Annotated in this window: 37 protein-coding genes; 15 read left to right on the top strand and 22 right to left on the bottom strand. The window is 38.6% G+C overall.

Going from position 1 to position 41,840, the window contains the following annotated elements:
• From GQR55_RS10460 to GQR55_RS10435, 6 genes are all read right to left on the bottom strand, one after another.
• On the bottom strand, positions 1 to 809 hold an 809-nt coding region (locus GQR55_RS10460; protein ID WP_240916844.1), incomplete at its 3' end, for an isocitrate dehydrogenase.
• 226 nt (positions 810 to 1,035) lie between these two features.
• Positions 1,036 to 2,724 carry a hypothetical protein gene (locus tag GQR55_RS10455; RefSeq protein ID WP_166420537.1) on the bottom strand — a complete coding sequence of 563 codons (1,689 nt, stop codon included), beginning with the start codon at positions 2,722 to 2,724 and terminating at the stop codon, positions 1,036 to 1,038.
• An 11-nt stretch (positions 2,725 to 2,735) separates the two neighbouring features.
• On the bottom strand, positions 2,736 to 3,119 hold the full coding sequence (locus GQR55_RS10450; protein ID WP_166420565.1) for a DUF3192 domain-containing protein: 384 nt from the start codon (positions 3,117 to 3,119) through the stop codon (positions 2,736 to 2,738).
• A gap of 70 nt (positions 3,120 to 3,189) precedes the next feature.
• Positions 3,190 to 3,963 carry a flap endonuclease Xni gene (gene xni / locus GQR55_RS10445; RefSeq protein ID WP_166420536.1) on the bottom strand — a complete coding sequence of 258 codons (774 nt, stop codon included), beginning with the start codon at positions 3,961 to 3,963 and terminating at the stop codon, positions 3,190 to 3,192.
• A 10-nt stretch (positions 3,964 to 3,973) separates the two neighbouring features.
• Entirely contained in the window at positions 3,974 to 5,317 is a 1,344-nt protein-coding gene (gene ppnN, locus GQR55_RS10440; RefSeq protein ID WP_166420535.1) for a nucleotide 5'-monophosphate nucleosidase PpnN, read from the bottom strand.
• A gap of 62 nt (positions 5,318 to 5,379) precedes the next feature.
• A complete protein-coding gene (locus GQR55_RS10435) occupies positions 5,380 to 6,909 on the bottom strand; it encodes a diguanylate cyclase (RefSeq protein ID WP_346774257.1) in 1,530 nt (509 codons plus the stop codon).
• Positions 6,910 to 7,113: 204 nt separating this feature from the next.
• Between GQR55_RS10435 and GQR55_RS10430 the strand changes: the two genes are divergently transcribed.
• The 6 genes from GQR55_RS10430 (at position 7,114) to GQR55_RS10405 (ending at position 16,847) form a co-directional block, all read left to right on the top strand.
• Complete coding sequence (locus GQR55_RS10430; RefSeq protein ID WP_166420534.1) at positions 7,114 to 8,901, top strand: PDZ domain-containing protein; 1,788 nt, start codon at positions 7,114 to 7,116, stop codon at positions 8,899 to 8,901.
• A 157-nt stretch (positions 8,902 to 9,058) separates the two neighbouring features.
• Positions 9,059 to 11,143 carry a bifunctional diguanylate cyclase/phosphodiesterase gene (locus GQR55_RS10425; protein WP_166420533.1) on the top strand — a complete coding sequence of 695 codons (2,085 nt, stop codon included), beginning with the start codon at positions 9,059 to 9,061 and terminating at the stop codon, positions 11,141 to 11,143.
• 105 nt (positions 11,144 to 11,248) lie between these two features.
• Positions 11,249 to 13,420, top strand: a complete 2,172-nt coding sequence (locus tag GQR55_RS10420) for a S46 family peptidase (RefSeq protein ID WP_166420532.1) — start codon at positions 11,249 to 11,251, stop codon at positions 13,418 to 13,420.
• A 243-nt stretch (positions 13,421 to 13,663) separates the two neighbouring features.
• Positions 13,664 to 14,935, top strand: a complete 1,272-nt coding sequence (locus GQR55_RS10415) for an aminotransferase class I/II-fold pyridoxal phosphate-dependent enzyme (protein ID WP_166420531.1) — start codon at positions 13,664 to 13,666, stop codon at positions 14,933 to 14,935.
• A 257-nt stretch (positions 14,936 to 15,192) separates the two neighbouring features.
• The gene (locus tag GQR55_RS10410) at positions 15,193 to 15,573 is read left to right on the top strand and encodes a BlaI/MecI/CopY family transcriptional regulator (RefSeq protein WP_166420530.1); all 381 of its coding nucleotides are present in this window, start codon (positions 15,193 to 15,195) and stop codon (positions 15,571 to 15,573) included.
• Between the two features lie 11 nt (positions 15,574 to 15,584).
• On the top strand, positions 15,585 to 16,847 hold the full coding sequence (locus tag GQR55_RS10405) for a M56 family metallopeptidase (RefSeq protein ID WP_240916843.1): 1,263 nt from the start codon (positions 15,585 to 15,587) through the stop codon (positions 16,845 to 16,847).
• Positions 16,848 to 17,253: 406 nt separating this feature from the next.
• Here GQR55_RS10405 and GQR55_RS10400 read toward each other — a convergent pair whose 3' ends face one another.
• The 10 genes from GQR55_RS10400 to hisG form a co-directional block, all read right to left on the bottom strand.
• On the bottom strand, positions 17,254 to 17,439 hold the full coding sequence (locus tag GQR55_RS10400; RefSeq protein ID WP_149603692.1) for a DUF1289 domain-containing protein: 186 nt from the start codon (positions 17,437 to 17,439) through the stop codon (positions 17,254 to 17,256).
• 2 nt (positions 17,440 to 17,441) lie between these two features.
• Positions 17,442 to 17,996 (bottom strand): hypothetical protein, encoded by a 555-nt coding sequence (locus tag GQR55_RS10395; protein WP_166420529.1) that lies wholly within the window; start codon positions 17,994 to 17,996, stop codon positions 17,442 to 17,444.
• Positions 17,997 to 18,114: 118 nt separating this feature from the next.
• The gene (gene hisIE / locus GQR55_RS10390) at positions 18,115 to 18,729 is read right to left on the bottom strand and encodes a bifunctional phosphoribosyl-AMP cyclohydrolase/phosphoribosyl-ATP diphosphatase HisIE (protein ID WP_165727992.1); all 615 of its coding nucleotides are present in this window, start codon (positions 18,727 to 18,729) and stop codon (positions 18,115 to 18,117) included.
• The gene (gene hisF, locus GQR55_RS10385; RefSeq protein WP_165727991.1) at positions 18,720 to 19,499 is read right to left on the bottom strand and encodes an imidazole glycerol phosphate synthase subunit HisF; all 780 of its coding nucleotides are present in this window, start codon (positions 19,497 to 19,499) and stop codon (positions 18,720 to 18,722) included. Before hisF ends, hisIE begins: the two co-directional genes overlap by 10 nt.
• Positions 19,481 to 20,215, bottom strand: a complete 735-nt coding sequence (locus tag GQR55_RS10380) for a 1-(5-phosphoribosyl)-5-[(5-phosphoribosylamino)methylideneamino] imidazole-4-carboxamide isomerase (protein ID WP_010552951.1) — start codon at positions 20,213 to 20,215, stop codon at positions 19,481 to 19,483. The genes hisF and GQR55_RS10380 overlap by 19 nt, the downstream gene beginning before the upstream one ends.
• A gap of 33 nt (positions 20,216 to 20,248) precedes the next feature.
• Positions 20,249 to 20,839 (bottom strand): imidazole glycerol phosphate synthase subunit HisH, encoded by a 591-nt coding sequence (gene hisH / locus GQR55_RS10375; RefSeq protein ID WP_166420528.1) that lies wholly within the window; start codon positions 20,837 to 20,839, stop codon positions 20,249 to 20,251.
• Positions 20,836 to 21,897, bottom strand: coding sequence for a bifunctional histidinol-phosphatase/imidazoleglycerol-phosphate dehydratase HisB (hisB, locus tag GQR55_RS10370; RefSeq protein WP_007580650.1), 1,062 nt, complete (start codon positions 21,895 to 21,897; stop codon positions 20,836 to 20,838). Before hisB ends, hisH begins: the two co-directional genes overlap by 4 nt.
• A complete protein-coding gene (gene hisC / locus GQR55_RS10365) occupies positions 21,894 to 23,003 on the bottom strand; it encodes a histidinol-phosphate transaminase (RefSeq protein ID WP_166420527.1) in 1,110 nt (369 codons plus the stop codon). Before hisC ends, hisB begins: the two co-directional genes overlap by 4 nt.
• Entirely contained in the window at positions 22,993 to 24,294 is a 1,302-nt protein-coding gene (gene hisD / locus GQR55_RS10360; RefSeq protein WP_007580646.1) for a histidinol dehydrogenase, read from the bottom strand. The genes hisC and hisD overlap by 11 nt, the downstream gene beginning before the upstream one ends.
• A gap of 5 nt (positions 24,295 to 24,299) precedes the next feature.
• Entirely contained in the window at positions 24,300 to 25,199 is a 900-nt protein-coding gene (gene hisG, locus GQR55_RS10355; RefSeq protein WP_007580644.1) for an ATP phosphoribosyltransferase, read from the bottom strand.
• A gap of 420 nt (positions 25,200 to 25,619) precedes the next feature.
• Between hisG and GQR55_RS10350 the strand changes: the two genes are divergently transcribed.
• Positions 25,620 to 25,856, top strand: coding sequence for a hypothetical protein (locus GQR55_RS10350; RefSeq protein ID WP_165727986.1), 237 nt, complete (start codon positions 25,620 to 25,622; stop codon positions 25,854 to 25,856).
• A 90-nt stretch (positions 25,857 to 25,946) separates the two neighbouring features.
• On the opposite strand, the gene GQR55_RS10345 is transcribed toward GQR55_RS10350, so the two are convergent.
• Together GQR55_RS10345 and GQR55_RS10340 are read right to left on the bottom strand one after the other, a co-directional pair.
• Complete coding sequence (locus tag GQR55_RS10345) at positions 25,947 to 27,803, bottom strand: cytochrome c/FTR1 family iron permease (protein ID WP_166420563.1); 1,857 nt, start codon at positions 27,801 to 27,803, stop codon at positions 25,947 to 25,949.
• A 283-nt stretch (positions 27,804 to 28,086) separates the two neighbouring features.
• Entirely contained in the window at positions 28,087 to 29,370 is a 1,284-nt protein-coding gene (locus GQR55_RS10340) for a sodium:proton antiporter (RefSeq protein ID WP_166420526.1), read from the bottom strand.
• A 344-nt stretch (positions 29,371 to 29,714) separates the two neighbouring features.
• Between GQR55_RS10340 and GQR55_RS10335 the strand changes: the two genes are divergently transcribed.
• The 3 genes from GQR55_RS10335 to GQR55_RS10325 all read left to right on the top strand — a co-directional run bounded on the left by GQR55_RS10335 (position 29,715) and on the right by GQR55_RS10325 (position 32,755).
• Positions 29,715 to 31,631 (top strand): ATP-dependent DNA helicase, encoded by a 1,917-nt coding sequence (locus GQR55_RS10335; RefSeq protein WP_166420525.1) that lies wholly within the window; start codon positions 29,715 to 29,717, stop codon positions 31,629 to 31,631.
• 9 nt (positions 31,632 to 31,640) lie between these two features.
• A complete protein-coding gene (gene tsaB / locus GQR55_RS10330; protein WP_166420524.1) occupies positions 31,641 to 32,342 on the top strand; it encodes a tRNA (adenosine(37)-N6)-threonylcarbamoyltransferase complex dimerization subunit type 1 TsaB in 702 nt (233 codons plus the stop codon).
• Positions 32,343 to 32,425: 83 nt separating this feature from the next.
• Positions 32,426 to 32,755 carry a hypothetical protein gene (locus GQR55_RS10325; protein WP_138490076.1) on the top strand — a complete coding sequence of 110 codons (330 nt, stop codon included), beginning with the start codon at positions 32,426 to 32,428 and terminating at the stop codon, positions 32,753 to 32,755.
• Positions 32,756 to 32,850: 95 nt separating this feature from the next.
• Here GQR55_RS10325 and GQR55_RS10320 read toward each other — a convergent pair whose 3' ends face one another.
• Entirely contained in the window at positions 32,851 to 34,140 is a 1,290-nt protein-coding gene (locus GQR55_RS10320; RefSeq protein WP_166420523.1) for an alkaline phosphatase, read from the bottom strand.
• A 415-nt stretch (positions 34,141 to 34,555) separates the two neighbouring features.
• Between GQR55_RS10320 and GQR55_RS10315 the strand changes: the two genes are divergently transcribed.
• The 3 genes from GQR55_RS10315 (at position 34,556) to rnd (ending at position 38,357) form a co-directional block, all read left to right on the top strand.
• A complete protein-coding gene (locus GQR55_RS10315; RefSeq protein WP_166420522.1) occupies positions 34,556 to 35,407 on the top strand; it encodes an alpha/beta hydrolase in 852 nt (283 codons plus the stop codon).
• A 115-nt stretch (positions 35,408 to 35,522) separates the two neighbouring features.
• Positions 35,523 to 37,175, top strand: coding sequence for a long-chain-fatty-acid--CoA ligase FadD (gene fadD / locus GQR55_RS10310; RefSeq protein WP_165727984.1), 1,653 nt, complete (start codon positions 35,523 to 35,525; stop codon positions 37,173 to 37,175).
• A 51-nt stretch (positions 37,176 to 37,226) separates the two neighbouring features.
• Positions 37,227 to 38,357 carry a ribonuclease D gene (rnd, locus tag GQR55_RS10305; RefSeq protein ID WP_166420521.1) on the top strand — a complete coding sequence of 377 codons (1,131 nt, stop codon included), beginning with the start codon at positions 37,227 to 37,229 and terminating at the stop codon, positions 38,355 to 38,357.
• 148 nt (positions 38,358 to 38,505) lie between these two features.
• Here the strand turns inward: rnd and minE are convergent, their stop codons facing one another.
• Genes minE through minC form a run of 3 tightly spaced genes read right to left on the bottom strand, consistent with a single transcriptional unit; the run spans position 38,506 to position 40,290 of the window.
• Complete coding sequence (gene minE, locus GQR55_RS10300) at positions 38,506 to 38,769, bottom strand: cell division topological specificity factor MinE (RefSeq protein ID WP_007377619.1); 264 nt, start codon at positions 38,767 to 38,769, stop codon at positions 38,506 to 38,508.
• A gap of 1 nt (position 38,770) precedes the next feature.
• Positions 38,771 to 39,580 carry a septum site-determining protein MinD gene (gene minD / locus GQR55_RS10295; RefSeq protein WP_165727982.1) on the bottom strand — a complete coding sequence of 270 codons (810 nt, stop codon included), beginning with the start codon at positions 39,578 to 39,580 and terminating at the stop codon, positions 38,771 to 38,773.
• A 5-nt stretch (positions 39,581 to 39,585) separates the two neighbouring features.
• A complete protein-coding gene (gene minC, locus GQR55_RS10290; RefSeq protein WP_165727981.1) occupies positions 39,586 to 40,290 on the bottom strand; it encodes a septum site-determining protein MinC in 705 nt (234 codons plus the stop codon).
• Between the two features lie 155 nt (positions 40,291 to 40,445).
• Between minC and GQR55_RS10285 the strand changes: the two genes are divergently transcribed.
• Both GQR55_RS10285 and GQR55_RS10280 read left to right on the top strand, forming a co-directional pair.
• Complete coding sequence (locus tag GQR55_RS10285; RefSeq protein ID WP_165727980.1) at positions 40,446 to 40,733, top strand: YcgL domain-containing protein; 288 nt, start codon at positions 40,446 to 40,448, stop codon at positions 40,731 to 40,733.
• Positions 40,726 to 41,742, top strand: coding sequence for a lytic murein transglycosylase (locus GQR55_RS10280; protein WP_166420520.1), 1,017 nt, complete (start codon positions 40,726 to 40,728; stop codon positions 41,740 to 41,742). The genes GQR55_RS10285 and GQR55_RS10280 overlap by 8 nt, the downstream gene beginning before the upstream one ends.
• The last annotated feature ends 98 nt before the right edge of the window (positions 41,743 to 41,840 follow it).

The raw sequence follows: 41,840 nt of genomic DNA, 5'->3' as shown, positions 1-41,840 counted from the left end.
GCAATATCTGGAGCACTACCGTGTACCGCTTCAAAAATTGCAGCGTCTTCACCAATGTTAGCACCTGGAGCCATACCTAAACCGCCAACTAAACCAGCACAAAGGTCAGATAAAATATCACCAAATAAGTTAGTCGTTACAATTACGTCAAACTCTTCAGGTGTCATTACCAGCTTCATACACGTTGCATCAACAATCATTTCGTTTGATTCAATTTGTGGGTAACGCTCAGCTACTTCACGTGCAACTTTTAAAAACAAACCAGAAGTTGATTTTAAAATGTTAGCTTTATGAACCGCAGTTACTTTTTTACGACCTTCACGTACCGCTAGCTCGTATGCAAAAGTTACGATTTTTTCTGCGCCTTCACGCGTAATTATCGATTTTGCTTCTGCTTCATTACCGTCTTCACTTACTACTTGGCCTGCACCTGAGTACATACCCTGTGTGTTTTCACGAATAGTAATGATATCGATATCGTCGTAACGTGCTTTAGTACCAACAAATGATTTAACTGGACGTACGTTAGCGTATAAACCAAATTGCTTACGAAGTGTTACGTTAATAGATGTAAAACCTTCACCTACAGGCGTAGTTAATGGGCCTTTAAGAGTGATTTTGTTTTTAGCTATTGTATCAACTGTTTCTTGCGGTAATAACTCACCTGTTTTTTCAAGTGCAGCTAGGCCAGCATCAACAAATTCATAATCAAAGTCGCAACCTGCGGCTTTTAATATTTCAAGTGCTGAGTCGATAATGCTCGGACCGATGCCGTCGCCTTTGATCACTGTGATGGTTTGTTTGGCCATTGACTTTTCCTTTAAAGAGTTTGATTTGCACATAAATTATTACCCTGAGAGAGTAATCGCTTGTTAGATCATTTATGTGAACGTGCTTGAAAATTTAAGGGCGCATTTATACCAATTTATCACCCATTTTGCTAGTTTATACAAAAAATACTGGGTATACATGAAACTTATAATGGGTATAGATATGTTAAATAACCAGAATTTTGCTTAATCAGCTTTGCATAAATTAAATGCTATCAAATAACTCAAGAGATTCTAATTGTAGAAAAAAATCTGTTGGGTTGTGCCAATTGAGTATTTTTAGTTGCTCAAGTAACGTTTGTTGCTGCCACGCAGTGAGCGCAAGTTCTGGTTTAAACACATTTTGAGCAACAATTTTAAGTGTGATCCAGAGTTTATGAGAATCAGTTAAATGTTTTTTAGGTGTTTGCTCTGCTTCTAACAGCGTAGCTGTCCACGGATTGTCACTTAATAAATGAGTAAGCTGTTGTGTTAGTTGCTCACTATTAATTACATTTACCCCAAAAAATGAACAAACCGGCGCACTCAGTTTTTTATTTGGAGTGTCGTCAATGAGTGTTTTACGAGAAAGCTGTGTACTACAGTGTGTTAATAAAAAATGGACGTAAGCGTATAAAGGTAAAGTGATATGCTCAAACTGCTCGTGTTTATTTTTACTTACCAATAAAGCCATTATTTTAACTAAACCATTTAACCGGTTAGTCACGTAAGTCTGTAAAGGATGTGGGGTTACATTAACTAATTGCTCAAAAACAACCCGTTGAATTATTGCAGGTGCATTATAATAACCGACCATCGATAAACTATGTTTTAAGTCTTTAGCGGCCTGATGTTCTTTATTGTAAGGCTTTACTGCTTCACATAAATTAGCAATTACTTGGGGATGAGCCGCCATTAACTGGCTTAATCCTTTGTAGCTGTATTCGTGCTGTAGTTTAATATTACTTATTAGTTGAAGTAAAGACTGTGCCTTATCAACCTCAACCTCACTTTTTGACTTAACATGTTCACTGTTAAACACTTTAAAGCTGATTGTTTTGTCAGTGCAGTGCCATTGTTTTGGATTATCGTTAAGTGCTGCTTTTACTCTATACCAAGCTAATTTATTTGCATTAGCGGTACTAATTAAAACATGCCTTTGCTGCGTATCAGTTGCTAAATAAATCATGGTTTGCTCGGCATATAAAACGCGGCTTCCCGGTAATAAGGGCCCTAAATGCGCTATAAGCGATTTAATTAGCTGTAGTGCAAACAAATTTGGTGTACGAATGTACAAGTCAGTAAGTGCTTTAAATAAACTCATGTGTTTGTTAGCCGTATTACTAGTAATGTTCATGCTAATAATATTTGCTAAAGCAATCAGGGTAATACCTCCATCGTAAAGCATAATTTTAGGCGCACTTACCAATGCTTGTTTATATTTACTTAATTTAGCTAACAATTGTGTAACGGGTTTGGCAGAATCACCACTAGATAACATTACTTTTGCAGCTAATTGATGGCGCATCTTCCATATTTTTTTATCAGAATCTTGAAAAGGTGATTGCTCGCAAAGTTTGTTTAATTGCGCTCCAACACACAAATGCTCAATGAGTGAAGCCGCTATGTATAGCTCACTTAGATCATTATTATAGTGTTGAGACTTACACAGTGCAGCGGTTATAACACTCTGACTAACAACTAAATTTGTGGCATAAGAATAACTAGGGTTGTAAAGCGTCAATCGGGCTTGTAATGCGAAGGGCTGCTCGCTATAGAGTACTCTATATTGCTCAGCTAACTTACTTGCGATTGGGTATAAAGCTGTCCATTTTTGTTTATTATTATAATAGCTTAAAAACAGCTGCGTATTATTAAGCAGCTGCTCTAAAGTAGTTGAAACAGCTTCATCCATTAAACCTTCACCTAATTTTGTTCTTGGTATTTATTGTATGCACTCGGGCCCCATAAAAATAGCTGCCCATTTTTAAATAATAGCCCAGTACATTCATCCATGGTGGTTATACCGTCAGATGTTATATGCTGTGTACGGTAAAACACTATCTGAAACACTTGTTCGCCATCTCGTTTAGCATAAGTAAGATCGGGGCTGCCTAAATAATCAAGCACAGTATTTAGTGTTGTTGGCTTCTCAAGGGATAGTTTTTCGATATAACGCTTATTGAAAGCTTCGCGGTCTTGCCAAATCATGGCCTGAGGATCGTCTTTATAAAAAGTGATCACCAATGCAGCTATCAGCGCATATAGCCCTAAACCTAAAATTAAATATCGGATAAATTTTTTCAATATGGTTTACTCTAACTCCGGTAACTAATAAATAGTATACGTTTTGTAATGTTTAGAGGCTATTAACTTGCGATTAATTAAGCCTTAACTGCTTTAAACTAAAGCCTAAATTTATGTCGGTGCGTAAACTAACTAGGTGCTTTGAAATTACGTACATATCCATATTAGCGGCTAGCTTTGTTTTAATACCCGGGCTTAGAGATTCATCTTCTGCCGCTTGTTCAATAGAATTGTAGTTATTAACGATTTGCTGCGCTGACTTAGTACCGATCCCTTTTACGCCAGGAATATCATTTGTCTTATCACCCGCTAAAGCCCAAAAATCAACAAGCTTATTTTGTTCAACACCAAAGCGCTCTTTTATACTTGTCTCATCTAAATAGAGTTTTTTAAAGTAATCATACACTGTAATATAAGGGCCTATATACGGTAAAAAGCCTTTATCGGTAGAAACAACAGTATTAGCTATTTGATTATTTGATGCCTTAAACGCAAGCGTTGCAATAATATCATCGGCTTCATCGTTAATAGGCTCAAATACAACAATGCCGGTTTCTTCAATTGCAGTTTTAAAATGCAATAGGGCGTCTTTTAATACTTGAGGCATTGGCGCGCGCGAGTGTTTGTAGTCTTTATAAAAATGATAACGCCAGCTTTTGTCGCCATCAAACACAGCAATGGCATGGGTTGCATTACTGGTATCTAAAAGCTTTTTACATGCATGCGCTACACGAGAACAACACGTTTGTATCATTTGCTCGTCGCTGTGATGTTTTTGATTAGCGTCGACGGCGTAAATGCGCCTAATTAAATTAAGCGCATCGATAAGAAGTAAATGGGGTTTCAAACTATAAAACTCATGCTTTTATTTTGTAACACGGAACGTATTTGCTGCCAGGGAGTTTCATACGGCCTTGATCAACAAATGCTTGTAATAACGTATCCATATTTTCCATAAGGGCAGGTTCGCCGCTTAAAATATATGGACCGTTTTGCTTAATGGCTTTAATGCCTTCGTCTTTTACATTTCCAGCAACAATACCTGAAAAAGCCCTGCGTAAATTAGCTGCTAGTAGCTGTTTTGGTTGATCAAGATGTAAATCAAGACTTGCCATATTTTCATGTGTTGGTGAAAAAGGTTGTTGAAAGTCGTTATCTATTTTTAATGTCCAGTTAAAGTAATAAGCATCGCCTTCACTTTTACGGTAATCACGAACATTAGCCATCGCTGATTTTAGCTTTTGACCCACTAATTGAGGGTTATCAATAATAACTTCAAACTTGTCTAGTGCTTCTTTGCCGAGTGTTATTTCAACAAAATCACACAGCTCTTTAAAATACGCTTCACTTTCACTAGGGCCAGTTAAAATAACAGGTAAACATTGCTTGGTATTATCTGGGTGGAGTAATATGCCTAATAAATATAACAGTTCTTCGGCAGTACCTGCGCCACCAGGGAAAATGATAATCGCGTGAGCTGTTCTAACAAAAGCTTCAAGGCGTTTTTCAATATCCGGTAAAATAACTAACTCGTTTACGATAGGGTTTGGTGGCTCAGCAGCAATAATGCTTGGCTCTGTTAAACCTAAGTAGCGGTTATCGGTATTACGCTGTTTTGCGTGGCCAATAGTGGCACCTTTCATTGGGCCTTTCATAGCACCAGGGCCACAACCGGTACAAATATTTAATCCACGTAAACCAAGCTCATAACCTACTTGTTTCGTGTATTTATATTCAACTTCGTTTATTGAGTGTCCGCCCCAGCAAACAACCATATTGGGTTCGCTTTTAACGCGCAGTGCACCCGCATTTCTGAGCATATCGAATACCATATGTGTAATCGCTTTTTGCTCTTTTAAATCTTTTTCGTATTTTTGACAAATAAACAAAATATCACGAATAACAGAGAATATATGTTCGTGAATGCCGATAATTATTTCGCCATCAACAAATGCTGTTTCGGGTGGGTTTTCAAGTTCAATTTTAATACCTCGTTCGCGGCTTACTAAACGAATATCAAAATCTTGGTATTTGTCGTATATATCGTTACTTTCGTCGGTATGGCTACCTACATTAAGCACTGCAAGTACGCAGTTTCTAAATAACCTATAACGCTCACTAGCAGAAGATTGCTCTAATAAATCAACTTCTAATTGCGACAGTAAATCTAAAACCCCAGTTGGGTTTAACTGTATTAACATAGACGTTCTCCTTACTGCTAAATCGTAAAACTGCTTGTCATAAAGTTATAATAGCTATGACATTACTTACTGGTACAAAGTCTATCTCGCCCTGAATTTTTGGCATCGTAAAGGGCATCATCAGCTCTATCAAAGGCTTTTAATAGCGTATCACCTTTTTTAAATTGAGTTGCACCTATTGAAATAGTGATCTCGATTTGTTTGTCTTTAAATTTAAAAGGGATATTTTTAATCACCTTTCTTACTTTATCCAGGGGTAATGTTGCGTTTTCTAGCGATACACCTGGCATTAATAGTACAAATTCTTCACCGCCATAACGCGCTATAAAATCAGATTTTCTGACTGATTTTTGCAGTGCTTTTGATATAACCTGAAGTGTTATGTCGCCGGCTGTGTGGCCAAATCTATCATTTACAGATTTAAAGTGGTCAACATCAATAACTGCAAGCGTAACATCTGATGGTTGTACATTAAACAAGTGCATTTCGTGATCGTAGCGTTCATCAAATGCGGCTCTGTTAGGCAGTTTTGTAAGCCCATCAAGTAAGCTTTTAAAGCGCTGCTCGTTTAATCGTTTTTTATACGTAGTTAACTTACCTTCCAAAGTACCAATACGTTTATTTATTTCATTAAAGCTAGAGCTAAGCATTTCTCTGTCTTTTCGCTCAAGTTTTTCTTTCGCTATAAAATCTTCGCTTAGTGATTTTAATTCGTTATCTACAAGCTCTTTTAAAGATGAAATTGACGTGGCTTTTTGGGTTTGCTCATTAAGGTTTTTTATTTTTAGTTCTATACTTTTATTTAATGAGTCAAACTCAACTTCCATTGACTCAGAGTGCTTGCTAGTTGAGATAATAGAATTGTGTAAATCTTCAAGGGTTTGATTTAATGAAACTAAAAAGCTTTGTGCCGATTTACGTTCTTTACTTATATTTTTTACCACTACATCGATAATGCTAATCGCTGCATCAAGCAATGCAGTTATAGTTTTACTTGCGGTAATGCTATTTTTTATATGATTAATTTGTTGAGTAGCTTCATCTTCCAGAACAAGTTCATTAGCAAGTTCAAGCAGTTTATTTGCATGGCTCTGTACAGTAGGTAGCTTTTTATCAATTACTGGGTCTTGTTTTGTTATTAAAGCTTGGTGGTAAAACGATATAAGTTGATCAAGAAGTGGGATATAACCATGCACTGAATGGACATTATTAATTTCATTATCAAGTAGGTTTCTTAGAGATCTACGTGTCTCATCAGGTAAACCCTTGGTTTTTTGTAGCTGTTTACCTGCATTTTGCACATTGTTGAATAAATCACGTTGTTGGGTTTGTTGAACTGATTCTTGGTTTTTAAGTAATGTTAAAGTTTCACTAATAAGTGGAGAAATATTCTCAAAACTCATATTTAGGGCACTTCTAAATTTGGCAAGGCGGTTATCTAACTCAATATCTAGCCCTTTACAGCTCAACGATAATTTAGCCGTAAAGTCACACAAAATATCCACTTGATGTTTGCGTGCACTTTCAACAGCCATACGAGCATCAATTGCTTGTTTTAGCTTTTTATCTGCTGCGTTAGATCTTTGTGACACCTAAGCGTACCGCCATCAATTTAATTTCATTATCTTTAGTTTACAACAAATTCTTATTATGTGTAGTTATCTAGTAAAAAACTTAGAAATTTTAATGAGCTACTACGTATAAACTCGTATACAGGGCAATTTGTCGTATTTAATTCACTTTTAAATAGCAGCTTGTTAGTCTTGCAAGCAATTAAGTTTCCACTAAGAGTTTCTATGAAAAAGTTATTAGCCCTTTCTATCCTAGCTGCATGTTCAGCACCTGTATTTGCCGATGTGAATTATTCTTTAGAAATTTCGCAACCACAGCACCATTTAGGTGATGTAAGTGTCGAGTTTCCAAAAACTGCGCAAGCACATCTTGATATAAAACTTCCAGCATGGCGTACGGGTCGTTACGAAATGCTAAACCTCGCCAATGGTATTCGTTATTTCAAAGCTAAAGATGAAGATGGCAAAGAGTTAAAATGGGAAAAAATTGACCACAGTACATGGCGTATTCACCTTAATGAGCCAACAGAAGTTAATGTTGACTACCAAGTGTATGCAAACGAACTTGGCAAGCGTGCTCGCCATATCGACGACAGCCATGCATTTATAGATGCGTCAGGTTTTTTTATGTTCAGTGAGGCGTTTCGCCAAGAGCCTGTAACCGTTAATTTAGACGTGCCTAAAAAATGGCGCTCAGTATCGGGTATGGATAATTTAAAAGGTAAAAATACTTTTAAAGCAGCTGATTACGACGTACTTGTTGATTCGCCAATCGAAACAGGTATTAATCAGTTACATACTTTTGAAGTAGACGGCCGTGAATATGATTTAGTTATATGGGGCGAAGGTAACTACGACGTAGAGCAAATGCTTACCGATCTTAAAAAATTAGTTGCTACTGGAAATGTAATTTGGGATGGCTATCCGTATGAACGTTATGTATTTATGGTTCATGCTACGTCGGGCGCAGGTGGTGCTACAGAGCATTTAAATTCAACAATTATTCAACGTCCACGCGATCGATTTGGTAGCCGCGAAGATTACCTAGCCTTTATTAGCACCGCTGCGCATGAGTTTGTTCATACGTGGAATGTTAAAGCATACCGCCCTCAAGGTTTGGTGCCTTACGATTACACGAACATGAACTACTCAAAACTATTGTGGATCGCTGAAGGTTCAACAAGTTATTTTGAAGACCATTTAATGGTTCGCTCTGGTATTGAAACCACAGATGAATTTTTTAAAGTGATGAGCAAAACCATTAATCGCCATTTACAAACACCGGGCCGTGAAGTGCAAAGCGCAAGCGAAACAAGCTTTGATAAATGGATTAATCAAGGTGGCGATCATGCACGTAACTACAGCACCAACATTTATTCTGAGGGCTCGTTACTCTCTTTAGCTTTAGATATCGACCTACTTGAAAAAAGCCAGGGTAAAATAAGCTATCGCGACGTGCACAAAGCACTTTATAACAATCATAAAATGCCAGCCGGTTTTACAGACGTAGACGTGCTTAATATTTTAAAAGACTTAACAGGGCGTGATTACTCAAGCTGGTGGCAGGAAAATGTAGAATCGCCAGCAAGTATCAACTTTGATGAACTACTTACTAAAGTAGGCTTGAAATTTGAACGTCCTGAAAAAGCAAAAGCCCTCGCAAGCATTGATGCTACTGCTAAAAACACAGGTGAACTACTTACCCTAAGCTATGTTCGCCGCGGTGGAAGCGCATGGAAAGCAGGTTTAACTACCGATGATAAAATTGTCGCTATAAACAAACATCACGTAGGTAAAGATTTAAAAACCAGCCTAGAAACGTTTAAAGCTGGCGACAAGGTAGCCATTGACTATCTTCGTCGTGATGCACTTGAAAGCTTAACATTAGTGCTATCAGAAGATTTTGATAAGCCTAAAAAAGTAGTTGCAGATAAAGACGCAACGCTTGCGCAAAAGGCATTATTTAAAGCGTGGATTGGTGTTGAACATCCAAATGATGTAACCGAAAAATAATACGTTATTTATCTAAGTTAGTTTTAAAAAGGAGCTTAGGCTCCTTTTTTATTGCTAAAAACAAATCAATTGAAATTTAAAACACAACTGACATAGGTAAAAACAATCATTAAGTACTATTATCAAAAGCAAAGCTCTTTTGGATCATCGACTGACAATGAAAATAGATAAAGCTGTAAATGTGCTAACCCATAAGTTTGTTATAAACGATCCGCTTCATCAGCTATTTGACGCGGTTAGCGCTATTTCTGTGCAGGGGTATGATGAGCAACGACGTGTAATTTATTGGAATAAAGGTAGTGAGTATCTTTATGGCTATAGTGCACAAGAAGCTGCTGGGCAAAAGCTTGAAGATTTAATTATTCCTACCCCAATGCAAGATGCGGTTGTATCGGCTCATACTAATTGGCTTAACAACGGTACAGAAATTCCTGCAGCGGAGATTACCTTACAGCGCAAAAATGGCACGCTGGTGTGTGTGTTTTCAAGCCATGTAATGTTTATTAATCAATATAATATTAAACAAATGTATTGCATAGATATTGATTTAACCGATGTAAAAAAAGCTCAAGGACAGGCTATTTTCAAAGAAAAAATGCTCGAAACCATTTTCGAAGCAATCCCTGATTTATTTTTCTTAATGCAAGAAGATGGCACTATTATTGACTACCACGCCAGTAATGAAAATAACCTCTATGTTAATCCTGACGAATTTATTGGTAAAAGCATGTTTGCTGTATTGCCTGATGAAATTGCAATTAAATTTCAGGTTAATATTGCCCAAGCATTAAAGCAAAAAGAAATGGTTAGCTTTGAGTACGAACTGAGGCTGCCCAAAGGCACTGTATATTTTGAAGCCCGTGTAAATCATGTACCTCAATATGAGCAAGTCATGGTTATTGTTCGTGATATTACCGAACAACATAAATCAGATGAGTTAATACGCCATCAAGCCTATTTTGATAGCTTAACATTACTTCCTAATCGGTTTTTAGCGCTAGATAAGTTATCAAAAATTTTAAAAGATGCAGATGAAAATAAAGGTAATGCCGCTGTTTGTTTTCTGGATTTAGATGATTTTAAAAAAATTAACGACTCACTTGGGCATGAAGTTGGCGATAAATTATTAATTGAAGCTGCTGCAAGACTTCAGGAAATTATTAGTGATAATGGTACAGTAGGGCGACTAGGTGGTGATGAGTTTATTGTATTATTACACGACTTATCTTGTGCAAAAAGCGCACTGCGTATAATAGACAAGTTACTTAAAAGTTTTAGAGAGCCATTTAGAATAGAAGGGCGTGAATTAATGGTTACGCTAAGTGCTGGCATTGCTATGTACCCTGAAAATGGCAGTTCAGCTTCGGATTTACTACGTAACGCAGATACCGCAATGTATCAAGCTAAAGCATTAGGCCGAAACACCTATTCTTTTTTTGCAAAGCAAATGAATGTAGTAATCCAGCGGCGTTTATCAATTGAAGAGCAAATGAGTGGTGCCCTTGAGCGTAATGAATTCGAACTATATTACCAACCTCAATTAGACGTTAAAAATAAACATATTATTGGCGCTGAAGCGTTATTACGCTGGCATAACCCTGAGTTAGGGAATGTAACACCCGATGAGTTTATACCTATAGCGGAAAATACAGGATTAATTGTACCTATTGGTAAATTTGTAATTAGCCAAGCATTACATTTTTTAAATGAGTGGCAAAGCACTTGTAAACGCGAACAAAAATATACAATGGCAGTTAACTTATCTCCTCGTCAATTTAGAGACGCAGGGTTACTTCGCTTTATTCAAAATTCACTTATTGATGCACAAGTAAACCCCGAAAGTTTAGAGCTTGAAATTACTGAGGGAGTATTGATGAGTTGCCATACTAATGTTGTTGATATATTGACTGAAATTACGGCATTAGGCATTAACTTATCAATGGATGATTTTGGTACAGGTTATTCGTCATTAAGTTATTTAAGAGAGTACCCTTTTAATGTACTCAAAATAGACAGAAGTTTTATAGATGGCATTGTGTTAAATAATGAAGATTGCAATTTAGTGAGAGCAATCATTGCCATGTCGCACAGCTTAGGACTGACAGTGGTAGCCGAAGGCGTAGAAACAAAAGAGCAACACACTTTATTAAACGAATTGGGCTGTGATTATATGCAAGGCTTTTATTTTAGCAAACCAATACCAGCAAAACAATTTCTTGATTTTTCAATTAATTTTAAATAAAGAGTAAGATTAAACACTCGATTGTAACAAATCATTACATGGCTATTGACCTTATTATCGCATCGCGAGTAACCTGTTATAGAAACAAATAAAAAGGATTCTATAATGCGTTTAAAACCTCTTGTAGCTACATTAGCAGCCACATTCGCACTATCACTTTCAAGTAGCGCCATTGCCGATGAAGGCATGTGGCAACCACATCAACTTCCAGAGTTAGAATCAATTTTAAAAGCTAAAGGGCTTGAAATTGATGTTGAATCTATTTCTAAATTAACCGAATTTCCTATGAATGCGGTAATTAGCCTAGGTGGCTGTACAGCATCGTTTGTATCGCCTAAAGGCTTAGTGGTTACAAATCATCACTGTGTTTATGGCTCGGTACAATATAACTCAACGCCTGAGAACAACATTTTAGAAAATGGCTTTTTAGCTAAAAGTCCTGCTGAGGATTTACCTGCAGCGCCTGGCTCACGCGTATATGTAACTAAAACGGTTACCAACGTAACAGATGAAGTAATTAAAGGTACTAACGAGTTAACAGCAAAAGCACGCTACGACGCACTCGAAAAAAACGAAAAAGCACTAGTAGCGCAATGTGAAGCTGATGAAAGCTATCGTTGTAATGTATATTCGTTTCACGGTGGTTTAGAGTTTTACTTAATTAAATCACTTGAAATTAAAGACGTACGCTTATCTTATGCACCGGCTATGGGCGTAGGTAAATATGGTGGCGATATAGATAACTGGATGTGGCCGCGCCATACAGGCGACTTTGGTTTTTACCGTGCCTATGTAGGTAAAGATGGAAAACCTGCAGAGTACAGCAAAGACAACGTACCTTACGTACCAGACTCTTACCTAAAAGTAAGTGCCAAAGGTGTGCAAGAAGGCGACTTTGTAATGGTTACAGGTTATCCAGGGCGAACTAACCGCTACCGTATAGCAACAGAGGTAGATAACGTATTTAACGACAGCTACCCTAAAGCACGTGAGCATAACTCAAAATACGTGTCGCTTATTGAAGAAAACTCAGAAGACGGCAGTAAAGCGCGTATTGCTTACGAAAGCACCATTGCAGGTTATAACAACTATATTAAAAACTATGGTTCGATGATCGAAAGCTTCAAAAAAGGCACTATGCTTGAGCGCAAAAAACAGTTTGAGCAAGACTTAACACAATGGATCAATAGTGATGCTGAGCGTAAAGAACAATACGGAAGCGTATTAGGTGAGCTATCTGAGCTAATTGCGCAATCACAAGAGCACAGTGAACGCGACCGCATGTTAGGTTATGTACATCGCTCACAAATGATCAGTACAGCACGACGTTTATACCGCTTAGCTTACGAAAAACAAAAGCCAAATAGCGAACGTGAATCTGGTTATCAAGAACGTGACTTACCTCGCATTAAAGCAGGGCTTGAGCGCATGACGCGCCGTTATGATAGCAAAGTAGACAAAGCTATTTTACTGCACTTTTTAGAGCTATATGCAGCACTTCCAAAAGAAGAGCGTTTTAGCGACGTTGATAACGTATTTAAAGTACAAAACGGTTTTGATAAAGCAACCCAAAGCGCGTTACTTGATAGCATGTATGAACAGTCAAGACTTGATAATGCCACTGTTCGCACTTCATTATTTGAGCAATCGTTTAGCCAGCTAAATCAAAGCCAAGACCCATTTGTGCAGTACGCTAAAGCAATCTTTAAAGTAATGAAAGCACAGGAAGATAAATCAAAAGCACTTGCAGGTAAATTACAAGCAGCTCGCCCAGAGCTAATGAGCGCAATCATTGCGTTTAACAAAGCTAAGAACAAACCGGTATACGCCGATGCCAACAGCACACTCCGTGTAACCTATGGCACAGTAGGCGGCTACTCACCTCAAGATGGCTTGGTAGCAACACCTTTTACATCGCTTGAAGGGTTACTAGCTAAAAACACCGATGTTGATCCATTTAATGCACCTAAAAAGTTACAAGAGCAAATTAAAGCCAAGCTTTACGGTGATTACACGGGTGGTATGAATACAGTGCCTGTTAACTTTTTATCAAATGTAGACACTACCGGTGGTAACTCAGGTTCGCCAACACTTAACGGCAAAGCAGAGCTTGTAGGCTTACTGTTCGACGGTGTTTACGAAAGTATTATTGGTGATTGGGATTACAACCCAGAGCTTAATCGCTCAATCCACGTAGATTCACGCTACATGCTGTGGGTAATGGATAAAGTAGATAATGCACAAAACTTATTAGACGAAATGACAATCGTAAAATAAGTAATTAGTGAGATAGAGAAGGGCGCTTACCGTAAAGGAAGCGCCTTTTTTATTGGGAGTTAACCGTTAATTGTTTTTCTTGTGTAGGCGGGAGTGTACCTCGCGCGCAGTAAGGTGAAAAACCAAAATTATTTAGATGGGTGTCATTCTAATTCTTTTCCTCAACACCCTTTAATATATTTCATGTGCATTTTATAGCCAAGAAGTGCTAGCTTAGTGGTAAATTAATTGAAGGAAATAATTATGAAATTAGAGTCATTAGCACTGCATCACGGTTACGAATCTGAAGCTACAACTAAATCTGCAGCCGTGCCTATTTACAATACATCATCGTACACATTTGATAACACGCAGCATGGCGCTGATTTATTCGATTTAAAAGTACCTGGGAATATTTACACCCGCATAATGAACCCAACCAATGCTGTACTTGAACAACGTATTGCTGCAATGGAAGGAGGTATTGGTGGGCTGGCTGTTGCCTCTGGGATGGCTGCTATTACGTATGCTATTCAATGTTTGTGTGAAGTAGGTACTAATATTGTGAGCACCAGCCAAGTGTATGGTGGCACGTATAACTTATTTGCACATACACTACCTAGGCAAGGTATTGAAGCGCGCATGATTAAAGCCGATGACTTTACCGCGTTCGAGAATGCAATTGACGACAACACCCGTGCTGTTTTTTGTGAATCTATTGGTAATCCTGCAGGTAATATTGTTGATATTGAACGTTTAGCACGTATTGCACATAGCAAAGGTGTGCCGCTTATTGTTGATAATACCGTGGCTACGCCGTATTTATGCCGCCCATTTGAGCTGGGCGCCGATATAGTGGTTCACTCACTTACAAAGTATATAAACGGGCACGGTACTGCTATTGGCGGCATGATTGTCGACTCAGGTAAATTTGATTGGAAAGCGAATGCTACGCGTTTTGCAATGATGAACGAGCCCGATCCGTCGTATCACAATGTGGTTTATACCGAAGCTTTTGCTGAAGCTGCATTTATTGGTCGCTGCAGAGTAGTGCCACTTAGGAATACCGGCGCAGCGCTTGCCCCTAAAAACGCATCTGATATTTTAATCGGCCTTGAAACCTTAGGCTTAAGAATGGATCGCCACTGCGAAAATGCACAGCACTTGGCTGAGTATTTAGAAAATCATCCAAAAGTGCTTTGGGTTAATTACGCAGGGCTTGAATCAAGCCCGTATAACGAAATGAGTCAAAAAATTACCAGTGGTAAAGCATCGGGTATTTTAAGCTTTGGTATTGCTGGTGGCCTAGAAGCAGGTACTCGTTTTATTGATGCACTAAACATGATTTTACGCTTAGTTAATATTGGCGATGCTAAGTCACTTGCGTGTCATCCTGCGTCAACCACACACCGCCAATTAAACGATGAAGAATTAGCAAATGCAGGCGTAAGCCGCGATTTAATTCGTTTGTCAGTCGGTATTGAAAACATTGCAGACATAATTGCCGATGTAAGCCAAGCGCTCGATAAAGCATAGTTACCTCACTACCTTCCATAAAAACTTTAAAGCATAAAAAGCGTTAGTTGAAAATAAACTATCGTTTTTTATGTTTTTCTAAAATCTATTAATAAGTATACCTCTTTATTTTATATGCCTTTTTTATAAAACCTTCCCATGGCTTTTATATTTCTACCGTTTGTTTTTTATTCACATGTCAATTTTGTATTGACACTAAGATTACTTACTACTACATTTGTAACAGTACCACTACAAGTGTAGTAATAGGAGCAACAATGAAACTTAGTGATTTTGAAATGGATATTATGCAGCTGCTTTGGCAGGAAGAACCTTGTACCGCCAGTCAACTACATAAAGTGCTTTTAGCTGATAAGCAAAAAGATAAAAAAGTAGCCTATACAACGGTTAAAACTATTGTTGATAGGCTGGAACAAAAAAGAGCGATTGAACGTTGTGGGCATGAAGGGCGAGCTATTGTTTTTAGAACAATTGTGACTCAAGACGCGTTATCGGAACAAGCTATGCCTAGCTTTATGCAACGATTTTTTAAAGGTAATTCTCGTAGTTTAATTGCTCACTTTATTAAAGAAGAAAAGCTAAACGATGAAGATATTGAATATTTACAAACGCTTTTAAAAAATAAGAAGTTAGATTAAAGGAGAGGGTAATGACGGATTATTTATTTACCAGCACACTTATTAGCTTATGTATTTTGCTTACAGTAAAGGGGTTAAAAAATGCCCCTGCACGATTAAACTTTTACCTTTTGATGATTGCCTTGGCATGTTGGTTTGTCCCTTGGCAATACTTATCTCAGTTATCATTTTTTGAAGGATCAGAACGTTACACATTAAATGTGGCGAAAATTGTTCCCGATATAAAAGTGTTAATTCCAGATACCTTACACACAACGACTCCGAACACGCTACTAAGTAAGCAGAGTATGTGGGACTTTGTTCCATCAATGAGTAATATTTTTATTATTCTGCTTGTTAGTGGTTGTGGATTGTTTTTATTACGCATGGGCCTATACGTAAAGCTTATAAAAACTTTATACATTAACTCAAAGCCAAGTACTGAACTTAAGCACATCAAAAATCAGTATCCAATTAGACTAACAACCCATACAGAGCCTGCTTTTGCTACAGGATTAATAAAGCCTGTTATTTGGTTAGAGACGTCGATGATAAATCGTGAAGAGTTAAATTCAGTCATTCAACACGAGGTAACCCATTTACAACAAGGTGATATTTATTGGACGTGGCTTATTTGTTTTATAGAAAGCGTTTTTTGGTGGAACCCTATCTGCTTAAAGTTAACTGGTTTAGCGCGAGAACAACTTGAACTTAGGTGTGATGAGTTGTGTATGCAAAAGCTAAAAGATAAATACCAATTAGATTTAGCGAGTTTATTACTAAAAAAGCAAAACGCTACGAGCAAAAACAACTTTTTTACCCCCCCACTTTTGAATATTGCTCACTCTAAGAGCTTTAATATTCAGAGGATCAAAATGTTAAACAAGGATAAAACAATGAAAAGTAAATATTTGGTTATGGTTGCGGCGGCAATGTCTTTTAGTGCTTTAGCTGCAGCGCAAATTGTAGATGGTAATACGGGTAGCAAACAACAAAGTAGTAATGCTGCGCAAGCCCCTGTAAAAAGTGAAGCTTATAATGAACAACTTGCACAACTTCTTAAAAGTGCAGCTGGGGCAAAAAGTGATACCCCTGAACTGTTAAACCAAGCTGCTCAAGGTATTCAAGATTGGCACTTGAATAGAGACAAACTTACTGGTTTTGAAGAAGCTGAAATCAAACTACAAAGCTTTAGTCTGCTAAATCACGTTTACTCTAAACTTGAGCAATATGAAGATATACTGAGTGCTTACGAAAAATGGTATGAACAGGGTAGTAACCCGCCTTACTTTTAAAAAAATTCACTAGCAACCGCGTATATACAGCTAGGGCGTTATGAGCTTGCTGTTGTAGAGCTTGAAAATCTATCAAAACAGCTTGAAGGGAAACTACATGTAGGCTCTGCTGATAACTTAGCACTAGCGTACATTTACCTTGCTGATTACGATAAGGCATTAAAAACCCTAGAGCAGGTTGATGCAAAAGACGATGTATACGGAAATATCCTTAAATATTATGTTTACGATAAACAAAATAACCGCAAAAAGATGGATGAAATCAAAAGTAAAATCCCAGAAGTATTTGCAGTTACCCCCGCGTTATTACCACAAAGCGGCGTACCCGGTTCGCAATTACTAAGATTACTATAAATATACAGTGTAAAGAGGCTCAGTTTTTGAGCCTCTATTTAACAATGAGTAACTACTTTAAATCTGCTCGTGGTGTTTCTAAAATCGCTTTTTTTTCATCTTCAGATAATATTATCCAATCAAAGATTTCTTCGTTGGTACGCCCGCAACCAGTGCAATAACCGCTGCGGCGCTCACATATTCCTAGGCAATCAGTTTTAAATTTAGATGGTTTTTTGTTTTGATTTAATTGGCGCATAATTAAAGTCCTAACGGTGGTGCAATTTCAAAGCGAGTAGTGAACCCATTACCTTCTTGATTGGTAGCAAGTGTAATCACTGGGGTTTTAGTATCAAGTACAAAGGTGCTGTAAATTGAACTTGCTGTTTCTTTTTGGCTTTCAAACCAACCTGTTTTGGTTAAACATTGGCGTAATTGCTTAGCCAGTTTTTGATGAGACTTTACGGTTTGCGTTTGTGTTTTAACAGGCGTTTGGCATTGGTAGCTTGCTTGCTCTGACTTATTTAAAGTAACCGTACAGGTTGCTCCAATAATATGAGTATTAGTACGCCATTGATTAGTAAACTGGTTAGTTACTTTATCTGTTTTGATTGAATTAAAACCAGACTCATAACTGCTTATAAGGTTATTTATGGTGCTACATTCATCGGGTATTACTGTGGATTTTACAGATTGATTCGTTGTAGTAGTGGTTGCTGTATTTGTAGTCTGATTAGTTTTGCTGGTACAGCCCGCTAAAATAAACGCGATAACTAAAATAAATGCGACGAAGGAAGGAGTTATATAGTTTTTCATAGTTCACAGTAACCGATTAATTGAGCCTCGCACTATACCATACATAATTTACTCAACTAAAAGCGAAAAACAAAAAGGCCCATATAAATATGAGCCTCCTAGTTAATCACAACTAATGCTATTTATGGCGACCTTGCAAGCATTTAACTACATCTTCAAGGGCTAAGCCTTGGCGTTGTAGCAATACAGTAAGGTGATAAATTAAATCAGCAGATTCGTTTGTTAGCTCATCATTATCGTGTTTCATAGCGGCAAGGGCAACTTCTACGCCTTCTTCACCTACTTTTTGACAACTACGGCTTAAGTCTTTTGCAAATAATGAGGCTGTGTAGCTTTTTTCAGGGTCGTCGTTTTTACGCGCTACAATCACATCTTCTAATTGTGCTAAAAAGCTTAAACTTGGTTTTGCATCATCACCAAAACAGCTTTGTGTGCCTAAGTGGCACGTTGGGCCTTCTGGGTTGGCAAGTACTAAAATTGAATCGTAGTCACAATCTGTATGAACAGATACTACGTTTAAGTAGTTTTCTGATGACTCGCCTTTAGTCCATAATCGTGATTTTGAACGCGAGTAAAACGTCACTTTATTGCTCTCAAGCGTTACATTTAGTGCTTCGCTGTTCATAAAGCCTTGCATTAAAATAACACCAGAGCGGGCATCTTGAATAATAGCAGGGATCATTTCACTTTTAGCGAAATCGACTTGAGCTTGGTTTTGTTGTGTTACTTGCATAATCTTGCTGCCACTTGGTTATCTGTTAAAAATTGTTTAAGTTCGCCAATGTTAATCACATTTTTATGAAAAACGCTGGCGGCTAATGCACCATCTACTTTACTTTGTTTAAATACATCAACAAAATCTTGCATAGAGCCCGCACCGCCTGAGGCGATTAAAGGAATGTTACATAGCTCGCGAATTTTACTGAGTTGCTCGTTGTCGTAACCGTTACGAACGCCATCTTGGTTCATGCAGTTTAATACAATTTCGCCTGCACCCAAGTCTTGTACGCGTTTAACCCATTCCTCGGTTTTATAACGCGTACGGCTTGATGCATTAGGATCGCCAGTAAGCTGATAAACTAAATACTCGCCAGTAGTTTCATCAAAAAAGCTGTCTATGCCGACTACTACACATTGCTTACCAAACTCATCGTGTAATTCTTTAATAAGTTCAGGGCGTGCAATAGCAGGGCTGTTAATACTTATTTTGTCTGCGCCGTGCTCTAAAACACGCGCTGCATCAGCAACCGATTTAATACCGCCGGCTACACAAAATGGAATATCGATATTACGTGCAATGTTCTCTACCCAATTTACATCAAGAAGGCGTTTTTCAACGCTTGCACTGATCTCGTAAAAAACCAGTTCATCTGCACCGGCTTCACTGTAGGCTTTAGCCATTGTTAAAATGTCGCCAACAACTTCATGACCTTTAAACTTAACGCCTTTAACTACTTGGCCGTCTTTAACGTCTAAACACGGGATTATGCGTTTTGATAACATGCCAGTGCCTCCTCAACGCTAAATGCGCCATCAAGCAGTGACTTACCTAAAATAACGCCGCCCACACCTAGCTCTTTAAGCTTTTTAATGTCATCCAGTGAGCTTACGCCCCCTGAGGCTTGCACTTTAATTGTGCTGTTGTGGCGAGTTAGGTCTTCGTAAAGCTCAAACGATGGGCCCGTCATTGTGCCATCTTTACTGATGTCCGTGCATAAAAAATCAATAACGCCTAAGCCTACGTAAAAATCAACCAGCTCAAGTAAACCAAACTCAGATTCACTTAACCAACCGTGCGTAGCAGGTGCCCAGCCAGTGGCTGTTTTATTTACATCAAGCGCAATAACAAAGTGCTCTGCGCCAAATTGTTCAATCCAGGCTTTTACTTGTTCGCGTTTTTCTACTGCCATTGAACCAATAACAACTTGATTTGCTCCGGCTTTTAGCCAATCACTTACATCTTGCTCTGAGCGAATACCGCCGCCCACTTGGTACGGTACGTTAAGTGCTTTGGTTGCAGCTTGAATGTGCTTCCACTGTTTTTTACTTGGATCGCGTGCACCTTCTAAATCAACAAGGTGCAGTTTACCTGCGCCGCTGTCGGCGTATTCTTTTAAACGCGCGCCAAGTTCGAAAGGGTAAAACTGTGCTGTGTCGTATTTACCTTGGTACAAGCGCACAATTTGATTTTGTAATACGTCTAATGCTGGAATAATCACAAATAATCTCTTTTTTGTTAGTTAATGGGCAGTTTATAACTGCCAATCAACAAAATTTTGTAATAAACGTGCGCCAACTTTTGCGCTGCGCTCTGGGTGAAATTGCATGCCCGCGTAATTGTCTTTAGCAACAATGGCTGAAAAGGTTTGACCGTATTGGCCGCTAACTAGTGTGGCGTCGTTTACGGTGTGCGCAAAGCTATGAACAAAATAAACTTGTTCATCGAGCGTTAGCCCTTTAGTTAACGCATGCTCTTTGTTAACTGTTAAGTTATTCCAACCCATATGCGGCGACGTTAAGCTGCCTACATCAAGCGCTTTTACTTGCCCTGGTATTTTACCAAGGCACTGTACGTTACCTTCTTCGGTGCTTTCGCACAGTAACTGCATACCTAAACAAATACCCATAAGCGGGCGCTGGTATTCATTTATAGCTTGTTGCCAGCCGTTATCTACTAGGCGTTTCATAGCAACCGATGCATGGCCTACACCTGGCAATATTGCGCGCTCAAAACCCGCTAATTGCTCTGGTGAAGTAATTACTGTTGGCGTTTGCCCTAGGCGTTCAAACGCAAAGCGTACTGAATTAATATTGGCACAACCGGTATTAATTATGGCAATCATAAACATCCCTTAGAGCTGGCTGTTTGTTGGGTTGTGTCTTGTGCTACTGCCATGCGAAGGGCGCGAGAAAACGCTTTAAATAAACCTTCTACTTGGTGATGACAGTTACCGTCGCTTACCGATAAAATAAGGCTAATAGCGGCGTTATCACTTAAGCTTTTGAAAAAGTGCTCAACCATTTGTACATCTAAGTCGCCAGCTTTTTCACGGCTAAAGTTGGCGTTTAATACAAATGATGCACGACCCGATAAATCAATTTGTGCTTCAGCTTTACACTCATCCATAGGTAGCGCAAAACCATAGCGTGCAATTTGCGATTTAGTGCCTAGGGCTTGTTTTAGTGCAACACCGAGTGCAATACCAATGTCTTCAACAAGGTGGTGCTCGTCTATGTGTAAATCGCCTTTGGCTTTAATGTTTAAACCAATGTTTGCGTGCGTGCGAATTTGATCAAGCATGTGATCAAAAAAGCCAAGTCCGGTGTCTATACTGCCATTTTTAGTTTGATCTAAGTTTATGGCTACATCAATTTGGGTTTCTTTGGTATTGCGTGTAACACGACCTTCGCGGTTTGCAGTGGTCAATTTAGTTACTATCGCACTCCAATCGCCGTCGTATAAAATACCTTCACAACATAAGTTTTGAGCAAGGCCAATATCAGTTTCACGGTCGCCAATAACAAAAGAGCGCGCTAAGTCTACTTTGCCTGAGCGCATAAGCTCGGTAAGTAAGCCTGTTTTAGGTTTACGGCAATCGCAGTTTTGCTCGTTAAAGTGAGGGCAAATTAATACTTCGTCAAAGCTAATGCCTTGGCTTTGCATTATGTCCATCATTTTGTCTTGAGCGATGTCAAAATCGGCAGTCGGGAAGCTATCTGTGCCCAAACCATCTTGGTTAGATACCATAACTAAACGGTAACCTGCAGCTTGTAATTGTAATAACGCAGGGATAACGCCAGGTAAAAATGCTAGCTTTTCAAGGCTATCTACCTGTTTGTCGGTAATTGGCTCTTCAATGATAGTGCCGTCGCGGTCGATAAATAAATAGGGGTTACTCATGATACTTCGTTTCCTGCTAAAGATGCTGCGGTAGCTGGCGTTTGTAGGCCATCTAACCAAATTTTTACTTGTTCAAGTTCTTGTTCACTGCCAATTGAAATTCGTAGCCAGTCGTCTTCACCGTATAGCGTAAAAGCGCGCATAACCAAACCTTGCTCAAGTGCAATTTTAAAGTAGTTTTTATCGGCTAATTTTAAAGTAACAAAGTTACCTTCACCAGTGAGAATTTTTAATGCAGCAGGGGAGGCGTTTAGCCAATCCACTAATTTAGCTTTTAAGCTATTTAAAATAGTCACTTGGCGGCGCATTGATGTAATTGCATTAGGTGCAATTGCTTGCGCTGCAATGCTTGCTACTACGCCAGATACCGGATACGGCGCAATGACTTTACGAATTGGCGCAAGAGTTGCTGCTTGTGCAAGGGTAAAGCCGGTTCTGAGGCCTGCTAACGCAAAGGCTTTAGATAACGTACGCAGTACAACTACATTACTAAACTCATTAATAAGTTTAGTGGCACTTTGCTTTGGGCAAAACTCTATATAGGCTTCATCAACAATTACCAGTGCAGAACCCGTAAGTGCTGTTGCAATTGCTTTTACTTTATCAAGAGGCGTTAAGCTGCCCGTTGGGTTATTTGGATTACAAATAAATACCAGTTTTGAGTTACCCACTGCTGTTACTATTTCATCAACACTGCCACTTAATAATAATTCTTGCGTAAGTGCATTAATGCCAACGTTGTGTGTATCGGCGGTAACTTTGTACATACCGTAGGTTGGTAAAAATAGCGCAATACTATCTTTAGCTGGCTCACAGTATGTGCGCACTAAAAGCTCAATGCCTTCATCTGCGCCGCGCGTCATTAATACATTTTCGCTTTCAAGCTCTGTATAAGCGGCGTAACGGTCAATAACCAGTTGCGGTTGTGGATCGGGGTAGCGATTTAAATCTTCAATACTCAGTTCAAGGTTTTTAGCATAAGGGCTTTCGTTAGCATTTAGCCACGTAGTACCGGTTAGCTTTTCACTTTTTGCAGAGCTGTATGCAGCAAGGGCTGCAATATTCTTAGGTAATAAGCTAGACGCTTGTGCGCTCTCATTGCTCATTTTTAATTGCCTCTAAACGAATTGAAACCGCATTAGCGTGGGCATCAAGGCCTTCTGCATCTGCAAGTGGTAAAATAGCTTTCGAAAGCTGCGTTAAACCACTTTTGGTAATTGTTTGCACTGTGTATGTACGAAAAAAATCAAGTAAGTTTAAGCTCGAGTATGTTGCACTGTAACCATATGTTGGTAACACGTGGTTAGTTCCCGATGCGTAATCGCCTGCAGATTCTGGCGTGTAGTCACCTACAAATACTGAGCCTGCGTTTTTAACTTTATCTAGGTATGGTGTTGCATCGCCTAGTTGTAAAATTAAGTGCTCTGGTCCGTATTGCGCCGATACATCAAATGCTTGCTCAATTGAATCAACCAAAATAAGCGAAGAATTAGCGAGCGCTTGCTCGGCTGTTTCTTTGCGGCTCAAATTAGCCAGCTGACGTGTAAGTGCCTGCTGAGTTTGTTCTATAATACTTTCGCTGTTACATAATAAAATAACTTGCGAGTCTGCGCCGTGCTCTGCTTGTGAGAGTAAATCGGCGGCTATAAATTCTGGGTTTGCACGTTCATCTGCAATAACTAGTACTTCAGATGGTCCTGCTGGCATATCAATTGCCATACCTGGAATAGTTTGCGCAACGAGCTGTTTAGCCATTGTTACAAAGCTATTACCTGGGCCAAATATTTTGTTCACTTTAGGAACCGATTCGGTGCCATACGCCATTGCTGCAATTGCGCCTGCGCCACCACTTTCTATTAATGTAGTAATGCCACATAACTTAGCTGCATATAAAATAGCAGGGTTAATCGCTTTATCACCTTGTACCGGTGTAGCAAGTACAACGGTTTTTGCGCCGCTTAACTGCGCTAATACACCCTGCATAATAACCGACGATGGCAGTGGAGCACTGCCACCGGGTACATAAATACCGACTGCTTCGATGGCTTGATATTTCAGTTCACATACAACGCCTGGTTGGGTCGATAATTTAATATCTTTTGGCAATTGCGCTTCGTGAAAACGTTTAACGTTTGCATAAGCGGTGTCAATTGCGTATTTAAGCTCTGCACTTAGTGCTTGCTCTGATGCGTTAATTTCATCAAGCGGAACACATAAGCGAGGGTTAGATCTATTATCAAACTCTTTAGCCATGCTAAGTAAGGCTTCATCACCTTGCTCTTTTACGTTAGCTAAAATAGTTTTGCATATAGCTTCAACCTTGGCACTGGCAGAAACTGCAGGGCGCATTAGCGCCGCTGCTTGTACTTGTGAAGATTCCTCATTCCAACGAAGCATGGCGCTTACTCCATCATTTTTTCAATTGGCATAACTAAAATAGAGTTAGCGCCTAGGGCTTTTAACTGCTCCATTGTTTCCCAAAATAATGTTTCGCTGCTTACCATGTGAAGTGCTACGTATTCATCGTTACCAGCAAGGGCAAGTAGAGTAGGTTGACCAGAACCTGGTAAAATTTCACAAATTTCATCAAGTTTGTTTTTTGGTGCGTGTAGCATGATGTATTTGCTTTCTTTAGCTTGTCTAACACCACGTAGGCGCGGCATAAGCTTATTGATTAGCGCTAGTTTGTCAGCATCTTGAAGATCTTTATTTTGAATTAAACAGGCGTTTGATTCTAAAATTGTTTCGCCTTGAATCAAGCCGTTAGCTTCAAGTGTTGCGCCAGTAGATACTAAATCACAAATTGCATCAGACAAACCTGCACGCGGTGCTACTTCAACAGAACCCGTAAGCATTACTGTACTTGCGTTAATGCCTTCGCGCTTTAACCACTGAGTTAAAATTTCTGGGTAGGTAGTTGCAATACGTTTGCCTTCAAACCAGCTCTTATCGCGAGCGCCAAGCTCTTGTGGCCATGCAAGTGCAAGACGACAGTAACCAAAGTCTAGTTTTGAAAGTTTAGTTACTTCACTTGGAACACCTTGGCGTTCACGTTCTGCTTGAACTTCTACTAGTACGTTTTCGCCAACTATGCCTAAGTCACATACACCGTCCATTACTAAACCCGGAATATCGTCATCGCGCACACGTAGTACGTCAATTGGCATATTAGTTGAGTGTGCAATTAAGCGTTGTTCACGAAGGTTAAGTTTAACACCTAACTGTTTTAGCAGATCTTGACAATCTTTAGATAGGCGGCCACCTTTTTGGATGGCGATACGTAGACGATTACTGTTGTTCATTATTCATTTTCCTTTAATTTAAAAACTAAAAACCCCGAGGGGAACCTCAGGGCGAAAATGAATCAATGTTATTTGAATCGCCAGAGGTTCCTTTTAGGAATAACCTCTCAGCGAAAGACCTGACAGGTTATTCCGGTGAATGGTGGTGATGATGTACTGTTGTCAGGTTTAAGCGCATTTTTTATCCTATGTAACTGCCCGTTGTTTTGTTAACGTGCAGTTGTTATCTGTTTAAATAAATTTCGCATTCATAAAAACATAAACAGCTATATTATGGCAAGTTTTTTTTAGCTTAATTAAAGCATATGTTATAACTGTCGATAATATTAAGGTAATAAGCGCAATTTTAGCGAATAATTGTTTGTTTATTATTCAAATTAAGCATTTTGACAATCAAACAGTTAAAATAAGGAAGTATGTATGGATATTATGATTCCTTATTTAGGAAGAATAACTAGGCTAGAAGTTGAGACAAAAAGTGCTTTTCATATTGCGGGTGTGCAAAGTGGCGCTGCGGCTGAAAAAGTTGAACTAGAGAATAAAAAAAGGCGTGAGTTACAAAAAAAGAAAAATCTCAATATGCTTGATGATCAAAATAATAAAAAAAAGTCTAACTTAGATGATGACGAAAATCCCCATTTAGATACATGGGCATAGGTTACAGTTAATAGTTTAAAGTTATTTGTAGATTGCTAGAATTCAAAAAGGGAAGCCTATTTACTAGGCTTCCCTTTTTTGTTGAACTAATTACTTCTGGCTTTTACTTTTGAATATATAAAAGCTAAATATAGCGAATACACAAACTTGAGCCGCAATACCTTGCCATGTCGATTTTATACCAAGCCATGCAATATCAAAGCTCATTGGTAGTGACGCAATACCTATTATATCGGCCTCTTGTAGTGCAATAACGGCTTTGCCCATAAGCACAAATGAGAGTGCAAATAATAGGTAAGTGGTAATTGCAAAAAACTTAGCAACCGGTAATTTAATTGAGTATTTAATTAATACCCACGTAATAATAGCCAGTATTGCTACACCGATGGCAAAGCCCGATGCAATAGATGAATATTGAGCCGGCGAGCTTTGTGTTAATAATGACTGGTAAAATAGTACGGTTTCAAATACTTCACGGTATACGGCAATAAAAGAAAGCCCTGCTAACCCCCATAATGTACCCGACTCAAGACGCTTATCTATATTGTCTTTTATGTATTTTTGCCATTGTTGCGCACTTGTTTTACTGTGCATCCATACGCCAACATACAGTAAAATAACAGCGGCAAACAATGCACCAGCACCTTCCATAACTTCGCGACTTGCACCACTTATTTCTATTAATGTTTGCGCAGCAGCCCATGTTAAGCCACCTGCAATAAGTGCGGTTATCCAGCCAACATGTACATATTTAAGCGCATCTTGACGTTTAGTTTTAATAAGTACGGTCATAAGGGCAATAATAACGAGGAGTGCTTCTAAGCCTTCGCGTAGCAATATAACTAAACTTGCTGAGAGGAGTGCACCATCAGTTAGTTTGGTTTCGTTTAGCATGCTATCTGCTTTCGCGAGTTGAGCTAGCGCCGCACTTACTTTTTCGCCAACGATGGCAGTATCTTTCTCGTTTTTGAAGGTTTGACGCAGGTTCATCAGTTGTACTTCGATGTTTTTACGCAAAGCTTCGTCGTAAGCATTTAAGTTATTTTCAACAAGTTCAAAGCCATCTAAGTATGCGCTAATTGCTAAGTCACTCGCTTGAGAGTAATTACCTTTAGCATGCGCTGCTTGCGCTGCAAGTAACTGCGTTCGAGTAACCGTTATCGGATTTTTTTTACCTGCAAATAATTGCTCTGGATTACCACGTAACCATTTAACGTAGTGTGCTTGCGCTTCACTTTGACCCGCTGATAATTGTGCAGGGTTTAGGTTTACAATTTGCGAAGCGGTAACATTTTGCTCTACATTTTGCGGTTTTTTAACGTCTTTAAATGCCAAGCTACCTACATAAAAAGCTAAAGACCAACGTTGTTGTTCGTTAAATTGTGTAAAGGCAACCATTGGCGTGTCGTTAATACCGTTACTTACAGCGTCAAACAAACCCATTAATGAGCGGTTAGTTGCGCGTTCTTCATCGGTAAAGTTGGTAGGCTCTGGTGATAAGTTTTTTGCAAGCGGGCCGTCGCCTTGACCACTTGGGCCGTGACACATTGAACAGTTAGCAGCAAAAAGCGCTTTGGTTTGCTCAACAGGTAGTAGTGACGTAGGTAACGATAGCTGCGGCATAAAGACAAGAAGTGATTCACGAAGCGCAGAGCTTGCTGCGCGTACATCGGCAACGCTTGCTTTATTGGCAATCGCTGAATGCAAGGCTTTAGCTTGTACCTTTACTGTGTCGAACTCATTTGTTTGGCTTGATAGCTGTCCAGCTTGCTCAATAATGACATGTGCAAATTCAGTCATTTCTTGATATTCGTCGGGGTCGAGTATTTCACCATTCCCAACAGCTGCTACGTAATCAACACCTACGTACTCTGCAAGCTGTGCAATTTGCTTTATTTTTATTTGTTGATCGGGTGAGGCAGAAACGCTAAAGCTTGCCGTCATCATGATCAAAAGTGCAAAAATGAAATTAAGCTGACGCTTGCTTACAGACACAAAGTTAATAAACATGTGAGAATTATTTATGGACATTGAAAAGCCCTGCAGAGGAAAAGCCAAAATTATAATTGTTTTCATTTGCATTTCAAGCAGATTAATTTAAACAAAGCAGATAAATAAAAAGGATAACAATTTATATAACTTTAAAGTGTTTTTGTAACACGAGAGTAACAGTAACCAAGTGATTTTTATAATAACTTGGTTACTGAATGTGTTGCGGACAAAGTATTTATTACTTGGCTTGCTCAGCTGACTTAATGCTGCTTTGAATAAGCGGCGAAATAGTTAAGCCTTGTACAATAATAGAAAATATAACCACAACGTAAGTAACAATAACAATTAAGTTATGTAAGTCAGAGTCGCCTACAAAAACTTGCTCGCGTGGTATAGCTGCCGCCATTGCCAGAGCAAGGCCACCACGTAGTCCACCCCAGGTTAAAATTTTAACACTGTGTTTGTCGTAAGTTCTAAAGCGTTTAAAAATTACAAATGGTGCGCCTACACTTATAAAGCGTGCAAGTAATACCGCAGGTACCATTAATAAGCCTAAACCTATTTCGCCAATAGTGATTGGCATAGTAACTATCAACATACCTATTATTAAAAACAGTAGGGCATTTAAAAAGCTGTCGGTTGCATGCCAAAAGTCTTTTACGTAGCGTGTATCTTCAGGGCCTGTGCGCTCAGTTGCTTTAGTGCGGGTGATATTACCCATTAATATGCCGCTCGTTACCATAGCAAGTGCGCCAGATATTTCCCAAATATTTGCAGCAGCAAAACCTGCGGTAGGAATCGTTAAGGTAATTAATAAGCGAATGTTTACATCGCGGCTATTAATAATTAAAAAGTGCCCAACTAATGCAATGATTAAACCAAATGCAATACCCCCTATAGCATCAACAAAGAATAGCTCTGCTATGTCGCCAAATTGTGCATCGGTACCATAAAAAGCAACTGAGAATATAGTGGTAAATATAACTAAACCAATACCATCGTTAAATAGCGACTCACCTTCTACTTGAACTGAAATACCTTCTGGTGCTCGCATTTGTTTAATAATAGCCAGTACAGCAATAGGGTCGGTTGGACTAATAAGCGCGCCAAACAATAAACAATAAATAAAAGGGACGTCAAAACCAAAAACGGGGAATAAATAAAAGCTTAAATAGCCCACTATAAATGTGGAAGCAATGGTTGAAAATAATACCAGAGCAGTAATTTCCCATCGCTGCTTACGCAGGGCAAGTAGGTTTATTTCGAGCGCACCCGCGTAGAGTAAAAACCCTAACATGCCTTTAAGTAATAACTCGTTAAAGTTAATACTGGAAACAATTTGGGTCATTGCTAATGCATTTTGATCGCCTAATAATTTAACTGCAATGATCAGCAATAAAGAAATAACCACAGAGCCCGTTGTAATGGCAATAGTAGTTTGCATTTTGAGGATGTACTGGTTTGCAAAGGCTATAAATATTGCAATTGCAGAGAGAAAACAAATGAGGTACCAAGCATTCATTGATTAACCTTAACTATTTTTTAAACGACACACAAAAAGGAGGATTATAAACCCGCGTATGGTACTCCTGTAATATTTGAGAGTCACAGTATTTATACCTTTATATCGCTTTTAATAAGGATTATTTTTAGTAAGAGTTAATAACAAATTAGGCTTTGTAAATATTGTCATCAATAAATTAAATGTACGTTATAAATACAGAGTGTATTGTAAAATCGAATAATGAATCACTCCCTAAGCTCGGATAATAAAACGCGCGTTAACCCATAAAATAAAAGTGCGTTTTGTAATTACTTGCCCTAAATGCTTTGCTTACGTAAAATCCCGCTATTATTTATTTTAAAGTGATTGGTATTATCAAACAGCTGTTTAGTGCAACCGGACCTTTGGCGTTATCGTTAGATGGATATACGCCTCGTCAACCACAAATTGATATGGCTGTAGCCGTTGCTGATGCATTAAAAAACAGTTCGCAATTAGTTGTTGAAGCAGGCACGGGTACTGGTAAAACATTTGCCTATTTAGCGCCTGCACTCAAATCAAAAGGCCGAACGATAATATCGACTGGCTCTAAAGCCTTACAAGAACAGTTATACCACCGCGATTTACCGCAACTAGTTAAAGCGGTTAGTGCTTCTAAAAAAACAGCCTTATTAAAAGGGCGTGCTAATTACTTATGTACGTATCGACTAAACCAGCATGTTGCGCATGTACCTACTGACGACTCTGATGTAATGCACCAACTAGCCATGGTGGCTAAGTTTGCCAGTGAAACGCAATCGGGCGATTTAGCCGATTGTATTGGTATAGAAGATGATGCCAAAGTGCTGCCTTATGTAAATTCAACAGCCGATAACTGCTTAGGCAAAGAATGCCCAGATTTTCAAAGCTGCTATATACGCAAAGCACGTTTAACAGCAGCAGATGCTGATGTGGTTGTTATTAACCACCATTTGTTTTTTGCCGACATGGCCGTAAAAGAAAGTGGCTTTGCTGAGCTTATGCCAAAAGCCGATGCGTATATATTTGATGAAGCCCACCAGTTAAGTGAAATTGCCAGTGATTATTTTGGTGAGAGTATTAGCACTAAAAAGCTGGTGGATTTAATTAATGATTTACGTGCTATTTATCGAGCCGAAATTCCCGATATGCTGCAGCTAGGTAAAAGCTTAAATAAGCTTGAAACAAGCGTTGCTGATTTACGATTACAGTTTGGTGTTGATGGCAGTAGGGGGGATTGGCGAGAAAAGCTCAGCGATAAACAAATATGTGCGGCACTTCATCGTGTCATTAGTGATTTAGATTTTGTTTATCAAGTTCTTAAACTTTGTCTAGATAGAAGCGATAAAATAGAGCACCCGTTTGAGCGTGCACTTGCGTTTAAAGGGCAGTTAGAACGGGTTTTTGATACTGCTCAAACTGGTTTTAGTTACTGGTATGAAACAACGCGCCGTTATTTAACAATCAATATAACGCCATTAAATGTGTCAGCTAAGTTTGCTCAAATGATGCAAGACACGGGCGCAGGCTTTGTATTTACATCAGCAACACTTTCGGTCGACAACAAACTCGAGCACTTTAATGCAAGCCTTGGTTTAAAACCAAAGCAAAGCATGATGGTAGATAGCCCATTTGATTACCCTAATCAGGCGCTGCTGTGTTTACCGCGTTACTTACCCGAATCGCACGCTGATAATATGCCGCATGCGATTGTAAAACTCACACTTGAGCTTATAAAGTCAGCGCAAGGGCGTTGTTTTGTCCTATTTACGAGCTATCGAATGATGCACTTAGTTGCCGAAGGGCTCACCACACAAATAGACTACCCAGTTTATATGCAGGGGCAAATGTCTAAGCGTATTATTTTAGAGAAATTTACGCGCCATGGAAATGCGGTATTACTCGGTACGGCTTCTTTTTGGGAAGGCGTTGATGTACGCGGCAGTACGTTAAGCTGTGTTATTATAGACAAATTGCCATTTGCAGCTCCTGACGATCCATTACTACAAGCTAAAATGCAAGATTGCCAAATGCAGGGTAAAGACCCTTTTTCACACATACAATTACCGCAGGCTGTTATTGCGCTAAAACAAGGTGTAGGGCGTTTAATTCGAGATAGTAAAGACAAAGGCGTACTTGTAATATGCGATAATCGCTTAGTTACACGCCAATATGGCCAAGTATTTTTAAAAAGCTTACCGCCGATGCGCCGCACGCGAAGCTTAGAAGATGCCAATACATTTTTAAAACAAATTAATTAGAGTAATAAAATGATCAAAAGTAATATTCTTGCCCTTGATGCTTCAACAGAAGCACTTTCAATTGTTTTACATTTTCAGGGCCAAACATTTCATCATTTTGAAGAATGTCCGCAGCAACATAGCCAAAAAATACTTCCACTTGTGGATGAGCTATTAACTAAAGCAAACTGTAAATTAAAAGACTTAGATGTCATTGGTTTTGGGCAAGGCCCTGGCAGTTTTACTGGTGTACGTATTAGTGTAGCGATAGCGCAAGGTTTAGCGTATTCAACTAACTTGCCGCTTGTAGGTGTATCTACTTTGGCTATTATGGCGCAACAAGCGTTTGAACAAAACGGCAGCCTGAGTGTTTACCCAAGTATAGATGCGCGTATGGGTGAGATATACTTTGCACATTACCAAGCGCAAAATAATCTAATGCTTTTAGTTAACCAAGAATGCGTTATAAAACCTGATTTACTAAACAATGATTATATAGCGACTACTGAGCCATCTGTAGCGGTGGGTACGGGCTTTAAAACCTATCCTGATGCGCTTAATGACTTTGAAAACGTGACAATTAATACTGATATTACATTGCCTGATGCGCGTTATATGTTAGCGCATGTTGAAGCCGCGTTTTTAGCGGGTGATGTTGTAAAAGCGAGTGACGCTCAACCTAAATATGTGCGCGATACGGTAACGTGGAAAAAGCTACCAGGTCGTGAGTAATTATATCTTGAATTCAAGTATTATTTGCAAATTGGTTGTTTTTAAATCATAATTTTATGCATTATTAAGGTTGGAGACGCGTAATGACGCTGCCTATTGGTTCAGGTTTTTTTACCGGAGATATTCCGGGTAGGGTTAGCTCTACCAAAGTTGTTACTAATAAACCACAGAGTTTATTAGACCAGCCGGCTGCTCAAAAAACGAATACCGATTATGTAAAAAGCAGTGTTGAGGGCGTCGAACTGGCTAATCAACTGTTTAAAAGCAGTGCTAAAAGCAATGAATACAGCCAAACAATTTACGACCAACCGACTGCTCAAGTAAGCAAAGCGATTTCTACTTATACTGAATTTGCTAATTTAGAACGCAGGGCAGAAGTACAAAATTTAATAGGCGTTGATATATACGCTTAAAGCTCATTCAAACGTTTTAGATAAATACAGCTATAAAATTTAATAAAAAGCCCGGACATGCGTTCGGGCTTTTTGTGTTCAAAACGAAGCAAAGATTACTGTTCAATAAAGCCGATTAGCTTATCTGCAATATCAGTATTATTTTGTGAACCAATAAATTGATCACTGCCTTTGCCATAAGCAAATACTTGAACGTCTACAGCGGTGTGTCCGCCGGTTGTCCAGCCAGTAAAGCTAGCATCACTAATAATACTTTTAACAGCTAAATTAAGCGCTTTTTCGCCCATTTTTTTAGCTTGCTCAAGTTTGATTTGGTTTTCAGTTGTAAATTCAATATTGGTGTTAGCAGTCCATACTGGTTTTAAGTCTTTAGACTCCATAAGTTTGTCTGTTAACTTACTAGCCGTTGCCTTAACACCTTTAATTACGTCTGTTTCCCATTTAAATTGGCCGTGCGAACCAATAGTTAGGCCGCCCGTTGAGTGATCGGCTGTAACAACAAGTATCGTGTCTTTGTTTTTATCAACGTATGCTTTTGCTTTTTCGATTGATTTAGCAAAGTCGTCCATTTCAGCCATCGCACAGGCTATATCGTTAGAGTGACCACACCAATCAATTTGGCTGCCCTCAATCATTACAAAAAAGCCTTCTTCGTTTTGGTTATCTAGTAAACCAAGTGCTTTAGATGTTAACTGAGTCAGGCGAGTTGGGTTTATATCAAGTGCAAATGGCAGGCCTTTGCTTGCATACAAACCTATGGCAGGTATTTGTGTAATTTGGCCCAGATTATTAATATCGTCGCCATATTGGTAACCTGCTGCTTTAAATTCTTCAACTAAATTACGGTCATCTCGAATAAAATATTTAGTACCGCCACCAAGCATTAAATCAACGGGTAATTTACCAGCAATCTTATTATCAATATAATCGTTGGCAATATCATCGTAGTTGTAACGAGATTCATTGTGAGCTGTAAAACTCGCTGGTGTTGCATGGTTTATTTGTGACGTTACAACAAGCGCTGTGGTCATACCGCGCTCTTTTGCTATTTCGAGCATGGTTTTAACTGGCTTTTTATCTGTATCTACAGCAACCGCGCCATTATAACTTTTATGACCGCTACTAAGCGCTGTAGCACCCGCTGCGCTGTCTGTTACATAAGTATGGTCGTCAGGGTAGGTATGCGCCATGCCTTTTAAAATAGTGTCAAAAACCGTGCCTTCGACTTCTTTTGTTGCAGGGTCATCTTTAAAATAGCGATAAGCCGTGGTGTAAGCCGGACCCATACCGTCACCAATCATATAAATTACATTTTTAGGTGCTGATTCTGCGTAAGCACCAGAAGCGGTGCATAAAAGTGCCAATAAGCTGATCTGTTTTTTCATGGTTGTACCTTATGAGTGTACCTTATTTAATAGCCGCTGATATTGTATACAGATAGGATGATAAATAAATGAATATCTGAGATATTTATAATTTATACTTTGATTTTATATACATAGAATTGTAGTTAACGCTGTTAGTTCTATTTATTTAAATTATACTAGTTATAAGCTATCTATATATGGTGCTCTCACCTTTTATTTGTTTAAAAGGTACTCAATATTAATATGTTAAAAAACCTTTGCTTATCAAACTATTTCTAAGCCATTGAAAATATTGAGTTTGTTTTTCTTCTCAGTGCTATATTTGATACCAAGACGATAATTAAATCGTGAATTTCGCACCATTTCCTAAGTTAGTGGTCTGACAACTTGTATGCTATAAATAATGATGCTCTAAATTAATAAAGGACTTACCATGCAGCCGTTTAATATTGAAACCAATAATTTAAATATTCATGGCTTAAAAGTAGGTTCAGGGAACGAAATAGTAATAGCGCTACATGGGTGGTTAGACAACTGCCATAGCTTTATGCCAATGTTAAACAACGTTAACCCAAAGCACACTTGGTACTGCATTGACTTTGTTGGGCACGGTTTATCGAGTTGGCGAAGTGATGACGCACACTATTATTTTATTGATTATATTGATGATGTGTACCAACTTATAAATGCGCTTGGTGTTAAAAAAGTACATTTAGTGGGTCATTCAATGGGGGCTATGGTTGCAGGACTTTTGGCTAGTTGTTTTGGCGATTATGTTAAGTCTGTTACCTTTATAGAGGGTATTGGTTGTGTTACAACGCCAAGTGAAGGTGTATGCGAACAGCTAAAAAGTGCGGTATTAAATAGAGCGCGTTTAAAAAATAAAAAGTCGAGAATTTATAAATCGAAAGAACTTATTTATGAAGCACGTGCTCAAACAACCGATTTAAATAGTGAGCTTATTACGCTCTTAATGCAGCGAAATATAAAACAGACTTCAGATGGTTTTACGTTAACAACAGATCCAAAGCTTAAAAATCACTCAGGTTTTAGGTTTGATGAAGCGCAATGTATTGGTGCAATAAAAGATTTAGCTGCACCATGTCAATTAATTTTAGGTAACGAAGGTTATTCGTTTGTAAAACAAAATTTGGCAAAGTATATTAGTTATTACAATAACTTGAAGGTAATTGAAGTAGAGGGTGGGCATCATTGCCATATGCAAAGTAGTGAGTTATGTTTTGAGCATATTCAAGACTTTATGCTGCAAAATGGTGCATGTTAATTGTAAGTTTACGTAAAATGTGGGATTATTCCTGCATTAGAGTATTTGCTCAATTGTTAAAGCGCCTTACTTAGATTAAGGTTAATAAAAATATAATTATAAACAGAGGCTAAGAGTGGAAAAAATCTGGCTTAAGCGCTACCCAGAGGGTATGCCTGAAACAATCGATCCTGAGCATTACAACTCGTTACTCGAAGTGTTCGAAAAAAGTTTTTCTGATTACAAAGATCTACCTGCATTTACTAATATGGGTAAAACGTTATCGTATGACGAAATTGACACCGCAACCAAAAAAGTTGCTTCCTATATTCAAAATGATTTGGGTCTTAAAAAAGGTGACAAAGTTGCCGTAATGATGCCGAACTTACTACAAACACCAGTCACAATTTTAGGTGTTTTGCGTGCAGGTTGTGTGGTTGTAAATGTTAACCCACTTTATACTGTGCGCGAATTAGAGCATCAGTTAAAAGATTCCGACACTACCGCTATTTTCATTCTAGCAAACTTTGCTGACACGCTCGAAAAGTCACTTGCTCATACCGATGTTAAACACATTGTAGTAACGCAAGTAGGCGATATGGTTGGCGGGCTTAAAAAGCATATAGTTAACTTTGTTGTGAAGCACATTAAAAAAATGGTGCCAAAATTCAACTTACCGAACACAATTAACTTTTCAGACGTTTTAGCTGCGGATGAAGCTAAATACACGCGTCCTGAAATGAGCTTGTCTGATCTTGCTTTTTTACAGTACACCGGTGGCACAACAGGTGTATCTAAAGGTGCAATGCTTAGCCACGGTAATATGGTCGGTAACCTTGAGCAAGTTTCAGGTTGTTTAGATAAAGTGTTAAATCGTGGTACAGAAGTCGTTATTACTGCTTTACCGCTTTATCATATCTTTGCTTTAACAGCTAATTGCTTAACGTTTATGAAATACGGTGGCTTAAACGTACTTATTACTAATCCACGTGATATGCCTGGGTTTGTTAAAGAGCTTGGCCAACATAACTTCACCGCTATTACTGGCGTAAACACACTATTTAATGGTTTATTAAATACTCCAGGTTTTGCTGATCTAGATTTTAGCCACTTAAAAATGTCGTTAGGCGGTGGTATGGCGGTTCAACGTCCTGTTGCCGAAAAATGGCAAAAAGTGACTGGTTCAAAACTAATGGAAGGCTACGGACTTACTGAATGTGCTCCTTTAGTTACTATTAGTCCTTTTGATTTAAAAGCATACAATGGCTCTATTGGTTTACCTGCGCCTAATACCGATATTAAGTTAATGCTTGATAATGGTGAAGAAGCCGCAAAAGGCGAGCCAGGTGAGCTTTGGGTTAAAGGCCCGCAAGTAATGGTTGGTTATTACAAACGACCAGATGCAACCGCTGAATGTTTAAAAGACGGCTGGTTTGCTACAGGTGATATTGCGACTTATGATGATGAAGGTTTCTTCTTTATTGTAGATCGTAAAAAAGACATGATCATTGTATCTGGCTTTAATGTTTTTCCTAATGAGATTGAAGAAGTAGTGGCTATGCACGAAGGTGTACTAGAAGTAGCCGCTATTGGTATTCCTCATGATGTAAGTGGTGAACAAGTTAAAGTTTTTGTTGTGAAAAAAGACCCTTCTTTAACTGAAAAAGATATAATAAGTCACTGTCGTGAAAATTTAACTAATTACAAGGTCCCCAAACTGGTAGAGTTTAGGGATGAGTTACCTAAAACTAACGTAGGTAAGATACTCCGAAGAGCCTTGAAAGATTAGCAACCTATAAAAAAGCCGACATATGTCGGCTTTTTTATTGTAGGAGATTAAGTGCAATACCAATTGATCGAAACCCAAAATCAACTGAACACTTTTGTTGAACAAATAAAAAACAAACCTATTTTAGCTATCGATACTGAGTTTATGCGTCGTCGTACTTTGTATCCTGAAGTAGCACTTATCCAAGTTTTTGATGGTGAACACTTAGCACTTATAGATCCATTAGCTGAGCTTTCACTATTTGATTTTTGGGAAATACTTAAAGATCCCGCAGTTTTAAAAGTACTGCATTCTCCTTCAGAAGATATTGAAGTTTTTCAAAAGTACGCAGGCTTTGTTCCAGCCCCGTTATTTGATACACAATTTGCATTACAATTACTTGGTGAAGGCAACTGTATGGGTTTTGCCCTTATGGTAAAAGAGCTGCAAGGTATTGAAATAGATAAAAGTGAGTCACGTACTAACTGGCTACAACGCCCGTTAACTAAAAAACAACTAGATTACGCTGCCGCTGATACATTTCATTTATTACCATGTTTTGAGCTGATTATCGATCGCATTAATGTCGCTGGCTTTTTTGATATTGTAATAAACGAGAGTGAGCTGATTGCTAAAAAACGTGCATTTCAGACCCCAGACGAGCTTTTATATAAAGATATTAAAAATGCATGGCAACTTAAACCGCACGAATTAGCGGTGTTAAAAGAGCTTGCTGTATGGCGAAGAAACAAAGCCATTAAGAAAAATTTGGCACTTAATTTCGTGTTAAAAGAACATAACATGACTGAAATTGCTAAGCGCGGCCCTTCAAGTTTAAACGCTCTTAGGCAAATTCCAGGTGTTGAGGCTATTGAAGTTAATCGCTCTGGTGTAGATATAATAAAGTGTATTGAAGCTGCTAAAGAAGTCCCAGATGCTGAGCATCCAGATGTGCTTAAGCGCTTAATTGATTTTCCTACCTATAAAAAAGTAGCGAAAGATATAAAACAAAAAATCACTAAAGTAGCTAAAGAGCACAATATACCAGAAGACGTTATGGCCTCTAAAAAGCAAATCAATCAATTGATTAGTTGGAATTGGAAGTTAACGCCTGATCAAAAACAGAGTCATATAAAGCCTGACTTACTGAGCTCTTGGCGATATACCTACGTTAAAGATGCTTTAAAAGAGTGGGATACTTAACGCTAAATATATACCTTTAACTGTGTGATAAGGGTCTTTTGATTCATATTACATGGTTAAAAAGTTTTAGTTGAGCGTAGATATTCATAGTAATTATTAAAAAGTAAACACAAATAAAGAGGGCGCTAATAAAGCGCCCTTTCTTCGATTACTTCTTTTCTTCATCAGGTAGTGTAACGTTTAGCTCAAGTACGGCTAAATCGTCTTCGTTCTGATCGAACTGAACCTGAACTGCATCGCTACTTACGTTCACGTATTTACGGATCACATCTAAAATATCTTGTTTTAATTGTGGTAAGTAATCCGGCGTTCCTCGTTGAGAACGCTCGTGCGCGACAATGATCTGCAATCGCTCTTTTGCTAATGACGCACTGTTTTTCTTTTCTGAGCGGAAGTAGTCAAGTAAAGACACGTTAACCTCCAAAAATCCGTTTAAATAAGCCTTTTTTCTCAACGTCTAAGAAGCGAAAATCGACAGTTTCACCTAGTAGGCGATTAATTGCGTCAGAGTAAGCTTGGCCTGCATCAGATTCTGTATCTAATATAACAGGTTGGCCTGAGTTTGAAGCACTTAACACCGCTTGCGATTCAGGGATCACACCTAGCAGTGGAATTGATAGAATATCTTGTACGTCTTCTACCGATAGCATTTCACCTTTTTCAACACGACTAGGATTATAGCGTGTTAATAGTAAGTGTTCTTTAATGTTTTCTAGGCCTTCTTCAGCTCGTTTTGATTTGCTGTGTAGAATACCTAAAATACGATCAGAATCTCGAACTGACGACACTTCTGGGTTTGTTGTCACAATTGCTTCGTCAGCAAAGTACATTGCCATCATAGCGCCAGCTTCAATACCTGCTGGTGAATCACATACTATGTAATCAAAGTCTTCTTTTAATTCGTTTAGTACGCGCTCAACACCTTCACGGGTTAATGCATCTTTATCACGAGTTTGTGAAGCGGGTAGTAAAAATAATTTATCTACACGTTTATCTTTAATTAGCGCCTGGTTAAGTTTTGCCTCACCATTTATTACGTTTACAAAGTCATAAACAACACGGCGTTCACAACCCATAATTAAATCTAAGTTACGTAAACCAATATCAAAGTCGATAATAACTGTTTTATAGCCTTTTAACGCTAAGCCTGTGCCAATTGCAGCACTTGATGTTGTTTTGCCAACACCGCCTTTACCAGAGGTAACGACAATTACTTTTGCCATGAGATTTATCCTTTAACCAAAGCTGAAATTTCTAATGATTCGTCTTTTTGTTGTATTTGCACTGCATTTCCCCAATGTTCACCTTGTAGCGAATCACTGATCCAGTAGTTACCATCTATTGAAACTAGTTCGGCTTCAAGTTTTTGGCAAAAAATGTGTGCTTCTTTAAAACCTTTTGCGCCTGCAATAGCGCGGCCGCGTAATGTGCCATATATATGTACATTACCATCGGCAATAACTTCAGCGCCGTGACTTACTGCACCAAGCACGATTAAATCGCGGTCTTTAGCATAAACTTGCTGGCCAGAGCGAACGGTACCGCTAATAATTTGCGCCGGCAAATGCACTGTTTTTTCTACAATAGACGTATTAGCCTCTTGTTTAACAGGTTCGCTCTTAACGTCTTGTGAATAATTTAAAACAGATAAGCCAGCCGCTTTAGCTTGGGCATGTTGCTCATCAGAGCCATTACACACACCAACTGCATTAAAGCTCATGCGCTCAATCAACGATTTTAAGTGTACAAAATCGAGTGAACTGTTTTTAACTTCAAGTAAATTAACAACAATAGGGGCACCTTCAAAAAACCTAGGTGCTTGGGCTATTTTTATATACAACTGTTCTGCTAGAAGGGCTATATCAGTACTATAAAGATGCAAAACTGATAACGTAAAAAGATTCCCTTTTAACTCAAAAATTTGGTCCGACATACACGCTCAATTGAATTGTCTGATTAAAAATCAATATTAGATAAACGTAGGCTGAATAAGGCCTTTATTGAGATTTCTAATCTAAATTTTCTAACTTATTATTACTCTCATGTTATAGTGTGCGGCATTGTTAAGCAAGAATTTATAGGGTCATAATGCTCACTGCTGTATATAAAAGTAAGAAAAAAGCGGATACCTTCTTATTTGTTGAAAAAAGAGATGATTTTAGTAAAGTTCCGGAACCTTTAATGGTCATGTTTGGTCAACCTCATTACGTTATGATCATAAACTTAGCTAAACGTGAACATTTAGGTGGAGCCGATTTAGAAACTGTAAAAGCAGCATTATCAAACCCTGATAAAGGCTACTACTTACAAATTCCACCGCCGGAGGAAAACTTACTAAGTCAATTACGAAAAGAAAATGGAGTTGATAGTGATTAAAAAACTGACCGTTTTATTATGTGGAGTTTGCTTAAGCGGCTCTGTAATGGCTAAAACACAAGCCGAGTTTCAAACATATTTAACTGATTTAAAGCAAGAAGCGATATCTAAAGGTTACGAAGCGAAGCTTATTGATGATGCTTTTGAAACAGCAACCTATAAAGAGAAAGTAGTGTCGGCTGATAAAAACCAGCCAGAAGTAAAAGAAACGCTTGAAACGTATTTACCAAAACGTGTACCCCAATGGAAAATTGATCGTGCACGCAAGCTCTACGCAGAAAACAAAGAGGTGCTTGAACAAGTTGCTAAAGAGTTTGGCGTACAAGCTCGTTTTATAGTGGCACTTTGGGGACTTGAAAGTAATTTTGGTACTATTCAAGGTGGCCATAATGTTATTTCATCTTTAGTGACGCTTGCTTTTGATGGACGCAGAGAAGCGCTATATAAACGCCAGCTTTGGGCAGCACTGGATATTTTAAAATCGGGTCACATTACCTTAGATAAATTTAAAGGGTCTTGGGCCGGTGCTATGGGGCAAACACAATTTATGCCTACATCGTTTAACGCTTACGCAGTTGATTATAATAACGATGGCCGTAAAGATATTTGGACCACAAAAGAAGATGCTTTTGCTTCAATTGCTAATTATTTAAAGCAAGAAGGGTGGAACGATTCGCTTACTTGGGGCCGCCAAGTTCAACTACCTGAAAACTTTGATAGTAAATATGTTTTAGTACGCGGTACTAAAACACGTAAGCAGTGGTTAGAGTATTGGAATGATTCTGAGCGCTCATTAGCTGATTGGCAAGCACTGGGTGTTCGTAAAGCCGATGGTTCTGATTTACCTAATGTAGACGTACGTGCTGCACTGGTTATGCCTGATGACATAAATGGACGCATGTACTTAGCGTACGATAACTACAAAGTGTTTATGCACTGGAATCGCTCGTATTACTTTGCAACAAGCGTAGGTTATTTGTCAGATAGAATTGGGTATCCAAAAATCTAATTATTAAAATATATATATACCTAAATTCGGATAATAAGTGCAATTTCTCAGATTAGATGGCCAGCTGTTATAATTCGGCCATTTTCTCGCCAAAGGAA

It is taken from the genome of Pseudoalteromonas sp. Z1A8 (assembly GCF_011378855.1).
In the GTDB taxonomy this organism is placed as follows: Bacteria; Pseudomonadota; Gammaproteobacteria; order Enterobacterales; family Alteromonadaceae; genus Pseudoalteromonas.
Note: the sequence above shows the minus strand (reverse complement) of the source record. Positions and strands in the feature narration are given on the sequence as shown.

Coding starts and splice junctions, on each gene's coding strand:
- GQR55_RS10285 (WP_165727980.1), top strand. CDS start 40,446: ATGCTCACTGCTGTATATAAAAGTAAGAAAAAAGCGGATACCTTCTTA.
- GQR55_RS10395 (WP_166420529.1), bottom strand. CDS start 17,996: ATGAAAAACTATATAACTCCTTCCTTCGTCGCATTTATTTTAGTTATC.
- GQR55_RS10350 (WP_165727986.1), top strand. CDS start 25,620: ATGGATATTATGATTCCTTATTTAGGAAGAATAACTAGGCTAGAAGTT.
- GQR55_RS10325 (WP_138490076.1), top strand. CDS start 32,426: ATGACGCTGCCTATTGGTTCAGGTTTTTTTACCGGAGATATTCCGGGT.
- minD (WP_165727982.1), bottom strand. CDS start 39,580: ATGGCAAAAGTAATTGTCGTTACCTCTGGTAAAGGCGGTGTTGGCAAA.
- GQR55_RS10430 (WP_166420534.1), top strand. CDS start 7,114: ATGAAAAAGTTATTAGCCCTTTCTATCCTAGCTGCATGTTCAGCACCT.
- hisC (WP_166420527.1), bottom strand. CDS start 23,003: ATGAGCAATGAGAGCGCACAAGCGTCTAGCTTATTACCTAAGAATATT.
- GQR55_RS10425 (WP_166420533.1), top strand. CDS start 9,059: ATGAAAATAGATAAAGCTGTAAATGTGCTAACCCATAAGTTTGTTATA.
- GQR55_RS10400 (WP_149603692.1), bottom strand. CDS start 17,439: ATGCGCCAATTAAATCAAAACAAAAAACCATCTAAATTTAAAACTGAT.
- GQR55_RS10420 (WP_166420532.1), top strand. CDS start 11,249: ATGCGTTTAAAACCTCTTGTAGCTACATTAGCAGCCACATTCGCACTA.
- hisB (WP_007580650.1), bottom strand. CDS start 21,897: ATGAGTAACCCCTATTTATTTATCGACCGCGACGGCACTATCATTGAA.
- GQR55_RS10410 (WP_166420530.1), top strand. CDS start 15,193: ATGAAACTTAGTGATTTTGAAATGGATATTATGCAGCTGCTTTGGCAG.
- GQR55_RS10415 (WP_166420531.1), top strand. CDS start 13,664: ATGAAATTAGAGTCATTAGCACTGCATCACGGTTACGAATCTGAAGCT.
- GQR55_RS10455 (WP_166420537.1), bottom strand. CDS start 2,724: ATGGATGAAGCTGTTTCAACTACTTTAGAGCAGCTGCTTAATAATACG.
- GQR55_RS10340 (WP_166420526.1), bottom strand. CDS start 29,370: ATGAATGCTTGGTACCTCATTTGTTTTCTCTCTGCAATTGCAATATTT.
- hisH (WP_166420528.1), bottom strand. CDS start 20,839: ATGATTGCCATAATTAATACCGGTTGTGCCAATATTAATTCAGTACGC.
- tsaB (WP_166420524.1), top strand. CDS start 31,641: ATGATCAAAAGTAATATTCTTGCCCTTGATGCTTCAACAGAAGCACTT.
- hisD (WP_007580646.1), bottom strand. CDS start 24,294: ATGCTTCGTTGGAATGAGGAATCTTCACAAGTACAAGCAGCGGCGCTA.
- minC (WP_165727981.1), bottom strand. CDS start 40,290: ATGTCGGACCAAATTTTTGAGTTAAAAGGGAATCTTTTTACGTTATCA.
- GQR55_RS10405 (WP_240916843.1), top strand. CDS start 15,585: ATGACGGATTATTTATTTACCAGCACACTTATTAGCTTATGTATTTTG.
- hisG (WP_007580644.1), bottom strand. CDS start 25,199: ATGAACAACAGTAATCGTCTACGTATCGCCATCCAAAAAGGTGGCCGC.
- hisIE (WP_165727992.1), bottom strand. CDS start 18,729: ATGCAAGTAACACAACAAAACCAAGCTCAAGTCGATTTCGCTAAAAGT.
- GQR55_RS10315 (WP_166420522.1), top strand. CDS start 34,556: ATGCAGCCGTTTAATATTGAAACCAATAATTTAAATATTCATGGCTTA.
- GQR55_RS10320 (WP_166420523.1), bottom strand. CDS start 34,140: ATGAAAAAACAGATCAGCTTATTGGCACTTTTATGCACCGCTTCTGGT.
- ppnN (WP_166420535.1), bottom strand. CDS start 5,317: ATGTTAATACAGTTAAACCCAACTGGGGTTTTAGATTTACTGTCGCAA.
- GQR55_RS10345 (WP_166420563.1), bottom strand. CDS start 27,803: ATGATGACGGCAAGCTTTAGCGTTTCTGCCTCACCCGATCAACAAATA.
- hisF (WP_165727991.1), bottom strand. CDS start 19,499: ATGTTATCAAAACGCATAATCCCGTGTTTAGACGTTAAAGACGGCCAA.